The organism is Plantibacter flavus, assembly GCF_002024505.1.
GTDB lineage: Bacteria > Actinomycetota > Actinomycetes > Actinomycetales > Microbacteriaceae > Plantibacter > Plantibacter flavus_A.
Window position 1 is genome coordinate 3,695,840 of sequence record NZ_CP019402.1, and the last position, 52,866, is coordinate 3,748,705.

The 52,866-nt window shown below is 68.8% G+C and carries 65 protein-coding genes and 1 tRNA gene (2 of these 66 only partly in view); 19 read left to right on the forward strand and 47 right to left on the reverse strand.

Annotation, left to right across the window (positions count from 1 at the left end; translation table 11 throughout):
* Together BWO91_RS16975 and BWO91_RS16980 are read right to left on the reverse strand one after the other, a co-directional pair.
* On the reverse strand, positions 1-487 hold the 5' portion of the coding sequence (locus BWO91_RS16975; RefSeq protein WP_079003405.1) for an SDR family oxidoreductase. It extends 266 nt beyond the left edge of the window; only the first 487 of its 753 coding nucleotides appear in the window; it begins with the start codon at positions 485-487; its stop codon lies beyond the left edge, outside the window.
* A gap of 27 nt (positions 488-514) precedes the next feature.
* The gene (locus tag BWO91_RS16980) at positions 515-1,159 is read right to left on the reverse strand and encodes a hypothetical protein (RefSeq protein ID WP_153303527.1); all 645 of its coding nucleotides are present in this window, start codon (positions 1,157-1,159) and stop codon (positions 515-517) included.
* Between the two features lie 322 nt (positions 1,160-1,481).
* Here BWO91_RS16980 and BWO91_RS16985 point away from each other — a divergent pair, with 322 nt between their 5' ends.
* A complete protein-coding gene (locus BWO91_RS16985) occupies positions 1,482-1,727 on the forward strand; it encodes a hypothetical protein (RefSeq protein ID WP_079003407.1) in 246 nt (81 codons plus the stop codon).
* Positions 1,728-1,772: 45 nt separating this feature from the next.
* Here BWO91_RS16985 and BWO91_RS16990 read toward each other — a convergent pair whose 3' ends face one another.
* The 4 genes from BWO91_RS16990 to BWO91_RS17005 all read right to left on the reverse strand — a co-directional run bounded on the left by BWO91_RS16990 (position 1,773) and on the right by BWO91_RS17005 (position 5,654).
* The gene (locus tag BWO91_RS16990) at positions 1,773-3,038 is read right to left on the reverse strand and encodes a GNAT family N-acetyltransferase (RefSeq protein WP_079003408.1); all 1,266 of its coding nucleotides are present in this window, start codon (positions 3,036-3,038) and stop codon (positions 1,773-1,775) included.
* Positions 3,039-3,148: 110 nt separating this feature from the next.
* A complete protein-coding gene (locus tag BWO91_RS16995; RefSeq protein WP_079003409.1) occupies positions 3,149-3,451 on the reverse strand; it encodes a cupin domain-containing protein in 303 nt (100 codons plus the stop codon).
* A 101-nt stretch (positions 3,452-3,552) separates the two neighbouring features.
* Positions 3,553-4,005 carry an Lrp/AsnC family transcriptional regulator gene (locus BWO91_RS17000; protein ID WP_056013555.1) on the reverse strand — a complete coding sequence of 151 codons (453 nt, stop codon included), beginning with the start codon at positions 4,003-4,005 and terminating at the stop codon, positions 3,553-3,555.
* A gap of 191 nt (positions 4,006-4,196) precedes the next feature.
* Positions 4,197-5,654, reverse strand: coding sequence for an aldehyde dehydrogenase family protein (locus BWO91_RS17005; protein WP_079003410.1), 1,458 nt, complete (start codon positions 5,652-5,654; stop codon positions 4,197-4,199).
* Between the two features lie 243 nt (positions 5,655-5,897).
* Here BWO91_RS17005 and BWO91_RS17010 point away from each other — a divergent pair, with 243 nt between their 5' ends.
* The 5 genes from BWO91_RS17010 (at position 5,898) to BWO91_RS17030 (ending at position 11,514) form a co-directional block, all read left to right on the forward strand.
* Complete coding sequence (locus tag BWO91_RS17010; protein WP_079003411.1) at positions 5,898-7,373, forward strand: APC family permease; 1,476 nt, start codon at positions 5,898-5,900, stop codon at positions 7,371-7,373.
* A gap of 48 nt (positions 7,374-7,421) precedes the next feature.
* Positions 7,422-8,855, forward strand: coding sequence for an NAD(P)/FAD-dependent oxidoreductase (locus tag BWO91_RS17015; RefSeq protein ID WP_079003412.1), 1,434 nt, complete (start codon positions 7,422-7,424; stop codon positions 8,853-8,855).
* A gap of 162 nt (positions 8,856-9,017) precedes the next feature.
* Entirely contained in the window at positions 9,018-10,397 is a 1,380-nt protein-coding gene (locus tag BWO91_RS17020; RefSeq protein WP_079003413.1) for an NAD-dependent succinate-semialdehyde dehydrogenase, read from the forward strand.
* Between the two features lie 439 nt (positions 10,398-10,836).
* A complete protein-coding gene (locus BWO91_RS17025; protein ID WP_079004038.1) occupies positions 10,837-11,046 on the forward strand; it encodes a type II toxin-antitoxin system HicA family toxin in 210 nt (69 codons plus the stop codon).
* Positions 11,047-11,094: 48 nt separating this feature from the next.
* Positions 11,095-11,514, forward strand: coding sequence for a helix-turn-helix domain-containing protein (locus BWO91_RS17030; RefSeq protein ID WP_079003414.1), 420 nt, complete (start codon positions 11,095-11,097; stop codon positions 11,512-11,514).
* Positions 11,515-11,680: 166 nt separating this feature from the next.
* Here the strand turns inward: BWO91_RS17030 and BWO91_RS17035 are convergent, their stop codons facing one another.
* Positions 11,681-13,243 carry a PucR family transcriptional regulator gene (locus BWO91_RS17035; protein WP_079003415.1) on the reverse strand — a complete coding sequence of 521 codons (1,563 nt, stop codon included), beginning with the start codon at positions 13,241-13,243 and terminating at the stop codon, positions 11,681-11,683.
* Between the two features lie 26 nt (positions 13,244-13,269).
* Here BWO91_RS17035 and BWO91_RS17040 point away from each other — a divergent pair, with 26 nt between their 5' ends.
* The 3 genes from BWO91_RS17040 to BWO91_RS17050 all read left to right on the forward strand — a co-directional run bounded on the left by BWO91_RS17040 (position 13,270) and on the right by BWO91_RS17050 (position 16,801).
* Positions 13,270-14,628 (forward strand): aspartate aminotransferase family protein, encoded by a 1,359-nt coding sequence (locus BWO91_RS17040; protein WP_079003416.1) that lies wholly within the window; start codon positions 13,270-13,272, stop codon positions 14,626-14,628.
* A gap of 118 nt (positions 14,629-14,746) precedes the next feature.
* Positions 14,747-16,282 (forward strand): CoA-acylating methylmalonate-semialdehyde dehydrogenase, encoded by a 1,536-nt coding sequence (locus BWO91_RS17045; RefSeq protein WP_079003417.1) that lies wholly within the window; start codon positions 14,747-14,749, stop codon positions 16,280-16,282.
* 228 nt (positions 16,283-16,510) lie between these two features.
* Positions 16,511-16,801 carry a DUF1905 domain-containing protein gene (locus BWO91_RS17050; protein WP_079003418.1) on the forward strand — a complete coding sequence of 97 codons (291 nt, stop codon included), beginning with the start codon at positions 16,511-16,513 and terminating at the stop codon, positions 16,799-16,801.
* Positions 16,802-16,872: 71 nt separating this feature from the next.
* On the opposite strand, the gene BWO91_RS17055 is transcribed toward BWO91_RS17050, so the two are convergent.
* From BWO91_RS17055 to fdhA, 10 genes are all read right to left on the reverse strand, one after another.
* Positions 16,873-17,286 carry a hypothetical protein gene (locus BWO91_RS17055; protein ID WP_079003419.1) on the reverse strand — a complete coding sequence of 138 codons (414 nt, stop codon included), beginning with the start codon at positions 17,284-17,286 and terminating at the stop codon, positions 16,873-16,875.
* Position 17,287: 1 nt separating this feature from the next.
* On the reverse strand, positions 17,288-18,598 hold the full coding sequence (locus BWO91_RS17060; RefSeq protein WP_079003420.1) for an Asp23/Gls24 family envelope stress response protein: 1,311 nt from the start codon (positions 18,596-18,598) through the stop codon (positions 17,288-17,290).
* An 84-nt stretch (positions 18,599-18,682) separates the two neighbouring features.
* Positions 18,683-18,961, reverse strand: a complete 279-nt coding sequence (locus BWO91_RS20295; protein WP_240555561.1) for a hypothetical protein — start codon at positions 18,959-18,961, stop codon at positions 18,683-18,685.
* Entirely contained in the window at positions 18,949-19,284 is a 336-nt protein-coding gene (locus BWO91_RS20300; protein ID WP_240555562.1) for a hypothetical protein, read from the reverse strand. Before BWO91_RS20300 ends, BWO91_RS20295 begins: the two co-directional genes overlap by 13 nt.
* Positions 19,284-19,859: a hypothetical protein gene (locus BWO91_RS17070; RefSeq protein WP_064296819.1), complete on the reverse strand. Its 576-nt coding sequence runs from the start codon at positions 19,857-19,859 to the stop codon at positions 19,284-19,286. The genes BWO91_RS20300 and BWO91_RS17070 overlap by 1 nt, the downstream gene beginning before the upstream one ends.
* Positions 19,856-20,209 carry a hypothetical protein gene (locus BWO91_RS17075; protein WP_079003421.1) on the reverse strand — a complete coding sequence of 118 codons (354 nt, stop codon included), beginning with the start codon at positions 20,207-20,209 and terminating at the stop codon, positions 19,856-19,858. The genes BWO91_RS17070 and BWO91_RS17075 overlap by 4 nt, the downstream gene beginning before the upstream one ends.
* Entirely contained in the window at positions 20,206-20,394 is a 189-nt protein-coding gene (locus tag BWO91_RS17080) for a DUF2273 domain-containing protein (RefSeq protein ID WP_064296821.1), read from the reverse strand. Before BWO91_RS17080 ends, BWO91_RS17075 begins: the two co-directional genes overlap by 4 nt.
* On the reverse strand, positions 20,391-20,810 hold the full coding sequence (locus BWO91_RS17085) for an Asp23/Gls24 family envelope stress response protein (RefSeq protein WP_064296822.1): 420 nt from the start codon (positions 20,808-20,810) through the stop codon (positions 20,391-20,393). Before BWO91_RS17085 ends, BWO91_RS17080 begins: the two co-directional genes overlap by 4 nt.
* A 167-nt stretch (positions 20,811-20,977) precedes the next feature.
* Positions 20,978-22,012: a helix-turn-helix transcriptional regulator gene (locus BWO91_RS17090; protein ID WP_071260515.1), complete on the reverse strand. Its 1,035-nt coding sequence runs from the start codon at positions 22,010-22,012 to the stop codon at positions 20,978-20,980.
* 355 nt (positions 22,013-22,367) lie between these two features.
* The gene (gene fdhA, locus BWO91_RS17095) at positions 22,368-23,588 is read right to left on the reverse strand and encodes a formaldehyde dehydrogenase, glutathione-independent (protein WP_071260517.1); all 1,221 of its coding nucleotides are present in this window, start codon (positions 23,586-23,588) and stop codon (positions 22,368-22,370) included.
* A gap of 315 nt (positions 23,589-23,903) precedes the next feature.
* Between fdhA and BWO91_RS17100 the strand changes: the two genes are divergently transcribed.
* The 3 genes from BWO91_RS17100 (at position 23,904) to BWO91_RS17110 (ending at position 25,254) form a co-directional block, all read left to right on the forward strand.
* Entirely contained in the window at positions 23,904-24,152 is a 249-nt protein-coding gene (locus BWO91_RS17100) for a type II toxin-antitoxin system Phd/YefM family antitoxin (protein WP_064296825.1), read from the forward strand.
* Positions 24,149-24,409, forward strand: coding sequence for a type II toxin-antitoxin system RelE family toxin (locus BWO91_RS17105; protein WP_079003422.1), 261 nt, complete (start codon positions 24,149-24,151; stop codon positions 24,407-24,409). The genes BWO91_RS17100 and BWO91_RS17105 overlap by 4 nt, the downstream gene beginning before the upstream one ends.
* A 68-nt stretch (positions 24,410-24,477) precedes the next feature.
* Entirely contained in the window at positions 24,478-25,254 is a 777-nt protein-coding gene (locus tag BWO91_RS17110; RefSeq protein WP_079003423.1) for an HNH endonuclease family protein, read from the forward strand.
* 297 nt (positions 25,255-25,551) lie between these two features.
* Here BWO91_RS17110 and BWO91_RS17115 read toward each other — a convergent pair whose 3' ends face one another.
* A complete protein-coding gene (locus BWO91_RS17115) occupies positions 25,552-25,758 on the reverse strand; it encodes a hypothetical protein (RefSeq protein WP_079003424.1) in 207 nt (68 codons plus the stop codon).
* A 91-nt stretch (positions 25,759-25,849) separates the two neighbouring features.
* Between BWO91_RS17115 and BWO91_RS17120 the strand changes: the two genes are divergently transcribed.
* Together BWO91_RS17120 and BWO91_RS17125 are read left to right on the forward strand one after the other, a co-directional pair.
* Positions 25,850-26,716, forward strand: coding sequence for a tyrosine-type recombinase/integrase (locus BWO91_RS17120; protein ID WP_079003425.1), 867 nt, complete (start codon positions 25,850-25,852; stop codon positions 26,714-26,716).
* Positions 26,713-26,958: a hypothetical protein gene (locus BWO91_RS17125; RefSeq protein WP_079003426.1), complete on the forward strand. Its 246-nt coding sequence runs from the start codon at positions 26,713-26,715 to the stop codon at positions 26,956-26,958. Before BWO91_RS17120 ends, BWO91_RS17125 begins: the two co-directional genes overlap by 4 nt.
* A gap of 50 nt (positions 26,959-27,008) precedes the next feature.
* Here BWO91_RS17125 and BWO91_RS17130 read toward each other — a convergent pair whose 3' ends face one another.
* The 22 genes from BWO91_RS17130 to BWO91_RS19970 all read right to left on the reverse strand — a co-directional run bounded on the left by BWO91_RS17130 (position 27,009) and on the right by BWO91_RS19970 (position 42,266).
* Complete coding sequence (locus tag BWO91_RS17130) at positions 27,009-27,209, reverse strand: hypothetical protein (RefSeq protein WP_079003427.1); 201 nt, start codon at positions 27,207-27,209, stop codon at positions 27,009-27,011.
* On the reverse strand, positions 27,206-27,508 hold the full coding sequence (locus tag BWO91_RS17135) for a DUF2746 domain-containing protein (protein ID WP_079003428.1): 303 nt from the start codon (positions 27,506-27,508) through the stop codon (positions 27,206-27,208). Before BWO91_RS17135 ends, BWO91_RS17130 begins: the two co-directional genes overlap by 4 nt.
* A gap of 5 nt (positions 27,509-27,513) precedes the next feature.
* Complete coding sequence (locus tag BWO91_RS17140) at positions 27,514-28,281, reverse strand: M23 family metallopeptidase (protein ID WP_079003429.1); 768 nt, start codon at positions 28,279-28,281, stop codon at positions 27,514-27,516.
* Entirely contained in the window at positions 28,281-30,587 is a 2,307-nt protein-coding gene (locus BWO91_RS17145) for a hypothetical protein (RefSeq protein ID WP_079003430.1), read from the reverse strand. The genes BWO91_RS17140 and BWO91_RS17145 overlap by 1 nt, the downstream gene beginning before the upstream one ends.
* Positions 30,584-32,605, reverse strand: a complete 2,022-nt coding sequence (locus BWO91_RS17150) for a phage tail protein (protein ID WP_079003431.1) — start codon at positions 32,603-32,605, stop codon at positions 30,584-30,586. Before BWO91_RS17150 ends, BWO91_RS17145 begins: the two co-directional genes overlap by 4 nt.
* A gap of 195 nt (positions 32,606-32,800) precedes the next feature.
* Positions 32,801-33,085: a hypothetical protein gene (locus BWO91_RS17155; RefSeq protein WP_079003432.1), complete on the reverse strand. Its 285-nt coding sequence runs from the start codon at positions 33,083-33,085 to the stop codon at positions 32,801-32,803.
* A 16-nt stretch (positions 33,086-33,101) separates the two neighbouring features.
* Positions 33,102-33,500, reverse strand: a complete 399-nt coding sequence (locus BWO91_RS17160; protein ID WP_079003433.1) for a hypothetical protein — start codon at positions 33,498-33,500, stop codon at positions 33,102-33,104.
* A gap of 2 nt (positions 33,501-33,502) precedes the next feature.
* Positions 33,503-33,922: a hypothetical protein gene (locus BWO91_RS17165; protein ID WP_079003434.1), complete on the reverse strand. Its 420-nt coding sequence runs from the start codon at positions 33,920-33,922 to the stop codon at positions 33,503-33,505.
* 15 nt (positions 33,923-33,937) lie between these two features.
* Positions 33,938-34,306 (reverse strand): hypothetical protein, encoded by a 369-nt coding sequence (locus BWO91_RS17170; protein WP_079003435.1) that lies wholly within the window; start codon positions 34,304-34,306, stop codon positions 33,938-33,940.
* Positions 34,306-34,647 carry a hypothetical protein gene (locus BWO91_RS17175; protein ID WP_079003436.1) on the reverse strand — a complete coding sequence of 114 codons (342 nt, stop codon included), beginning with the start codon at positions 34,645-34,647 and terminating at the stop codon, positions 34,306-34,308. The genes BWO91_RS17170 and BWO91_RS17175 overlap by 1 nt, the downstream gene beginning before the upstream one ends.
* A gap of 3 nt (positions 34,648-34,650) precedes the next feature.
* A complete protein-coding gene (locus BWO91_RS17180; protein WP_079003437.1) occupies positions 34,651-36,225 on the reverse strand; it encodes an HK97 family phage prohead protease in 1,575 nt (524 codons plus the stop codon).
* On the reverse strand, positions 36,222-37,406 hold the full coding sequence (locus BWO91_RS17185) for a phage portal protein (protein WP_167620523.1): 1,185 nt from the start codon (positions 37,404-37,406) through the stop codon (positions 36,222-36,224). Before BWO91_RS17185 ends, BWO91_RS17180 begins: the two co-directional genes overlap by 4 nt.
* Before the next feature lie 72 nt (positions 37,407-37,478).
* Complete coding sequence (locus BWO91_RS17190; RefSeq protein ID WP_079003439.1) at positions 37,479-38,927, reverse strand: terminase large subunit domain-containing protein; 1,449 nt, start codon at positions 38,925-38,927, stop codon at positions 37,479-37,481.
* A complete protein-coding gene (locus BWO91_RS17195) occupies positions 38,924-39,283 on the reverse strand; it encodes a hypothetical protein (RefSeq protein ID WP_079003440.1) in 360 nt (119 codons plus the stop codon). Before BWO91_RS17195 ends, BWO91_RS17190 begins: the two co-directional genes overlap by 4 nt.
* A gap of 94 nt (positions 39,284-39,377) precedes the next feature.
* Positions 39,378-39,635 (reverse strand): HNH endonuclease, encoded by a 258-nt coding sequence (locus BWO91_RS17200; RefSeq protein ID WP_079003441.1) that lies wholly within the window; start codon positions 39,633-39,635, stop codon positions 39,378-39,380.
* Positions 39,635-40,324 (reverse strand): hypothetical protein, encoded by a 690-nt coding sequence (locus BWO91_RS17205; RefSeq protein WP_079003442.1) that lies wholly within the window; start codon positions 40,322-40,324, stop codon positions 39,635-39,637. Before BWO91_RS17205 ends, BWO91_RS17200 begins: the two co-directional genes overlap by 1 nt.
* Positions 40,324-40,599, reverse strand: coding sequence for a hypothetical protein (locus BWO91_RS17210; RefSeq protein ID WP_079003443.1), 276 nt, complete (start codon positions 40,597-40,599; stop codon positions 40,324-40,326). Before BWO91_RS17210 ends, BWO91_RS17205 begins: the two co-directional genes overlap by 1 nt.
* On the reverse strand, positions 40,596-40,793 hold the full coding sequence (locus BWO91_RS17215; protein ID WP_079003444.1) for a hypothetical protein: 198 nt from the start codon (positions 40,791-40,793) through the stop codon (positions 40,596-40,598). Before BWO91_RS17215 ends, BWO91_RS17210 begins: the two co-directional genes overlap by 4 nt.
* Positions 40,790-41,191, reverse strand: coding sequence for a hypothetical protein (locus BWO91_RS17220; protein WP_079003445.1), 402 nt, complete (start codon positions 41,189-41,191; stop codon positions 40,790-40,792). The genes BWO91_RS17215 and BWO91_RS17220 overlap by 4 nt, the downstream gene beginning before the upstream one ends.
* A gap of 82 nt (positions 41,192-41,273) precedes the next feature.
* Positions 41,274-41,417, reverse strand: a complete 144-nt coding sequence (locus BWO91_RS19800; RefSeq protein WP_153303528.1) for a hypothetical protein — start codon at positions 41,415-41,417, stop codon at positions 41,274-41,276.
* Positions 41,414-42,040 (reverse strand): helix-turn-helix domain-containing protein, encoded by a 627-nt coding sequence (locus BWO91_RS17225; RefSeq protein WP_167620524.1) that lies wholly within the window; start codon positions 42,038-42,040, stop codon positions 41,414-41,416. Before BWO91_RS17225 ends, BWO91_RS19800 begins: the two co-directional genes overlap by 4 nt.
* A gap of 4 nt (positions 42,041-42,044) precedes the next feature.
* Positions 42,045-42,266, reverse strand: a complete 222-nt coding sequence (locus BWO91_RS19970) for a hypothetical protein (RefSeq protein ID WP_167620525.1) — start codon at positions 42,264-42,266, stop codon at positions 42,045-42,047.
* Between the two features lie 99 nt (positions 42,267-42,365).
* Between BWO91_RS19970 and BWO91_RS17230 the strand changes: the two genes are divergently transcribed.
* Complete coding sequence (locus tag BWO91_RS17230) at positions 42,366-42,695, forward strand: helix-turn-helix domain-containing protein (RefSeq protein ID WP_079003447.1); 330 nt, start codon at positions 42,366-42,368, stop codon at positions 42,693-42,695.
* Here BWO91_RS17230 and BWO91_RS17235 read toward each other — a convergent pair.
* A tRNA-Arg gene (locus BWO91_RS17235) sits at positions 42,661-42,733 on the reverse strand. The genes BWO91_RS17230 and BWO91_RS17235 overlap by 35 nt on opposite strands.
* Before the next feature lie 311 nt (positions 42,734-43,044).
* Here BWO91_RS17235 and BWO91_RS17240 point away from each other — a divergent pair.
* Positions 43,045-44,724 (forward strand): hypothetical protein, encoded by a 1,680-nt coding sequence (locus tag BWO91_RS17240; protein WP_079003448.1) that lies wholly within the window; start codon positions 43,045-43,047, stop codon positions 44,722-44,724.
* A gap of 118 nt (positions 44,725-44,842) precedes the next feature.
* On the opposite strand, the gene BWO91_RS17245 is transcribed toward BWO91_RS17240, so the two are convergent.
* From BWO91_RS17245 to BWO91_RS17260, 4 genes are all read right to left on the reverse strand, one after another.
* Complete coding sequence (locus BWO91_RS17245) at positions 44,843-45,361, reverse strand: hypothetical protein (RefSeq protein WP_064296829.1); 519 nt, start codon at positions 45,359-45,361, stop codon at positions 44,843-44,845.
* A 119-nt stretch (positions 45,362-45,480) separates the two neighbouring features.
* The gene (locus BWO91_RS17250) at positions 45,481-45,807 is read right to left on the reverse strand and encodes a DMT family transporter (RefSeq protein ID WP_071260538.1); all 327 of its coding nucleotides are present in this window, start codon (positions 45,805-45,807) and stop codon (positions 45,481-45,483) included.
* Positions 45,804-46,166, reverse strand: coding sequence for a DMT family transporter (locus tag BWO91_RS17255; protein WP_079003449.1), 363 nt, complete (start codon positions 46,164-46,166; stop codon positions 45,804-45,806). The genes BWO91_RS17250 and BWO91_RS17255 overlap by 4 nt, the downstream gene beginning before the upstream one ends.
* On the reverse strand, positions 46,163-46,699 hold the full coding sequence (locus BWO91_RS17260; RefSeq protein ID WP_079003450.1) for a TetR/AcrR family transcriptional regulator: 537 nt from the start codon (positions 46,697-46,699) through the stop codon (positions 46,163-46,165). The genes BWO91_RS17255 and BWO91_RS17260 overlap by 4 nt, the downstream gene beginning before the upstream one ends.
* A 191-nt stretch (positions 46,700-46,890) precedes the next feature.
* Here BWO91_RS17260 and BWO91_RS17265 point away from each other — a divergent pair, with 191 nt between their 5' ends.
* The 3 genes from BWO91_RS17265 (at position 46,891) to BWO91_RS17275 (ending at position 50,970) form a co-directional block, all read left to right on the forward strand.
* The gene (locus BWO91_RS17265) at positions 46,891-48,372 is read left to right on the forward strand and encodes an LLM class flavin-dependent oxidoreductase (RefSeq protein WP_079003451.1); all 1,482 of its coding nucleotides are present in this window, start codon (positions 46,891-46,893) and stop codon (positions 48,370-48,372) included.
* Complete coding sequence (locus BWO91_RS17270; RefSeq protein WP_079003452.1) at positions 48,369-49,631, forward strand: acyl-CoA dehydrogenase family protein; 1,263 nt, start codon at positions 48,369-48,371, stop codon at positions 49,629-49,631. Before BWO91_RS17265 ends, BWO91_RS17270 begins: the two co-directional genes overlap by 4 nt.
* 94 nt (positions 49,632-49,725) lie before the next feature.
* Positions 49,726-50,970: an acyl-CoA dehydrogenase family protein gene (locus tag BWO91_RS17275; protein ID WP_079003453.1), complete on the forward strand. Its 1,245-nt coding sequence runs from the start codon at positions 49,726-49,728 to the stop codon at positions 50,968-50,970.
* Between the two features lie 101 nt (positions 50,971-51,071).
* Here BWO91_RS17275 and BWO91_RS17280 read toward each other — a convergent pair whose 3' ends face one another.
* Both BWO91_RS17280 and BWO91_RS17285 read right to left on the reverse strand, forming a co-directional pair.
* Positions 51,072-52,454 carry an LLM class flavin-dependent oxidoreductase gene (locus BWO91_RS17280; RefSeq protein WP_079003454.1) on the reverse strand — a complete coding sequence of 461 codons (1,383 nt, stop codon included), beginning with the start codon at positions 52,452-52,454 and terminating at the stop codon, positions 51,072-51,074.
* A gap of 23 nt (positions 52,455-52,477) precedes the next feature.
* Positions 52,478-52,866, reverse strand: the 3' portion of a protein-coding gene (locus BWO91_RS17285; protein ID WP_079003455.1) for a hypothetical protein. 1,120 nt of this gene lie beyond the right edge of the window; the window shows 389 of its 1,509 coding nt (coding positions 1,121-1,509); its start codon lies off the right edge, out of view — the gene reads right to left on this strand; the stop codon is at positions 52,478-52,480.

Sequence of the window (52,866 nt, forward strand, 5' to 3'; positions counted from 1 at the left end):
CGCGCGCGGCGACCGGCTGCGAGGTCATCGTCGGCACCATCGTGACCGGCCCGAATCGGAACCGCTCGACCATCTGCTGCGCGAACTCGTGGAACTGCGTCGCGCGCAGGATCGTCCACGGGATACGTCCGGTGCTGACGAGCTCCTCCTGCAGCGCCTTGCCCGCGTAGTAGGCGAAGGGCGCCTTGTCACTTCCGACGATCGACAGCGCGACGTGGTGGGGCACGCCGGCGGCACCCTCTGCATCGAGCAGGTTGCGGGTGACCGCGCCGAAGAACTGGCGCGACCGCTGGGCGGACTGCGTAGCCGTCGACGTCACGTCGATGACGACGTCCGCGGCCTCCAACTGCTGCGCGAGCCCGGCGCCGGTGGCGAGGTCGACGCCGGTGACACGCGACAGCGCGACCACCCGGTGTCCGCGCTCCTGGGCCACCGCGACGACGTGCCGCCCGACCATCCCGCTGCCTCCTGCGACGACGATCTTCATCCGACACTCCCCTTTGCTCGACGGATGTCACTCTATCGGCGGAACGAAGCAGCCGTTCTCGACCGTGATCCGCAGCACGTCGGCATCGGATCGCAGCTCTCGTTCGAAGATGACGGCGTCGTCGCGGAGCTGCGTCGACAGCTCGAGCCCGCCGTGCGACGGCACGATGAGCATCGACCGGAACTCGTCCGAGTCGGCCGCGAGTTCGAGCGGCGGCGCGTACCCGTTGATGAGGTCGACGAGCACGTCCCGACTCGTTCCGACCGGCAGTTCGACCTCGACGGCCATGCGCGCCAGCTTCGTAGCGCGGCCGGACGGCGCCAGACTCCTGCAGGGCGCCTCCGAAGCCTGGGGCGAGAACGCGAACGGCTGTCCGCCCGACGCCGTATCGACCATCCGCCCGAGGAGGTCTGCTGCCACGGCGAACACCTCGTCTCGGGTGGGAAGCTCGTCGTCACGCTGAGGAGCGCTCGGGTCGATCGTCGGCGCCTCTGCCACCGGCGAAGCACGATCACCCCGTGACTCACCGACCTGTGCCGTGCAGGCGACGACCAGTAGCGCGAAGACACTCAGCTGAGCGACCACCGCGACGACGATCGCCACGATCGAACGCCGTCCGAGCGAGCTGGAACGGCCTCCTGGCGGCGCTTCCCCGAGAGAATCGGTGCCCATGTCATCCGGGATCGTGTCCACACCCGCTCCTGTCCTGGCCATGCCGCGACGATGGCCGTCGCGATGCTGCAGCGACGGTATCGATCGGGAGCCACTCGACGGCTCGACAGTTGGTGGGCATGACACGGCGAGCGCGGATCGGGTGCCTGTGGAGCGGTGTCACCGTTGTGCGCCGCCGACGATGCTGCATCGACGAGTTGCAGGCAGGTTCACCAAGGTGTATAACAAATCTGCACTCCGAGATATAGATCTCAACCCGACCGATCAGGCGTTCCCGGAGCGCACCTCCCGACCGAACCCGACCAGGAACCACCCGACCCCGATGACGACCCTGCAGCACCCCGCCACCACCGGCTCCATCCGCACGTCACGCCCGCAGCTCGCGGCACTCCCCCGCACCCTGCGCCGCAGCATCCCGGCCGAACAACGCCAGCTGCTCGGCACCCTCGCCGCCACCATCGGCGGCTTCATCCTCGCGACCGGCCTGGTCGGCGCGTTCATCACCGGCTGGTTCGTCCTGCTCGGACTCCCCGCCGCGGCGATCTTCCTCAGCACGACCGCGCCCTGAGTGATCGCGCCCTGAGCGACCAGAGGGGTCGGCGCGGGGATCCCCCTAGAAGTGCGTCCGCAGGAAGGGCGCCTGCTCCGTGGCGAAGGCGAGGTCGAGCGCTCGCACCGCATCGGACGACCCGGTGATGAGCCCCGCTTCGGCGAGCGCCGACACGCGCGGGCCGCCGAGGAGGACAGCCGACAGCTCGTTGATGGTGAGGCGCACAGCGTCGTCGTCGGTCGGCTCCGGCACGTCGCCAATGCGTTCCGCGACCGCGGCACCGTGCTCGTCGATGCGGAGCGCGAACCGACCACCGGCGAGGCCGAGGGTATCCTCGACGTCGAGCAGGTGCTCGCGAGGTTCGGATGCCCCGGGGACGGTGAACCGGCGCGCTCCGAGGACGGTCGGCACGTCGACGATGCGGAGCCAGAGCGAGTCGGCTCGCGCGGTGGTCTTGACGGCGCGGCGGTCGACGAGTCGCCACTGGATCGCTTCGACCGTCGGAGCCTGGTGGAAGGTGACCTTCGTGGTGAGGCTGATCCCGGTGAGGTGCCGCCAGAGCGCGAAGCGGGCCGCCGGGGTGGTGGCGACGAGGTCGTCGACGACGATCGTGCCCCACTCCTCGCCGACGCGGTAGAGCGCGTAGCCCTGAGGTTCGCCGTCGGCGTCGTCGTAGCGGAGGGCGAGCGTGTCACCCTCACCGTGGCTGAAGTGCCGGATGGTCACCTCACGGAGGGCCTGCTTCCACCAGGCGACACCGCGATCGATGTCGCCGGTGCCGCGGGAGCGCTCGAACAGCGCGGGTGCGATGGTGGCGAGCGAGCGCGGGTCGAGCGTGTGGACGCGGCCGGCGGGCGGCGCACCCCGCCACGCTACGCGCTTGGGGTCGACCTCGTGCGTGAACTCCCAGGTCGCCGGGGCGAAGCCGTATCGACCGTAGATGGTCGCCTCGCTCGCGGTGAGCGCGACGACCGCGGCACCGGTGGCCTGGGCGTGGTGGAGTCGGTTCTCCATCAGCGATCGCGCGATGCCTCGACGCTCATGGGACGTCGAGACGGTCACCTCGGTGATGGCCAGGGCACGGACGGAGCCACCCGGGATCGTCAGGGCGGTCGGGAAGGAACCGAGCGTGCCGACGGGGACGAGCGGTTCGGCCGCGGTGTCGTCGTAGACCCCGAGGATTGAGCTGCCGACGAGGAGCTGACGCCGCTCGGCACGCACCGCCACGTCGGTGTCGGGCTTCGACAGGAAGCCGCGGGACGCTGCACCCCACCAGAGGTCGAGGGCGGCGTGGTCCGTGTGGTCGAGCTCGACGGTGCGCAGGTTCATGCGCCAAGCCTATTGGGGTGCTCGGAACGCAGGAGATCGGCGCGAGAGCAGGACGGACGGGCACGAAGCGTCCTGCTGTCGGGCGGATGTCCTGCTGTCGCGCCGGCGGGTCAGGCGACGTAGACCTTGCGGAGGGTCTCGCGGACCGTCCAGGTGGTGCGGGCGCCGGCGGCGAGCCGGCCGATGGAGCCCGCACGGAGCTCCAGCGACGGAGTGCCGTCGGCGAAGTCGACGGTCGCCTCACCCGAGAGGACCACGAACACCTCGTCGATCTCGGTGTCCTGCACGACGCCGACACCCAACTCCCAGACGCCGACCTCGGTGTCACCGACGGCCGCGAGCGTCACGATCCCGCTCCGCGGCGACCCCGAGACGACGTCCTCGGGCGCGAGCGGGTTGTCCGCGAGCGCCACGTCAGCGCCTGGAGCACCGCGTTGGGGGCGAGCAGGTGGTCGGTCATGAGGTACCTCTCTGAGCAGGACGGAGGCGGGCGGTGTCGGCGCAGGCCGACGGCCTACCCGACGCCCCAGCCGTAGGCGAGCTTGTGGGCTTCGAGCACGAAGAACGTCTCGGTCGACCGCACCCCGGGCGTCGGCTGCAGCGTGTCGAGGAGGAACGTCTTGTAGTGGTCCATGTCACGACACACGGCCTCGACCATCACGTCGAAGCCACCGCTCGTGAGCACCACGTAGCTCGTCTCCGCGTGCTTCGACAGCTCCTGGCACACCCCGCGCGCCATCCCCGGCTCGCAGCGGATGCCGATGAGCGCCAGGTGGTCGAAGCCGATCGACAGCGGGTTCGCGATGCCGACGATCTGCAGGATCCCGGTGTCCTCGAGTCGCTGGATCCGATAGCGGACGGACGACGCCGGCAGCCCGGTCTCGGTGGCGATCTCGGAGAACGCCTTCCGTCCGTCCTGCTGCAGGATCGCGATCAGCCGACGGTCGATGTCGTCAAGGTCGTTCATGTGGCTCCTCCGGCAGCGGGCGGATGGTCATCTGGCAAGCGTAGCGAGGGAAGCCGTGCGGCCCGGGTGCGGTGTCCGCCCCACCCGAGCCACGAGCCCCGACCGACCGACCGACCCGAGCGCGGGCGGTCGACCGAGGCGACGCCGATCGAGCAGACCGAGGGAGGTCGCCGATCGGCGGATCGGTCCGACTAGCGGACGTGGATCGCGCCGGTGCGGAGGTCGGTCATGTCGTGCAGCGTGTACATGCCGCCGATCCGACCCCAGCCGGTGCCCTTGCCGCCCGCACCACCGAACGGCATGTTGATGTCCCACCAGCCGTTGGAGTCGTTGACGATGACCTGGCCGGTCTCCAGCTCCTCCATGAAGCGGTAGGCCTTCGACAGGCTCTCGGTGAACACCGCGGACTGCAGGCCGAGCGCGTCGGCGTTGGCGATGCGGAGGATGTCGTCGTCGTCCTTGGCCGTGAGGATGGGGAGGACCGGACCGAACGACTCCTCACGCGACAGCAGGCTGTCCTCGGAGACGCCGTCGACGATCGTGAAGTCGTAGTAGAGGTCCGTCGGGTGGCCCGCGGCACGACCGCCGCCGAGCAGGATGTCGAAGCCGAGCGAGCGGGCCTCGTCGAGGTGGCGGTCCATCTTCGCGGCGACGCCCTCGTTGTTGAGCGGTCCGAGGTTGATCCCCTCGTCGAAGGGGTTGCCGAGTCGTACGGTCGCCTTCGCATAGGCGAGGGCAGCCTCGACGAAGGTGTCGTGGACGTTGTGGTGGACGATGAGCCGCTCGGTCGCGCAGCAGACCTGCCCGCCGCTGTAGAAGGCGGAGTCGACGGCGGCCTTCGCGGCGCGTTCGATGTTCGCGTCCTCGAGGACGACGATCGGGCCGTTGCCGGAGCACTCCATGAGGGAGCGCTTGAGGCCCGCGGTGCGGACGATCTTCGCGCCGGTCGCGGACGAGCCGATGAAGCCGATGGCGTCGATGCCGTCGTGGGAGACGAGCTCGGAACCGAACGCGCCGTCGCCGGGGAGGACGCTGACGAGCCCGGCCGGGACGCCCGCCTCGACGAGGCAGTCCATCGCCGCGAGGACCGCGAGGGGCGTGTTGCTCGGCGGCTTGACGATGCAGGCGTTGCCGGTCGCGAGGCCCGGGGCGACGAACTCGCTGAACATCAGGAGCGGGAAGTTCCAGGGCGTGATGATGCCCCAGACGCCGACCGGTGCGCGCCAGGTGAACATGCGCTTGTCGATGTCGCTCGACGGCAGCGTCTCGCCGTAGAGACGGAGGGCGTCCTCGGCGTGGAGGTGGAAGAGCTGCGCGGCCTCGGCGATGTCGGCGATCGACTCGGCGAGCGGCTTGCCCTGCTCCAGCGTCTGCAGGCGGGCGAGCTCCTCGACGCGGGCGTTGATCGCGTCGCCGACCCGGTGACAGATCTCCGCGCGCTTGAACACGCCGAGCTTCCGCCACTCCCGCTGCGCCTCGTGCGCGCGTCGCACCGCCTCGTCGAGTTCGGCGGTGCCGGCCACGGGGATCGACGCGATGACGTCACCGGTGACGGGGCTGATCACCTCCGAGCGCTCCGAGCTGGTTCCGTCGGTGAACTCGCCGGCGATGAAGAGCTGGGTGCGAGTGGGTGTCGGCAACGTGGTCATTCCGGACCTCCTGGTGTCGTGGCTGGGCCGACGACGCCGAACAGCGTCGTGCGGATGTCGTCGGGAGAATGTGGGATCAGCCTAGGACCTTGCGATTCCTCGAACAAGCAGTATTGTTTCGTCAAAGTTACGATTACAACAACGAGACCGACACGATCTTGTCGTCACAACAATTCTTCGGCACATTGAGTGCACCAGCAGCGAGACAGCGACGTCCCGTCCCCCACGAATCGAGAAGAGCCCATGTCGACCGAACACGTCACCAGCACCGACGAGACCACGCACCTGCCGAAACGGATGCGCTGGTTCGACGGCTTCGCCATGGCGATGACCATGCCAGCCGCGCTCATCGCCACTCTCGGCGCCTCCATCACCGGCCTCGGCGGCTGGGGGGCCGCCGTCCTGTGGGCGATCTCCATGATCCTCGCGATGGGCGTCAACTGGATCTACACCGAGCTCGCCACCATGTTCCCGAACTCCTCCGGCGGCATCGCGCACTACGCGGCCGAAGCGTGGAAGTCGCGCGCACCCTGGGTCGCACCGATCACGGGCGTCGGTTACTGGCTCCCCTGGGGCACCAACCTCGCCACCTACGGCGCGGTCACCGGTGCACTCATCCAGGCCCAGTGGTTCCCGAACGAGGACTGGGTGATCCAGCTCGGCCCGATCTCCATCACCTTCCCGATCCTCATCGGGCTCGGCGTCATCGGCGTGATGTACCTCATCAACGTCATCGGCGTCCGCGTCACGATGGCGTTCGTCTACATCACCGCGGGCATCCTGCTCATCCCGCTGTTCGTGTTCATCGTCTTCCCGCTGTTCAGCGCCGACTGGGCACCGCTCGACCTCACCTGGAAGCTCGAGGGCATCGAGGGCCTGCACACCGCGATCGTCTGGCTGTACATCATGGCGTGGACCACCTTCGGCATCGAGGTCTGCGCGACCTTCGCCCCGGAGTACCGCGACTCGGTGAAGGACACGACCAAGGCGATCAAGGCCTCCGTCCTCTTCTGCCTCGGCGTCTTCTTCGTCATCCCGCTGACCCTCGGCGGCTACGCGGGTGAAGCGGCGATCGCCGACAACCCGGCGACCTTCTTCGTCGCCAGCTTCGCCTCGCTCGTCGGTGGCGCCGCGGACGTCATGGTGCTCTGCCTCATCGCCTCGCTGCTGCTCATCATGACCACCTCGGTGGCCGACGCCTCACGCGTGCTGTTCAACATGGGCAAGGAGCGCGTCACCGTCCCGTCACTCGGCGTGCTCAACCGCCGCGGTGTGCCGTTCCGCTCGCTCAACGTCATGCTCGTCATGAACGTCGTCATCCTCGTCGTGCTGCAGAACCCGCTCGCGATCATCGTGACCGGCAACCTCGGCTACATCCTCACGCACTTCTTCGCCGTCTCCGGCTTCTTCCTGCTGCGCAAGGACCGCCCCGACGCCGTCCGCCCGATCCGCCTGCCGCGCCTCTTCGTGCCGCTATCGGTCGTGCTCTCGGTGCTCCTCGCGATCATCCTCGTCGTCGGCGCCACCGGGTTCTCCACCACGGGCTACGGCGGGTTCCTCGAGCTCGGCATCGCGCTCGGCCTGCTGGCACTCGGCGTGGTGATCTGGCTGTTCGTGCAACGCAGCACCAAGCGCGACGCGGGCCTCGGGAGCGGCGGGGCATCCGCCGGAACCCCGCGTGCCGAGGCCGAACGCACCGACGCCGCCCGCACCGACTGACCGCGCACCACGCGACCGCACCGAACCACGCACCACAGGGGACCAACCATGAGAACCACCTACGAACTGGCCGAAGAGCTCGCCGACACCGCACGCCTGCGGGAACAGCTGGCCTCGGCCGAACCGGAGCCGTACTGGCTCGACGACCCGGCACGGCCCGCTCCGCTCCCCCGCCTCGAGGCGGACGTCGAGACGGACCTGGCGATCGTCGGTGGTGGGTACTCGGGCCTGTGGACGGCGCTGCTCGCGAAGGAGCGCGACCCGGACCGCCGGGTCGTGCTCCTCGAGGGCCGCCGCATCGCGTGGGCGGCGTCCGGTCGCAACGGCGGGTTCTGCGAGCCGAGCCTCACCCACGGATCCTCGAACGGCAAGAGCCGCCTGCCGCACGAGTTCGACCGCCTGGAGGAGCTGGGACGCGAGAACCTGCGCGAGATCGGCGAGACCATCGCCCGGTACGGCATGGACTGCGACTGGGAGGAGACGGGCCTGTTGCAGGCGGCGACGGCTCCGCACCACGTCGACTGGTTGCGCGAGAGCGCCGAGGAGCACGGTGCCCGGTTCCTCGACCGCGAGGCGATGCAGGCGGAGGTCCACTCGCCGATCTTCCAGGCTGGCCTGTTCGAGCCGACCGGTGCGGCGCTCGTCAACCCGGCGAAGCTGGCGTGGGAGCTGCGACGCGTCTGCCTCGACCTGGGTGTGGAGATCCACGAGTACACGCACGTCCGCTCTATCCGGTCCGACGCGACGTCGGTCACCCTCACGACGACGCACGGCTCGGTCGTCGCGAAGCACGTCGCCCTCGGCACCAACGTCTTCAAGGCCCTCATCCCGAGTGCCCGGAAGTACACGGTGCCGGTCTACGACTACGCGCTCATGACGAACCCGCTCTCCGCCGAGCATCTCGAGAGCCTGGGTTGGAAGGGCCGGCAGGGCATCTCCGACCTCGACAACCGCTTCCACTACTCGCGGCTCACGACCGACGCGAACGGGTCGACCCGCATCCTCTACGGCGGCTACGACGCGGTCTACAACTACGGCGGCCGCGTCGAGCCGCGGTTCGACCAGCGCGAGGAGTCCTTCCTCAAGCTCGCCGCCCACTTCGCCCACACCTACCCGCAGCTCGCCGACCTCGGCTTCTCCCACAAGTGGGGCGGCGCGATCGACACCTGCGGGCGATTCTTCTCCTTCTTCGAGACCGCGCACGGCGGCAAGGTCGCCCACGCGGCCGGGTTCACCGGGCTCGGCGTCGGAGCCACCCGGTACGGCGCGAACGTCATGCTCGACCTCCTCTCCGGCACGCCGACCGAGCGCACGACGATGGACTTCGTCCAGAAGAAGCCGACGCCGTTCCCGCCCGACCCGCTCGCGTTCATCGGCGCGCGCATCTCGCTGTCGGAGATGGCCCGAGCCGACCGCAACGAGGGCAAGCGGGGGCTCTGGCTCCGCACGATGGACGCCGTCGGGCTGGGCTTCGACTCCTGAGCGGGGTTCCGACGCAGGAGCCGCCGTCCAACCCATGACAGGCGGAGCCTGGTTCGATACGGTGCAGGTGGTGGTCCCGCTCACGTCGAACCCGCACAGCTCGCATCGGCCGCAACGGACACCGCACCGCACCAGCAGCACCTCAGACAAAGGAGCACACCAGTGAGCGACTACGCCGTCGTCAACCCCGCGACCGGAGAGACTCTCCGCGACTACCCGACGATCACGGACGAGGAGCTGCAGCAGGCGATCACCGCCGCGTCCGCCGCTCACGAGGAGTGGTCGCGTCGCGCTCCCGTCGCCGACCGCGCCGCGCTCATCGCCCGCGTCGCCGCCCTCCACACGGAGCGTCGCGAGCAGCTGGCGGAGATCGCCGTCCGCGAGATGGGCAAGACGTACGAGCAGGCGCTCGGCGAGGTCGACTTCGCCGCCGCGATCTACCAGTACTACGCCGACAACGGTGAGGCCTTCTCCGCCGACGAGCCGATCGAGCTGTCCGACGGCACCGGTTCGGCGTTCATCCGTCGTGCGTCGCTCGGGGTGCTGCTCGGCATCATGCCGTGGAACTTCCCGTACTACCAGGTGGCGCGGTTCGTCGGCCCGAACGTGGTCAACGGCAACACCATCCTCCTCAAGCACGCCCCGCAGTGCCCCGAGTCGGCGCTGGCGATCGCGCAGATCTTCGACGACGCCGAAGCCGAGCTGGGCGCCCACGAATCCGTGTACGTGAACATCTTCGCGACGAACGACCAGATCGCGACGGTCATCGCCGACCCGCGCGTGCAGGGCGTCTCGGTCACCGGTTCGGAGCGCGCCGGTTCCGCGGTCGCCGAGCTGGCCGGCAAGCACCTCAAGAAGGTCGTCCTCGAGCTCGGCGGGTCCGACCCGTTCATCCTGCTGTCGACCGACGACCTCGACGCCGCCGTCCAGGACGCCGTCAACGCCCGCATCGACAACAACGGGCAGTCCTGCAACGCCGCCAAGCGGTTCATCGTCATCGACGAGCTGTTCGACGACTTCGCCGCGAAGTTCACCGAGGTCTTCACGGCGAACGCACCGGCCGACCCGATGGCGGAGAGCACCCAGCTCGGCCCGCTGTCGTCGGCCGCCGCGACGGAGCGACTCGGCGAACAGCTGGGACGTGCGAAGGCACAGGGCGCGACGATCCTCGCATCGGGTGAACCGGATGGGAACTTCTTCCCGCCGGCCGTGCTCACCGACGTCACGCCCGAGATGGACGCGTTCCACGAGGAGTTCTTCGGCCCCGTCGCCGCGCTCTACCGGGTCGCGTCCGAGGAGGAGGCGGTGCGCCTTGCGAACGACACCCCGTTCGGCCTCGGCTCCTACGTGTACACGACCGACCAGGAACAGGCGCTGCGGGTCGCGGACGGGATCGACGCCGGCATGGTGTGGATCAACCTCGTGCTCGGCGACGCGGCGGAGCTGCCCTTCGGCGGCGTGAAGCGCTCCGGCACCGGCCGCGAGATGGGCAAGCCCGCGATGGACGAGTTCGTCAACAAGAAGCTCATCCGCATCGCGTAGGTGCTTCGGCCCCGGCCACCGACGCCCCCGTCCGGTCACTGAGCCTGTCGAAGTGCGGTCCCGCCCCATGTCGACCGCCCTTCGACACGCTCAGGGACCGGGATGGGGTGCGCGCGAGGACCGGGACACGGTGCACCCGCTCACCGCGCTCCTCACCCGCGGGGCGCTTTCCGGCCACTGAGCTTGTCGAAGTGCCTCGTACGCACCTCGACAAACTCGGTGGCCGAGCTGCGCTCGGTGGCCGAACGTCCCCCACAGGGCGTGCATCACTCCCGTTGTCCACAGGGCGCGCGCACCCGACCAGGTGCGATGACGTCGCGAGCTAGCCTTTCGAGGAGGGCGAGGCTCGTCAGTCTGGGGCACGGTCGAGTTGCGTCAGCGGCTTCAAATATCTAGCCCCCTCTTCATCTTGAAATCAATGGGGGGCTTGAGTAGAATTATGCCGAGGCCACAGAAGTACCGCGATGTGGTGAGGTTCCTCAGCTCGAAAGGCTGGGTGCTGCTCCGGCAGCAGAAGGGTTCCCACGAGAAATGGGGCAATCCGGAGAACGGGCGCGAGTATCTGACGATTCCACATCACGAGGTGTCGGCCGGAATCGTGAAGCAGCTCATCGAGATGTTCCCGGATGCGCCGAGCGGGTGGAAGTAGCGCACCGCACCGCTCGCCCGCGCCGACAGACAATCAGGAGGCCCGCGAATGACCGCAGCAACCGTGACCCAGACGCTCGACGTCGTGACCTACCTCGACGGCAAGTGGTGGACGTTCGAGATCCCCTCGCTCACCACCGACTCCCCCCGAGGCGCGGGACACCGGATCGTCGCCATGGGCTCAGCGAAGAGGTTCAAGGACATCGCTGCAGCTGCCCGCGACGTCGCGGCCCTGTGGCTCGATCTCGATGACTACGACGGGGACGTCGTTATGACGGTCCGGGATGAGGCGGTCGGCCTCTGGGGCGAATCCAACACCCTTGAAGAGCAGGCACGCCAGCAGGTGCGCGAGGCAGCGCGCAAGCGCCGCGAGGCCGTCCTGAGCCTCATCGCCAAGGGAGCCAGCCAGAGCGACGCCGCGGCCGTCTTCGGGGTCTCGGTGCAACGTGTGAGCCAGCTCGTGCACTGACGCTCGTCGATCGGCAGTCCCCACCGAGAACCTCCCCGGTCGCTGAGCCCCATCCGGTCACTGAGCCTGTCGAAGTGCAGTCCCGCCCCGATGACCACCGCCCTTCGACAAGCTCATGGACCGAAGGGGTGAATCTGGGAACGAGGGTGCACGACGCGCGAATCCGTCAGCCGTCGGCGAGCTGGAGGGCGCTCCACAGCTCGGCTCGGTCGCCGAAGCGGGAGAGGTCGAGGTCGAGCAGCGACTCCAGCGTGCCGATGCGCGCTCGGAGGGTCTGCCGGTGGATCCCGAGGCGGCCAGCCGCCTGATCGGTGACGCAGTTGGCCTCCAACCACACCCGAGCCGTGGTCATGTGGACCGCACGAGCCTCGGCTCCGAGCCCGCCCAGCGGCTCCAGCAGCCGGTTCGCCAGCACCTCTCCACCCGACGCACTCAGCAACCCGAGCAACCCCTGCTCGGCGAGCGCCTCGTATCGCACGAGTCGCGGCGTCTCCCCGGCCGATGCGCGAGCCCGCTCGGCCTCGGACAGCCCGTCCCGCAAGCCTTCCCAGCTCGTCCTCGCCGACACCCCGCCGGACAGCCCGTGGCGGCCGACGACGGCGTCCCAGAGTCCGGTGTCCGCGTCGCTCGACACGATGACGATGCGCTCGTCCTGCTCGGCGAAGAACAGCTTGCCGCCATGCGCCGCGGCCTGCACGTCGAGCTCGGAGAGGAAGCCCAGCTCATCCTCGGGGATGTCGACCACGGCGACGCGGATCGGGTCGGGCGGCAGCGGCCCCCAGAGCCGCTGGGCGGTGCGCTCGGCGACCGCGCGGTCCCCGGAGAGCAGCAGCTCGAGGAGCCCGGAGCGCAGCTGCCGGCGTGCGAGGTCGAGGGCGCTGTGCTGTTCGAGGGCGATGCTCGCGAGGCCGATGACGCTGGAGACGAGGTCGTGCTCGGCGTGGTCGAGCGGCACGCCGGACCCGACCGCGAGGATGCCCCGCAGCTCGCCTCGGCGGCCGAGCGTCAGCAGCGTCGCGCCCTCCGCTCCGTCCGCGAGGTGCAGTCCGGCCCGCGACCCGCGCCGCAGCACCTCGGCGACGGCGGCCTCCACACCCTCCGGCACCGGCTCGCGCGTCCTCGTGGTGACCCGGTTGCCGAGCGCGTCGTACAGCGCGACCCAGCAACCGAGCTGCTGCCCCAGCTCCGCGAGGATCGCGGTCAGGCCGTCGGGTCGGAGCGCCGCCCTCGCTACCGCACGCTGGGCGGCGAGCGACCACTCGAGCGATGCCACGCGGGCGGCTGCGACCGCGTCGGCGACGAACCGGATGATGCCGATGAACGGGGTTCGCTCCCCCACCTCGAGCAGGGTGAACCCGTGTCGCTCGCATGCCTCGACGAGCCGCTGCGGGATGCCGGCGTGGATGATCCCGGTGGCGAACCCGAGCGCGAGCACACCCCGGGCGGAGAGGCGGCGGACGTACTCGTCGGCGCGGCGGTCGGCGAGCTCGTCGCTCATCTCGCCGGTGAACTGCATGCCGTCGGTGAGGAGCAGCTGGCCGGGCTCCAGCCAGGGCGTCGGGTCGCCGAGGTCGGAGCTGTGCACCCAGGCGATGGCGCGGTCGAGGACGTCGGCGTCACCCTCGACGACGAGGCCGAGCTTGAACACCGGCTCGGCCATGAGCGTGCGCAGGGACACGTTCGACGACGCACGGCCGACGTCGCCAGCGATCACTGAAGTGGTGGACATGTGCCGAAGGTACCACTGATCACGCCATGTACATCGGCCGCGTCGATTGCCAGGCTGCAGGGGTGATCAATGACTTCCTCTCCGGCCTCGACAACGCCGGCGTCCGCGACGCCGACACCCAGCGCGTCCTGCACTCCTGGTCCGCCCAGAGCACGCTCAAGCCGCTCCCCATCGCGGGCGGCCTCGGCAGCACCGTGTGGGACCACGACGGACGCCACTACCTCGACTTCTCCAGCCAGCTCGTCAACGTGAACCTCGGGTACCAGCACCCGAAGGTCGTCGCGGCGATCCAGGAGCAGGCGGCGCAGCTCACCACGATCGCGCCGGCCGCGGCGAACGCGACCCGCGCCGAGGCAGCGCGGCTCATCCTCGAGCGTGCGCCCGAGGGCTTCGAGAAGGTCTTCTTCACCAACGGCGGTGCCGACGCGAACGAGAACGCGATCCGCATGGCGCGCATCGCCACCGGCCGCGACAAGGTCATCTCGACCTACCGCTCGTACCACGGCAACACGGGTGCGGCCATCGTCGCGACGGGCGACTGGCGCCGCATCCCCAACGAATACGCGCGCGGTCACGTGCACGTGTTCGGCCCCTACCTCTACCGCACCGAGTTCTGGGCCACGACGCCGGAGGAGGAGTCGGAGCGCGCCCTCCGCCACCTCGAGCGCACCGTCCAGGCCGAGGGTCCCGGCTCGATCGCCGCGATCCTCCTCGAGACCGTCCCCGGCACCGCCGGCATCCTGACGCCGCCACCCGGCTACCTCGCGGGGGTCCGCGCGATCGCCGACCGCTACGGCATCATGCTCATCCTCGACGAGGTCATGGCCGGCTTCGCCCGCACCGGTGAGTGGTTCGCGTTCGACGCGTTCGACGTGCGACCCGACCTCATCACCTTCGCGAAGGGCGTCAACTCCGGCTACGTGCCGCTCGGTGGCGTCATCGTCTCCGAGCACATCGCCCGCGTCTTCGACGAGCAGGTGTTCCCTGGCGGACTCACATACTCCGGCCACCCGCTCGCCGCCGCGAGTGTCGTCGCGACGCTCACCGCCATGGCCGAGGAAGGCGTCGTCGAACATGCCAAGGCGATCGGCGCCGACCACATCGGGCCCGCGCTCCGCTCCCTCGCCGAGCGCCACGAGCTCATCGGCGAGGTCCGCGGCAGCGGCGTGTTCTGGGCGGTCGAGCTCGTCGAGGACCGCGACACCCGCGCACCACTCGATGCGGCGGCGATGGGTCGGTTCAAGACGTCCCTGCTCGAGGCCGGCCTCCTGCCGTTCATCAGCGAGAACCGCATCCACGTCGTCCCGCCCGCCGTCGTGACCGCCGACGAGGTCGCCTCGGGTGTCGCCATCATCGACGCCGCCCTCGGGGAGCTGCGCGCATGAGCGGCGAGCCGGACCCGTTCTGGGACTCGGTGTCGGGACTCCCGACCCCGGCCCCGTCCGCCGCGGCACGACCAGCACCCAGCACCCCTGCACCCCACGACGCCCAGGAGCCATCCGCATGACCACCACCGCCACGAGCACCACCCCCACCACCGACGCCGGCACGCTGCCGGTCGTCCCGCACTGGATCGACGGAGCCGAGGCCCCGTCCACCTCCGGCCGCACCGCCCCGGTCTACGACCCGGCGCTGGGCGTCGCGACGAAGCACGTCGCGCTCGCCGATCAGGATGAGATCGCAGCAGCTGTCGCATCGGCTGCCAAGGCGTTCCCGGCTTGGCGCGACCTGCCGCTGGCCAAGCGTCAGCAGATCGTGTTCAAGTTCCGTGAGCTGCTCGACGCGAAGAAGGGTGAGCTTGCGGAGATCATCACCGCGGAGCACGGCAAGGTCGTCTCCGACGCGCTGGGTGAGATCACGCGTGGGCAGGAGGTCGTGGAGTTCGCGACCGGTCTCGCGCACCACCTGAAGGGTGAGTTCTCCGAGCAGGTCTCGACCGGTGTCGACGTGTACTCCACGAAGCAGCCGCTCGGGGTCGTGGGCATCATCTCGCCGTTCAACTTCCCCGCGATGGTGCCGATGTGGTTCTTCCCGATCGCGATCGCGGCCGGGAACACGGTCGTGTTGAAGCCGAGCGAGAAAGACCCGTCCGCGGCGATCTGGCTCGCGAAGCTCTGGAAGGAAGCCGGGCTCCCCGACGGCGTGTTCACGGTGCTGAACGGTGACAAGGAGGCCGTCGACGGGCTCCTCACCCACCCCGACGTCCGCGCGATCTCCTTCGTGGGTTCCACCCCGATCGCGAAGTACGTGTACGAGACCGGCACCGCACACGGCAAGCGGGTCCAGGCCCTCGGCGGGGCGAAGAACCACATGCTGGTCCTGCCCGACGCCGACCTCGACCTCGTCGCGGACTCCGCGATCAACGCCGGCTTCGGATCCGCGGGCGAGCGCTGCATGGCGATCTCGGTGGTCGTGGCCGTCGAGCCCGTCGCGGACGAACTCATCGCCAAGATCGCCGAGCGTGCAGCCACCTTGCGGATCGGTGACGGCCGTCGGAACTGCGACATGGGACCGCTCGTGACGAAGGTGCACCGCGACAAGGTCGCCTCCTACCTCGACATCGCCGAACAGGATGGTGCGACGATCGTCGTCGACGGCCGCAACACCCCCATCGACGGCGACCCGAACGGGTTCTGGCTCGGCCCGACCCTCATCGACAACGTCCCGACGACGTCGAAGGTGTACACGGAGGAGATCTTCGGACCCGTCCTCGCGGTCGTGCGCGTGCAGTCCTACGAAGAGGGCGTCGCGCTGATCAACGGCGGGGCGTTCGGCAACGGGACCGCGATCTTCACCAACGACGGCGGTGCCGCCCGGCGGTTCCAGAACGAGATCCAGGTCGGGATGATCGGCATCAACGTGCCCATCCCCGTGCCGGTCGCGACGTTCTCCTTCGGCGGGTGGAAGGACTCGCTGTTCGGCGACACCAAGGCCCACGGCGCCGAGGGCGTCCGGTTCTTCACCCAGCAGAAGGCCATCACCTCCCGCTGGCTCGACCCCTCCCACGGCGGCATCAACCTCGGCTTCCCCCAGAACTGAGGTTCCCGGCCCCTCGGCAGTGCTCCTCGCGAGCCTGCCGAGGGGCCGAGTGCTTCCGGGGGCCCTCGACAAGCGGGCCCTAAGCCTGTCGAAGGGCGGGAGCGGGGTAGGAAACGCGGTCCCTGAGCCTGTCGAAGGGCGGGACCAGGGACGGTCCCGCCCTTGCCACGGGTCGGACTCAGCCGCGACAATGGCCACGCCGACCACGACCGACGAGGGGCGCCACCGATGGCCATCGAACCGACCGAGCTCGACCACCGCTTCACCACGCCGATCGGCGTCGATGTGAAGGGCGACGTCTGGTCCTGCGTCGAGATGCCCGGCTCGGCCGAGTTCTTCGGCACCGGCAAATCCGTCCGCGTCGACGCGATCGTCGACGGTGTCGAGCTGCCGAACGTCGGCCTCATGCCGACCGGCTCCGGTGGTCACATGTTGTCCATCAGTGCGAAGCTCCGGAAGCGCCTCGGCAAGGACATCGGCGACACCGTCGACGTCCACCTCACCCGCCGCCTGAGCTGAGCACAGGAGATCCGCGCGACAGCAGGAGATCCTGAGGGAGAACCTCCTGCTGCCGCGCGGATCTCCGGTGCTCAGCCGCCCGTGACCTGGCGGATGAGGTCCTGGATGAACGGCACCACGTCGGACGCCTGGTCGACGCCCGCGAAGGCGACCGCCAGCAGCGGCCACAGCGACACGAGGAGCGCCGAGATCACCGCGGCGACGGCGAGCACCCAGGAGAGTGCGCCGTTGCGACTGCGGACGCACCCGAGCAGGAACAGCAGCGCGAGGACGTACCCGATGAGGAGCGCGACCACGATGCCGCCGACCGGGACGTCGAGCGCACCGACCGTCGCGCCGTCGGCGGCGCCGATGAGCCCGAGGATCGGGATGAGCACGCCGACGACGATGAGCACGAGCAGGACGACACCCGTGATCGCAGCGGCCCACACGGCACGCGGACGCGGACGCGCACCGTACGACGTGCTCCGGCTGAAGAGCGGCATGTCACTGCTCCTTCGCCGGCGCCGCAGCTTGGGTGGCCGTGACCTCGGCGGGAGCGTCCGCCACCTCGTCGACGTCGGCGACCTTCGGGGCAGACTGCTCGGGCGCGTCCTCGCCGTCCAGCTCGGGGGCCGAAACCGGGTCGGCATCCGGGCCCGTCGCGACGGGCTCTTCCGCCGGAGCGTCCTGGATCGCGTCAGCCGCCCCGGCGGGCTCAGCATCGGCGAGGTTCGGGTCGGCGCCGTGCGTCACCTCCTCGGCGACGGTCGCGAGCGAGTCGGCCGCGGTGGCAAGCTGACGGGCGGCCTCGGCGAGTTCCTCCGACACCACCGCATCGGTCGGTTCGCCGCCGACGTCGCCGTCAGTCACGAGCTCGCCGTCGGCACCGGCGGCCGGGCCCGGCTGCCCGTCTCCCAGCGACCGGCCGTCGTCGCCCTCGGACCGACCGGTCCGCTGCTCCACCGCGTCACCAGCGGCGTCGGCCAGGTCGGCCGCTCGGGCTCGCGCCGAGTCCTCCGCGTCCGATGCAGCAGCCTTCGCCGTGCCGAGGGCATCCCCGGCGGCCTCTGCCGCATCGCCGATCGCGGCACCCGTCGCGGACGTCGCATTGCCGACGGCGGCCTTCGCGTCGTCGATCGCCTCGCCCGGATCGGGCTCGATCGGGTCGAAGGGGCCGTGGATGTCGGTGACCGTGATGTCGATGTCGACCGGTCCCGGGTGGCGGGCCTCCAGCGCGGCCGCGACGTCGGCCCGGACCGTGTCCGCGACCTCGTCGATGCTGGCCGGGTACTCGGCCACCAGTGAGACGTCGACGTTCAGCACGTCCTCGTCGGCCAGGACGTTGACGCCGGGGACGGCGGTGCGACCGAGCAGGCGGGTGCGGGCGCTGTCGATGGCGCGGGCCGTCGGGGAACCGAGGGCGTGCACGCCGGGGACCGTCTCGGCCGTCGTGGCGATGACCTGGGCGAGTTCGTCGGCCTCCTGCTCACGTCGCCGGCCGGAGTCGAGCTCGACCACCGGTGCGTCCGCCGCTTCCGGCGGAGCCACCGACTCCGACACCGACACCGTCGGCGTCTCGACGGAGACCGAGTCGGCCACAGCCGGTTCAGCGGTCTCCGGACCAGCGACAGCCCCGTTCGCCGGCGCGACCACAGGAGCGGGCGCGGTCCCACCCGCGTGCTCGCCGTCGTGCGACTCGATGCGACGGACCTCGTCATCGGGATGCGCGGGCACGAGCACCGTCGGGTGCTCCGCCCGGACCTCGGCCGGGGTGGGGATGTGCTGCTGGTCCGGGTGCTTCGTGTCGTCGCTCATGCGATCCTCCTCGCACCGCGTCGGCGGTGCATCGGTCCTACTGCTGTCGGTTCGGGTGCCGCGGCGGCACCGCGGGGTGTCGGGTCAGACGACCCGGTTCGTGCTGGCGAGCCGTGTGCGCAGCCCGCTGACGATCTGGATGACCACCGGGGTGGAGGTCCCGAGGACGCCGTCCCACTCGTGGACGGCCGCCTCGATGTCGCGCCGCAGCTGGACGGGCGAGGCGCCGCGACGAGCGTGTGCGGTGAGGCGCAGCGTGGACTGCTTGCGGATCCGGAAGCCGGTGACGTCGACGGAGACCACGTCGGGGTTGCGCCCGATCGCCTCTTCGAGGACCTGCTCGGCGACCTTCACGTCGAGCACGACGCGACCACCGGTCGGGTGTCCTTCGTCCGCTGCTCGTCGACCTGCAGCAGCGTTCCGGTGTGCCCGCGGCCCTGCCGGAACACGAACCAGAGGATGACGAGGATGAGCAGCAGGGCGACGACCGCCGCGACCCACAGGATCCACGGCTGGGCGTCGATGGTGTCGTTCGTCGGTCCGACGGCCCGCTCGGCGTTCTCGCTGATCGTCCGCTGCACGTCAGGCAGAAGCGCCCCCACGGACAGGGCCGCGCCGGCCGCGAGGACGACGAGTCCGACCACGAAGATGAAGAACCGGTTGAGGAAGCGATTCGTGGAGTTCATCAGGCCACCGTTCCCTTGCTACTCACGCGGACCTTGGCGCGGAGCGCCGGCCGGTAGTCGTAGGACGCGACCTCCGCGTCCACGGCCTGCTGGATCTCGCGCTGGTCGACGCGTCGACCGCTCGTCGGCGTGACGTCGACGCGGGCGCTCCTGGCGCCGACGCTGACACTCACCTGCGAGGGGTCGATGTCACCGGCGTACGAGGCGACGCGGGCGAGCGACTGCGCGATCACCCGGTCGTCCACGACCGCCGCCGTGCGCTCGGCGATCGACCCGCGACGCCCTTGGCGGGCGGGAGCCAGCGACAGGACGATCAGCACGAGGCCGACGATCGCCGCGACCGCGCCGATGGCGACGAGGAGTGGGGCCGGGGCGGTCGCCGCGGTCAGCACCGCGGTGACGATGTCCTTCGGTGCGACGAGGAGCGCCGGCTGCCCGATCGCGGCCAGGACCGACTCGGTGCCGAGCCAGGCGAGCACGAGCGCGAGGATGATCGCGATCGTGATCGCGAGCGTCGACCGCGGCGAGTGGGTCTCGCGACGCACCGCGCGGCGGTACAGGGCTGGGGTGCTCACAACACCCTCCTTCGTACTTCGAGCTTCGCGCCCGTGATGTGGAGGTCGACGCGTCCGATCGTCGACCCGGTCAGGTCCAGGCACCGCTCACGGATGCTGGTCTGTGCGCGTGCCAGGCGTTCGAGGACGGTTCCCGAGGTCCGGGATCCGGCGCCGAGCGGCGACACGTGGATGGGCGTGCTCGCGGTGACCGTGAGGGCCCCCTGGGCGTCGGAGAGCTCGACCGAGACCTCCGACGCCCGCACACCGAGTTCCTCCGCGGTGACGGCAGACACGACGCGACGCACGGCGCGGGAGCTGATCGTGTTGCGACCATGCACGGCCTGTTCGGCCGTCACCGCCGCGGTCACGACGACCGCCGCCCGCGGAGCGCGTCGGCGACACCGCGCAGGTCGAGCTTGCCCTCGAGCACGCGTCCGATGCCGAATCCGATCAGCATGAACAGTGCGACGAGGATCATGCTCCAGAACCCGAATGCCACGGCCGCCAGCGCCAGGACGGCACCGACGAGGATGCCGCGATCGGTCGTGGTCACTGGACGCGGCTCTCGTCAGCGTCGTTGTCGTCGTCCGACGGGATGTGGACGTCGGCGACGGTCACGTTGACCTCGGTGACGTCCATGCCGACGACGTTCGAGATCGCGTCGGTGACGCTGCGACGGACGTCGTCCGCGACGCGCTGGAGGTCGACGGGGTACTCGGCGACGATCACGATGTCAGCGGCGACCTGCTTCTCGCCGACCTCGACCGAGACGCCCTGACCGCGGTCCTGAGCGTTGATGGCGTTGCGGATGGCGCCGATGGCGCGAGCCGCTCCGCCACCGAGGTCGTGCACGCCGGGGACCTCGCGGGCTGCGATGCCGGCGACCTTCTGGACGACGCCATCGGCGATGACGTTCTTGCCCGTGGAGGTCGTTGCGGCGTGGTTCGCGGTGTCGGTGGTGTTCGACATGGTGTTGCTCCTTCGGTGTCTGGTGGTGCTGGTTCACGCTCCGGGTGTCCGGCGGCGGTGCCCGTGTTGCGGGCGACATCTATGAGACTGCGCGTCACGCCCGAATCTCACGGTCCGTCTCGAACTTTTCCGGAAGCACTCATTTTTTGGATATCCGGCGACGGGCGTCAGCCGCGCAGGGTCTGGCTCGGGCCCTCGCCGAAGCGGTTCCGGTAGGCGGAGGCGAAGCGTCCGAGGTGGACGAAGCCCCACCGCTTCGCGACCTCACCGACCGTCGTCTCCTGCGGCGAGCTCTCGGCGAGCTCGCGACGGGTGCGGTCGAGGCGGATGTCGCGCAGGTAGGCGGTGGGCGACATGCCGAGTTCGCGACGGCAGTGGAGCTGCAGCGTCCTCGTGTGCAGCCCGGCCGCCTTCGCCGCGTCGGCGGGCGTGATGGGCTCCGCCGCGTGATGGTGCAGGTACTCGACCGCGAGGCGCGTGCGCGCCATCGAAGGCTCGCGGAGCGGCTCCGGCAGGTCGACCACCGCCCACGGTGCGAGCTGGAGCAGCGCGAGGGCGAGCGGTCGTTGGGCGTTCATACGGAGCAGCGGAGGCGCCGTCTCGTCGGTGAGCACCGGCGTGGAGGCGTTCAGCGCCACGCGCCAGCGCTCGATCGCCTCGGGTGTCGGCGTCGCCTCGAGATCGAAGGACACCTGCTGACTCGGGCCGGCGTGGATCTCGGTCGCGATGTCTTCGAGGTACGGGGCGGAGAAGAGCACGGAGTTCTGCCGGTGCGGGGTGAGGTGCACCGTGTACGGCCGGTGGAACGGGAGGACGAACGGGTGTCGCGGGATCTCCATCCGTTGGCCGTCGCGGCGCACGATCCAGCCGCCGCCGGTCGTGACCCACGAGACCACGTAATCCGTGAGGCCCGGGGTCTCGCCGGTGACGTGTCCGGTCATCGTCGCGGTGCGGAGCGAGACACGGTCGTCGCCGATCGACACCCACTGGAACGAGAACGGCTCGGTGCCGCGGGTGACGGTGAAGCGGCTGCCGTCGTAGGCGCGCTCGTAGTTCTGCCGGGCGGTGGCCGGGTCGTCGCCGCTGACCGTGACCTTGCGGATCGGAACCGTCGACGCCGTACTGCTCGCACTGCCGAGCAGTGGGCTGGTGTCCGAGTCGCTCTCCGGATCTGATTCGGATGCGAGGAAGGAGTGTTGCATGGTCGTCCTTGTGCGAGTGGGGGTCTCTTCGTCGCGGGACGGGCCCCAAGGCCCCGTCGGTTTCCCGCGTCATTGGAGAGACGGACCGAGAGGAGGGAATCTCACGGTTCACTCAGCAGTTCGTCAGACAACGCCGTTCCGGATGCCCTGCGGCAGGCGTTCGGGTGAAAAATCAGTAGTCGGGACCCCCGGTCCCCGCGCCACTCCTCCCGGTCCCTGCGCCACTCCTCCCGGTCCCTGCACCACTCCACCCCGGTCCCTGAGCTTGTCGAAGGGCAGCCGAAAGCGCCCGTTCCGTCGTCCTGAAGCGCTCCAGACGACGCAACGGGCGCTCTCGGTGATGTCCCCGTGCCTCCTACGCGGCGTCCAGATACCCGTTCGGGTTGAGGACGAACTTCTGCGCAGCCCCCGCGTCGAACTCCGCGTACCCGCGCGGGGCGTCGTCGAGGGTGATCGCGGTCGCGTTGACGTTCTTCGCGATGTGGACCTTGTCGTGCAGGATCGCCATCATGAGGCCGTGGTTGTACTTCATCACCGGGCACTGACCGGTGGTGAACGACAGCGACTTCGCCCAGCCGGTACCGAGACTCAGCGAGAGCGCACCCTTCTTCGCGGCCTCGTCGATGCCACCCGGGTCGCCCGTCACGTAGAGTCCGGGGATGCCGAGCGCACCGCCGGCCGCCGTGATGTCCATGAGCGAGTTGAGCACCGTCGCCGGGGCTTCGTGACCCGCGTCGCCACCGTGACCACGAGCCTCGAACCCGACGGCGTCGACCGCGCAGTCGACCTCCGGGACGCCGAGGATCTGTTCGATCTGCTCCCCCGGCTCACCCTTGGTGAGGTCGACGGTCTCGCAACCGAAGCTCCGCGCCTGCGCCAGCCGGTCGGCGTTCATGTCGCCGACGATGACTGCAGCGGCGCCGAGGAGCATGGCCCCGGTCGCTGCGGCGAGTCCGACGGGACCCGCGCCCGCCACATAGACGGTCGATCCGACGCCGACGCCCGCCGTCACCGCACCGTGGAAGCCGGTCGGGAAGATGTCGGAGAGCATCGTGAGGTCCATGATCTTCTCGAGCGCCTGGTCGCGGTCCGGGAACTTCAGGAGGTTCCAGTCCGCGTAGGGCACGAGCACGTACTCGGCCTGGCCGCCGACCCAACCACCCATGTCGACGTAGCCGTAGGCACTGCCCGGGCGGTCGGGGTTCACGTTGAGGCAGATGCCGGTCTTGCGCTCCTTGCAGTTGCGACAGCGACCGCAGGCGATGTTGAAGGGCACCGAGACGATGTCGCCGACCTTGATGAACTCGACATCCGGTCCGACCTCGACCACCTCGCCGGTGATCTCGTGTCCGAGGACGAGGTTCGGCGGTGCCGTGGTGCGGCCGCGGACCATGTGTTGGTCGGAGCCGCAGATGTTGGTCGCGACGGTCTTGAGGATGGCGCCGTGCGGGACTTTCCGGCCGACGTTGGCCGGGTTCACCCCCGGTCCGTCCTTGAGTTCGAAGGTGGGGTAGTCGATGTCGATGACCTCGACGACACCCGCTGCTTTGTAGGCGACAGCTCTGTTACCTGACACGTGATCCTCCTTGATCGCGGGCGCCCGTTGTGGGGCACCCTGTGTCTGCTCGACCCTATCCCGCCAGCGTCCGCAGCGGCAGGGGCGGACGTCCTTCGGTGGCCGCATCAGTCCGGTCCCTGAGCCTGTCGAAGGGCTGCCACCCCGTCCGCTCCCCGATCACTTCCGCCGGTCCCTGAGCTTGTCGAAGGGCACCCCTGTGGAGAGCGCGCTCGGTCGTCGGTACACCTTTGTCTAGGCTCCTCTGAAGCCGTCGAACCACACCTCGGCCACCCCCTCATGTACAGACGGAGGCCCAAAACGTACACTTGCGACATGTCCCGGATCAACGTCACCGAAGCTCGCGCGAAGTTCTCCGAACTCATTGCGCGATCCCACACCGAAGCCGTCTTCGTGGAGCGACGCGGGCGCGCAGAGGCCGTCATCATCAGTCCCGAACAGTACGACCGGATGATGGAGGCGCTCGAAGACGCCGAGGACGCCCGTGCCTTCGATGCGGCGATGGCCGAGGAGGGCGACAGCATCCCGTGGGCGCAGGCGAAGGCCGACCTCGGCTGGGAATGAGTCGATACGACATCGAGCTGCGGCCGGCCGCGATCAAGGCGCTCCGCAGGATCGACCATCAGGACCAGCGACGCATCCGGGCCGCGATCGCTCTGCTTGGGGAGAACCCGCGCCCGCCGAGTGCCACGGCGTTGCAAGGACGCCCCGGCTTCCGTGTCAGGGTGGGTGACTATCGGATCGTGTACACGATCGATGACGGTGTGCTCCTCGTGGTCGTCATCACGCTCGGCCATCGGAGCGACGTCTACCGGGGCTGACGTCCGGCGACCTCGTGTCGGCGCCCGCCTCTACGCTGGTGGAGCAGACCCCGAGGAGAGCACCCAGCATGAAGAAGACTCCCTTGGCGTTGCTCGTCGCGCTCCTTGCAGCCGTCGTGGTGCTCGTCGCGACGCAGGTCGACGGCGGGATCGTGTTCGGCGAGCCGGGGTCACCAGCGCCGACGTCGCTCGCACCCACGCCCGCGGCGGTCAGCCCGAGCGCACGGGCATCGCTCGAGGCCGCCGGTTTCGCCGCCGTGGACGCGTCCGGGCAGTTCGTCGTCTCGGCCGCCGCAGTCGAAGACGCGCTGGCCGACGTCGACACCGCCACCCAGGTGGCCACCGGCTACGACCGGGACCGGTTCGGTCAGCGCTGGGCCGACATCGACCGCAACGGCTGCGACACCCGCAACGACGTGCTGGCGCGCGACCTCGTCGACGTCACCTTCAAGCCGGGGACCCGCGACTGCGTCGTCCTCACCGGCGTTCTGCACGACCTCTACACGGGGTCGACGATCGACTTCCAGCGCGGTGAGCGGTCGAGTCAGCTCGTGCAGATCGACCACGTCGTGCCGCTCGCGTGGGGTTGGCGTCACGGCGGGAACACGTGGACGGAGCAGCAGCGGGAGCAGTTCGCGAACGACCCGATCAACCTGCAGGCCGTCGACGGCGCGACGAACTCGTCGAAGTCGGACTCCGGCCCCGGCGATTGGATGCCGCCCGCGGCCGCCTCGCACTGCGAGTACGCGGCGCGGTTCGTCCTCGTGCTGATGGCGTACGACCTCACGGTCGACGACGCCGACCGCCAGGCACTCACGGGCACGCTGGGCAGCTGCCGGGCGTAGCGACGTGTGGGAGCCGCACGAGAAGAGGACGAACGCCCGAGAACCGGACGTTTTATGCGATTCCATCCGCTTCTCGCGCCGATATCCTGCTGGCAGGCGGCATGAAAAAAGCGGCCCACCGAAGTGGACCGCTTTTCACAATGTGCGCCCGAAGGGATTCGAACCCCCAACCTTCTGGTTGGGAGTCGATGCGACCCGCGAACGAGGCACGTCTAGCGTAATGGAGCTGTCAAACGGAGCCGCCAGCCTAGGGCTTCTCCTCATCCTGGCGCTGCGGTCGGTGAGCGCGTGAGCAGGTCAAACAGCGAGACCCACGAAGAGCCCTACGAGAGCAACTACTGCTCCGCTCACGGTGAGAGCGAGCGTTCCGCGCCCAGCCGTCGGGATCGTGTACAGGCCGGAGCCGGGCGTCTTCTCACGCATTCGCCCCGTGTAGGTGATCACCCCTCCTACGACGGTCAGGGCGAATCCGATGATGCCAAGGGCGATTGCGAGAGTGATCATGCGCACAGCGTAGCCCTGCCCTCATTGACCGATATCGAGTCGTGATGAACGCCCCCGCCGATGCCCCCTTTTCAGCGGGGAGGCTGTCGTGATGATTACCGCACCATGGATCCAAGCCATTGACCAGTTCTGCATCGCCCAACGTTCGGCGGGCCTGCGCGAGACGAGCATCCGGGCTCGCCGCGAGCATCTCCAGCATCTCGCACGCCGGGTCGATGTCGGCCCGTGGGAGGTCACCAAGCACATCCTCGTGCAGTACACCGGCTCGCAGTCGTGGATGCCCGAGACCCGGCGAGGACGCCGATCGACGTTCGCCGAGTTCTGGAAGTGGGGCAAGCGCTTCGGCTACGTGGACCGCTCGCCGGTCAAGGCCCTCCCGAAGGTGAAGGCCACGAAGGGCAAGGCCAGGCCGATCCCGGAGCCGCTCTACCGGCAGTCGCTCGCGCGCGCCGATGACCGGACGGGCCTCATGCTGCGCCTGGCGCACGATGCCGGGATGCGGCGCGGCGAGATCGCCGTCGTCCACTCCCGGGACCTCGCCGAGGATCTCCTCGGCTGGTCGCTCCTCGTGCACGGCAAGGGCGGCAAGCTCCGCGTCGTCCCCCTCACTCGTCGGCTCGCGCTCGATCTCCGTGCCCTCGGCGAGGGCTACGCCTTCCCGGGCGCGATCGACGGGCACCTGTCGGCGCGCCGGGTCGGCGAGCTGGCGATCGACGTGCTCCCGGACGGCTGGACGATCCACAAGCTCCGCCACAGCTTCGGCACGAGGGCACTCAAGGAGAGCGGCGGCAACGTCCTCATCGTGCAGGAACTCATGGGGCACGCCTCAGCCGACACGACGCGGATCTACACCGAGATCGACCCCGACGACGTGCGCGCCGTGGTCGATTCGGCCTACGACAAAAGTGTCAACGCTGGGTTGACACCGAAATTAAGACTCCTGGAGGGCGTGGCATGAGTGTTGAGACGGACGAATTCCTCGCCATGGTGAGGCGAATGATCCGACGGGCCGGAGAGCGCGTCGGGGACGCCGACGAGCCCGAACTCGCCCAACTCGTGGCCTTGCGCGACGACCTGGAGCGAGCGATCGCCACTGCGGCCACCGGCCAGCGCTCGATTGGACGGTCGTGGGCGGAGGTCGCCCGAGGCCTCGGGACCTCGCGGCAGGCCGCACACGCCCGGTACGCGGCACGTCAGTAGCGGCACGAGCAACGCCCCTCGCCGGGTTGGCGAGGGGCGTTGTGCTGTCCTCAGGCGGCGTGTGCGCCACGCTTCGGGGTGTTGGCGAGGGCCAGGCCTCCAGTGACGCCGAGGACGGCACCGGCTGCGACGACCCACAGGCCCGCCTCAGCGGCGTCGAGGACCCCTCGGATGACGAGGATCGGCGCTGCGGCTACGGCGATGCCGTAGGCCCACTGTCGGACGCCCACGGGGACGTTGGGGAGCTTCATGGTTTCTTCCTTCCTTCGAGGCGGAGGAGCCGCCTGTCCTGTTTGAACTGGGTCTTGCGGATGAGGCGCACGTCCGATTTCATGCCGCCCACATCCCGGGCGAGGGTCTTGAGGAGATCCGCGTTCTCCTCGTGCTTGTCGTCCAGGTCGTCGCGGAGGTTCACCTTGTGATGGTTCGCGACCTGTGTGCGGATGCCGTTCACCTTCCGGTTGATGAGCAAGCCGAACACGCCCGCCGCTGCGGCGGCGAGAGTCGTCGCGCCGCCCTGGATGAGCGAGATGATGACCTGCTCACTCATGGCCGCTACCCGGCCGCGCGGACGGCCAGGAACCCGGCGTAGTTCACCGAGTACTGACGCTCGACCGGCGAGAGTGCCGCGACCGCTGCGGCGCTGTACGGGGCGATGCGCTGCGCCCCGTCGAACTTGAAAATGCCGCGCTTCCGCATGGCCTCCTGGAAGTCCGACGGCGACATCTCGACCACGGGGACGCCCCGCTTGTTCCCGGCCGCGAACTCGCCGCCGTTGACCGGCCACATCGGCCGGGCCGGGTCGTCGAGGTCGAGGCCGAACACGCGCGAGTCGGTGCGGTCGGCGGGGTAGGTGTGAACGATGTTTGCCATGCTGTCCTCCTGATATGGGGTTGGGGCGGGTTGACCGGCCATGGGACCGCCCGCCATGTAGAGAAGTGGATCGACGGCGATGCCGCCGACGTGGTACTCCTGGTGGCCGTGAACGAACCACCCGGCGATTGATCCCCACGGGCCACCCGTGCGGCCCATCACGCCGATGTCGTCGCCCTGCTCGACCTCGTAGCCGACGCCGACCGCGAGGCGATCCATGTGGGCGATGAGGCTCTCGGAGCCGTCGGGGTGCGCGATGATGACGCGGAGGCCGTAGGTGCCGGACCATCCTGCGGCGGTGACCTTGCCCGCTGCGGGGGCGACCATGCGGAGATCCTCGGCGGTCGAATTGCCGTGTCCGATGTCGATTCCGACATGCGGCCGGCTGCGGCCTGCGTCCTCCCCGTGACGGGTGGTGATGCCCCCTCGGGCGGTCTTGATGAGCTGCATTAGTTCAGTCCTTTCAGGATGTCGGCGTTGAGTTCGGCGAACGAGGCGGAGCCGATGATCGCGTTCCACTGGGCGAAGGTGCGCGTACCGAGGGCGGTGTTGAGCTGCTCGAACGGGATGCCCGTGGAGATCTCCGTCAGGGCGACATCGACGATCCACCGCGTCGGGGTGATCGTGTGCTTGAGGCCGATGATGCGGGCGGTGACGACGAGCTTGCCGCGCTTGACCCGTACCCGGTCGTAGATCTCCAGCGCGAGCGCCTTGCCGGGGTTCTCCTGCGCGTTCCACTGGAACCCGGTGATCGTGCGGGCGGTGCGGGCGCGCTCGGCGAACACGTCGTTGGCGCGCTCGGCGAGGGCCGACTCGAACCCGGGACCGGTGTGGATGGTCGTGTCGAGCTGGTCGCCTCGAACGCCCCACCGGTCGATGCCGGTGGCGTCGTCGAACGTTGTGGCGCTGTCGTCGGCGTCCCACCCCTTGTCGCCGGGCTTGGCTCCGTGCTGCTGGAGCGTGAGCGCGGTGACGAGGCCCTTGGTGTCGAACGATGTGTCGATGTCGGTGTAGGCGAACGTCAGCGGGTCGCCGAGCTCGGCGGGGTTGTCGGTCCACGAGCCGACGATCTCGTCCGGGGCGGAGTAGGCGCGGAACTGGGCGATGCCGTGGCTGTCCACCCACCAGTACGCCCCGGTGCTGTTGCACGCGAGGTCGAAGTGGGACGCGAGCGATCCCTCGTAGACGGTGCTCTGGAGGCGGAAGGGATCGACGCGGCCGGTCTCGACGATCGTCACCGGCTGGATCTGCATCGAGAGGAACTGGTTGGGCTGGAAGGCGACCGCTGCGCCGTTGGTGATCTGGACCGTGTGCGTCGTGCCGGTGGCCGTGAACTGGTAGGTCACGAGAGCGACGCCGTTCGGCGTGAGCGGCAGGGCGGTCGCCGGGCCGACGCCGACCCCGGCGACGCCGATGCGGAGCGAGGGCGCTGCTGCCGTGGTGTTCTCCCAGATGGTCGCGTTGACGCTCACCCGGTAGGTTGCGCCGGGCGTGAGGCCACGGAGGACCCGCTGGACGCCGAGGGTGCCGATCGCCGCGGTGAGTGCGGCCGTGCGGCGGTACAGGACGTACAGGGCGGATCGGCGGGGCCACACGGTCGGCGGGACATCGACGGCGGAGTCCTTGAACTGTTCGGGCACGATGGAGCCGCTGAGCGCCGTCCACCCATCGACGCCGCTGCGGGTGTAGACCACCCGGGAGGTCGTACCTCGAGGCAGGTCCGTCGGCACGGGCGAGGAGGCGGCGAGGCGGCGGATGCGGTCCTCCCAGTTCTCGAACCCGCCTTCGGCGATCGCGCCGTAGCGCTTGGTGTTGGCGAGGGGCTGCACGTTGTCGGTCGCGAGAAGGGTCGTGAAGATCTGCGACCGGCCGGTGTTCTTGTCCAGCTCCTCGCGCTGCTGGAGATCGACGATCGTGCCGGTGAATACGGCGTCGGGCTCGGTCGGGAGCATCTCGACGCGGAACCCGGTGACGCTGTACGCGCCGACGTTGCGGGCCGGTCCGGCCGGGAAGGTGATCCGCTTGGTGCCGAGGACGACCACCGTGTAGATGCCGGTGGTCTCGGCTGCGAGGAACTCGACGGACGGGAGGTCGGTGTACCGGGTGGCATCGACGCGGCGGGGCTCGCCGACGTCGATCACCTGATAGTCGGTGAACGTGGACACGGGGCTCCAGAGCACCTGAAACTGCATCGGGACGGCCTCCTCAGCCGACCAGTCGTTCATCCGCATACTCACCCGGTAGCGGCGCCCTGTCTGGAGCGAGGCGGCGGGGATCTCCTTCATCTGCCGTGCGCCGCCGCTGTACCCGCTGGAGAAACCGGTGTTGATGGTCGTCGGCCCTGCGGTGCCGATCGACCGCCCCACCCAGCTCCAGCGGTTCCCGGCAGGCACCCCGTCGAGCGCGGGGCGGTTCTGCAGCCGGGTCGCCACGCTTCCGGCTCCGGCCGACGCCGTCTTGAAAAAGGCGTCGGTCGGTGGCACTGGTTCGGCGAGGGCGATCGCGCCGGGCCGGGCGTTCCGACCGGCGATCCGGATAGGGGTGTTGGGGCGGAGCTGCGCGGCAATCTCCAGGTCCATCGCCCCGTAGAGATCGACGGACATGGTGCCGACGGCGATCTGATTGGCGACGCCGGTCCGCTTGCCGCCGCGCTGGGCGGTCGCTCGGGTGGCCTTGGATGCGAGGTTCTGCCAGACGCCCGCTGAGTCCTGATAGGCGACATCGAACGACTCGACGACGGGCCGTTCCCGGATCATCGGTCGGTCCCGTTCTGGCGCTCGAACTCGTCGATCGCCTCGACGACGGCGCGGCCGACCTCGGCGTTCGGCGCGATCGCCTCGACCTTGATGTTGTACGTCCGGCCTCCGTCGCCGACGCCGTAGTCGCCGGGGATCTCGCCGGGGCCGGTGCCCGCGAACGAGTAGGAGAGATCCGGGGTGAAGGCGTCGGACACGGCGGAGGACACGGCTCTCATGGCGTCCATGACGGGCTGCATCCGGCGCAGACCGCGCGCGAGGCCCTTCATCGACCAGTCGCCCATCTTGTCGAATACCTTCGACGGGGAGGCGATCCCGAGGAGCTTCTTCGCGAAGGAGATCGCGTCCCCGATGACCCGCTTGATGACGTTGATGACGGCGTTCGCCATGCCGGAGATACCGCCGACGAGGCCGCTGATGATGTTCTGGCCGAAGGAGGCCATGGACCCGAGGAGCCCTGAGATCGCCCCCATGATCGCGCCCGGCATCCCGGCGAAGAATGATACGACGTTCGAGATCGCGGTCTGGACGCCGGTCTTGAATCGGACCATCGTCATCGTGATGTTGGACGCCATTTCGGTGAAGAACGAGACCATCCCGGCCGCGTGCGTCTTGACGGTGTTGACCACATCGCCGAAGAACGAGGACACGAGATCCCACGTCTTGGTCCAGCCGTCAGAGACGGTCTGGAGCGCCCCTTGGAAGTCACCCGAGAGCACCTGTCCGAAGGCCTTCACTGCGCCGGTGAGGGCCACGGCGAGGAGGTCGGCGACGAGCTTGATGATGTCGATGAAGATCAGGAAGACGGGCATCATCAGGCCGAGCCCGTTGGTGATGAGGTCAGTGATGGGCGGGAGGAGCGCCGTGAGGATGCCGATGAGCGGCTCCAGGACGGGGATGAGGAGGCCGACGACGGTGGTGGCGAGTTCGACGAGCGGGGCCAGGAGCGGCAGGAGCGCCACGAATACCTGTGCGAGGGACTCGGCGAGGAGCGAGGCGAGCGGGATGAGCTGCGGGAGGATCGTCCCGAGACTCTCGGACAGTGCCGCCCCGAGTTCGCCGAAGGCGCTCATGAGCTGCGGGAGGATCGGCTGGAGGGCCTCGAAGATGATCGCGAGCGGCGAGACGGTGGTCACGAGTTCGACGACCTTGGACACGAAATCGGCGATCGGCGATCCGCCTGACGTGAGGCCGGTGACGAACCCGTTCACACCGTCGATGATCTTCTGGAACGCCGGACTGTCGCCGATGGTCTGGAGGAACTCGTTGACCTTCCCGAGGACGAGGGTCGCGGCCGGGAGGAGGCCGACGACGAGTCGCTCGCCGAGGTCGCCGAAGCTGTTCTTCACCTTCTCCCAGGTGCCGAGGAAGGTGTTGCCGAAGGCCTCAGCCGAGCCGCCGAACTGGGTGTTGAGTTCGCCGAGGATGACGGACTGAGCGCCTGCGACATCGCCGGTCTCGACGAGGGCCTTGATGAGGTTCTTCTGGTCGTCGGTGAGCTGGACACCGACCTTGGACAGCGCGCCGATACCGGCGATCGGGTCGTTGAGCGCCTTGCCGACAAGGGTGGCCGACCCGGCCATGTCCTTCCCGAGCGCGACCGACATGTCGAGGGCGCTCTTGGTGGCGGCGTCGAACGTGGTGCCCTTGATGTTGGTGAAGGTGAGGAGGACGTTCTGCCCCGCCTGCGTGGTCTCAGCCTCGACGCCGGTCAGCTTTTCGAGGGAGTCGGCGAGGCCGTTGATCTGCTCCAGGGACCGCTGCGCTGCGCCCCCGGTGGACTGGAGGGCGGCGGAGGTCTGAGCGTTCAGGCGCTCGACCTCGGCGACGGCGGCAAAGCTGTCCTTGAGCACCTTGCCGACGGCCAGGCCGATCCCGGCGAGGGCTGCGCCTGCGGCGATGCCGACCCCGGCGAGGCCCTTGGTCAGGCCGCCCATCTTGTCGCCGATTCCAGCCATGTCCTTGCCGAGCTTCTGCGTGTCGGCGAGGACGGAGATGACGATCGTTTGACCGGCCATGGTGTCTCTTTCTGTGGGCGTCCCGCCCCTCGGGTGACCGCGAGGGGCGGGACGGGTTTCATCGGCGGCGGCGCTGCGCCGCGTTCATTGCGCGAACCAGGCGGTCGCGTTGCTCCCATGTCAGGGCGAAGTACTCGGCGGGCGTGTAGTGGAAGTGCACGCCGAACCACGCCATGTCATCGAGGCGACGGCGGGCTATGACTTCGCGCGCGAGACTTTTGGGTCCGTGGGCTCCGTCGGCTGGTCACCGGCCTCGGCGTCGGGCTTGCCGGTGTCGAGGATCTCGTTGACGTCCTCGTAGGTGAGCGCCTGCGCGTCGTTCCAGGTGAACTCGGGGTCGGTGCGCTTCTTGGCGACGTAGGCCATGGCCGCGAGGGCCAGGCCGCGCGGGACCTTCTTCTCGCCGATCTCGTCGATTGCGAGGCCCGAGAGCTTCTCAACGGTGTCGATCTCGCCCATCGTGAGCTTGCTGATGTCCATGTGCTGGTTTCCGTTTCTACGTGAGGTTGTTCTTGCGGGAGATCTCTTCGAGACCCAGCTCCAGGGCGGCGAGGATGTCTGCTCGCTCGCCCTGGAGGGCTTCGGTGACGAAGGGTTGTGCGGTGATGTTGTGCGCGGGCCACCCGTAGTGGATGACGCCCGCGTAGGGTGCTCGCGCCCCGCCGACCCGGACGACGGCCTTGGTCTTTCCCCGGCCCGCGCGCATGGTGCCCGCGAGGGTGCCGGAGAGGACTGGAGGGCCTGCGGCCTGAACGACGATGCTGCCGATCTCGTGCATGAGATCGCGCATGTCCTGCGCGTCGGCTCCGACCCGCTCAAGCTGCCGGACGGTTCGGCGGAGTCCTTCGACCCGGAACCGTGCCGGGCCTGAGCCGACCTCGAAGCTGTCGGACATGGTTAGGCGATCACCTTGACGGGGACGCCGATGACCTTGAAAACGGTGTCGAACGTGTACGCCTCAGCGCCCGCCTCGCCGCCGATGTCGGGCTTCGGGCCGACGGTGCAGGTGCCGATGAAATGGGGCTGTGTGGCCGACGGGGCCGCGTTGCCGTGCGGGGCGACGGTGAACGCGACATCGGTGCCGGACTTGTCCCACACGAGCGACCAGAACGACGCGGTGTCGGTGGACTGGATGCCCGAGACGTTGAGGAGGTACTGGCGCGAGCCGCCCGCCGCTGCGTCGGCGAACGTGGTGACGGCGGAGTCGGCTTCCTCGTTCGTCAGGAGCCACTGGGTGACGTCCTGCCAGTGATCGACGACGGGCGTGCCGAGCTTGAGGGCGAGCTTCTTGCCCGCAATGCGAGTGGACGAGGGCATTGGGTGGCCTGCTTTCTAGAGGGTGACGAGGGTTGAGAGGTTGATCGAGGTTGAGAGGTAGGCCCCGCCGCCCGAGGCGAGCATCCCCGGCTTGGCGACAGAGCCGAAGGTCCAGCCGTCCGCGATGACGGCGGCTGTCGCCTTCACGATGAGGGCGTCGAGGTCCTTCGTCTGGGTGGAGTTCTCGCCGGTCGCGACCACGAGGAGGACCTCGATCCGGAGCCGGGTCTGTCCGAACTGATCGGCCGGCTCCAGGTACGGGGCACCCGGGAGGATGAGCGCGGCAGGCGGGACGAGACGGCCCGGCAGGTGGTCGAGAGCGTTCAGCTTCGCGGCCTTGAGGGTCGCGAGGAGCTGCGCGCGCTCGCTCTGGATCGCGTTCATCAGCCGATCCCGAGGGGCAGGAACGGCGCGAGGATCGCGTTGGCGGCAACCATCGGGTCGCGGGCGATGCGGACCGGGGCACCGTCGAACGCGGCGAACTGAGCCACGCCGTTCGGTGCCTGTCGGCGGTGGAAGAACTCGGAACCGACCTCCAGGTAGGCCCGCTCGCGGATCGTCACAGGGACGGTGCTGGTGCCAATGCGGTGATCCACAAGGGCAACGGCGTCCTCCCAACAGACCTTGACGAACGCCTCATCTTCGGTCGGCGATTTGACGTACTCGGCGAGATCGCTCTCGTCTTTCGGCTCGCCGTCCGGGGCCTGGAGGTCGGTTCCGGGCATGGGTTACGCCCCGAACTTGACGGGGACGATCGCGGCCGGGATCTCCAGCGCGAGGGCGCTGTAGAAGTAGACCGAGAAGTCCTTGGATAGGTTGATGACGTTCTCGTCCTGGAGGTTCACGAGCGGGCCGTTGTAGGCCCGGATCGCGCTGCGGTTGATGAACGCGGCACCCGGTGCGGCCTGCTTCGGGTTGAGCTTGATCGGGACGGACGCGAGTTCGCCGGAGATCCCCTTGACGTTCAGGGAGCCGATGACGTTCGTGCCGGTGCCCGAGACGGTCATCAGCGGGCGACCGTCGGTCGCGGTGAGCGACGCGAGGCTGAGGAACTTCGTCTTGTCGACGACGAGCGCCTCCAGGGCGAGGCCGAGGTCGGTGTACTTCTCGGCGGCGTTGACGATCGCCGTCACCCACGAGATGTACTTGGTCTCGTCGAGCACCTGGACGGTGTTCGCGGCCGTGACCTGTCCGGCGACGGCCGTGGCGAAGAACGCCCGGAGGGAGGCGTTGCGGCGCTTGCCTGCCGCGATCGCCATGGCCCGAAGGTTCATGTCGAGGATGTTGACGCTGGAGCGCTCGATCTCCTTGCGGCCGAGCTGCGTGTACCCACCGAACGTCTTGACCGGGGCGCTCTTGGTCTCCAGGACGACCTTGCCGTAGGCGAGATCGTCGCCCTCGTTGACCTGCTCCTCGACCTTCGTGGTGTCGGTCTTGAGCTGGCCGTACTCCAGCGTGAGGCCCTCGGGCGGCAGGGTGCCGGTCTCGAACAGGGAGGCGAGGACTGCGGCCTCCTCGACGAGCCGGGTCAGGTCGCCGACCCACTGCGGGCGGACGATCGTGTCGGCCGCCGTGCCGCCCGTGTAGGCGCGCTGGAGGAGGTCGTTGTAGGAGGCGAGAGTGGCCTCGTCGCCTCGGACGAGTGCCTTGAGGATCTCGCCGGAGGACCGGGTGTCGAGGACGGGCTCCTCCGCGCGCTCGGTCGGCAGGGCGTTGACGGTGCGCTGGATGTCCTCGACGGTCTCGCGGAGTTCGCGGATTTCGAGGGCCTCGGTGGCGGCGGGTGCTTCGTTACCCATGGGGCGGTTCTCCTTTAGTGTGGGTGATGCGTGGCGGACTTCGGTGACCTGTGCGCCTTCGTAGGCGGGGAATGGGACGAGCGAGACCTCGCGGACGCGGACCTTCGTTCGGGTGATGATCGGGACCTCGCCCTCGCGCTCCTCGACGGTGTACTCGCTACCGGGCTCGAAGCCGACGGACAGGTGAGCGACCACGCCGTCGCGGGCGAGGACGAGGGCGTCATTGCCGAGGGTCGTCTCGGAGATCCGGGCTCGGATCTCCCAGCCACCCTCGGCGTTCTCGTCGTGGGTCAGGAGGCCGATCGGGTCGCGGTGACGCCAGAACAGGCGAGCGTCAGAGGACTCCTGGACAGCCCCGTCGGCGAACCGCTCGATGAACCATCCGCCGATGTTGGCGTCTTGCCCGTAGGGGACAGCGGTCCCGACGATCTCGCGCCGTTCGGCGTCGATCGACTTGGCGCGGAAGATGAACTCTCGGGTTTCGAGTTCCAGGTTGTCGGTCATGCGGCAGGCTCCTCGGGGGTCTTGGTCGGCTTCGGAACGACGCGATCGCCGTCCGGGAGTGCTGCGAGACCCTCGATCGCGCGGACCTCGTTGATGGTCGTCCACCCGGCCCCGAGGGCTGAGGCGTGCGCGGAGTAGCGGGTCGTGGTGTCGGTGCGGAGGAAGGCCTCGACGTTGAACTTGGCGCGGCGCTGGAGCGGCAGGAGGTCGGAGAGGGCGTCCTCGATCTCGACGAGGTACGACATGAGCGTGAACCGGACGTAGGCCAACCAGTCCTGTTCGACGTTCGAGTAGGACTGGCTGTTGCCCTCGACGGTGGCGAGCATGAGCGAGGACGGGACGCCGAACAGTCGGGCGACCTGCGTCACGTTGAACTGCTGCGACTCGATGAACTGCACGTCGGCGGGCTTGAGGAAGATCGGCCGGTAGTCGAGGCCTGCACCGAGGACAGCGACGCCCCGGCGTCCGCCCTGCGTCTCCTCCCACTGCTTGCGGGCGGCAGCGGCGGAGTCCTTGTTGAGCTGCTGGTCGGACTTGAGGATGCCGTCCGGGGTGCCGGAGTCGCGGAACCAGTTCGACGAGTAGTCGCGGGTGTCGAGCGCGCCACGGAGTTCCTGCTGCGCGGCCTGGATGGGTCCGAGGCCGTAGGCGGTGCCTGGCACGCGGAGGAGCGGCAGGTGCTTGACCTTGGCCGGGACGACCTCCTTGCCTCGGTGGTGGTACATGACGATGCGACCGGCCGGGTTGGTCTCGATCTGCACGTCGTTCGGGTTCCAGACATCGACGTTGCCGATGACGTTCTTGCTGTCGAAGTCGAGGCCCCAGTAGGCGTTGCCGTGGGCGGCGAGGGAGACGACGTTCTGCTCGACGAACGCGCCCCGGCTGAGGTCGCGGGACGGGCGGCGCATGAACGCGGAGGGCTTTTCGACCGGCTGGCCGTAGAGCTGCTCGTCGATGCTCATCTGCTTCGCCGACACGGCGTGGATCTGGATCGCTCTGTAGACCATCGACAAACCGAAGGCCTCGGCGGTTCCGACCGACCGGGGCGCTGCGGCGCGCGAGGGCGGGCGAACGTCGGTCGGGTCGGACGGGCCCGGAGCCTCGGCAGTCGGCTCCTCGGCGCGCTGCTCGTGCGTCGGCGTCCGGTCCGTTCCGAGGAACCAATCCTTGAATGTGCTCACGTCGAGGACTGTAGCATTCCTACAAGACATTCCGAGATCGTTTGTAGGTTCCACGGCGTGTCGGGCGTGGCGTCAGAAGATCTGGAGTTCCTGCTCGGTCTGGGTTTCGGCCACGAGGACGCCGAGGGCGGTCGCGAGCACGGCGTCGATCTGGACCGACGAGGCGGAGCGGGAGATCCGGAACTGCTCGTTGACGTTCTTGCGGACGGTCATGGGGATCTGGAGCCGGAGGAGGTCGTCGTCGGCGTGCATGAGCTTGCGTTGCTTGACCTTCGCGTAGAACATCGCGGCGGCGGCGAGCATCTCGCCCTGCGTGCCGATGTAGACCGGCAGGCCTCGGCGCTTGAGTTCCTTGCCGAGTTCCTTGAGCGCGAACCCGTCCATCGCGAACATGATCGGCGCGTGGGCGTGCAGCATGACGCACGCCTCGACGAGCTGCGAGAGGTTCGGGCTGTTGAACGAGGCGACGACTTCGGTGTGAATGATGCCGTCGGGTGCCTTGGTGCAGGCGACGATGGACGCGTATTCCCAGCCGGGCGTCCGGTCGATCGAGAACACGGGTCGGCCGGTCACGGTCACGTCCTCGGGGCGTATGGTGCGCTGCCAGAGATCCGCCGAGAGGAACGCGGATTCCGCGGCCGTGAAGCGGTTGAACCGGTAGCGGATGACGTCCGATGGGTGCGCGTCGGCGATGTCAGACAGCACGGCGTCGATGTCGATCCGCCCCTCGGCGATCGAGGGGTTCGCTGCGTTGAGGTAGGCGATCTTCTCATCCCGGGTGTCGGGCATTCGGGCTTCCGGGGCCTCCCAGACAAAGAATCCGAAGCGCTCCAGCTCGGCGTCTCCGGCGATCGCCTTCTCGCCGGTCGCGTAGAGCTGGATGAGGAGTTCTGAGTTGTCATCGCCTGCGGTGGTGATGCCGACGACGAGCCCGTTGGGGCGTCCGCCGAGGCCGTTCACGAGGTCGTTCCAGAGGGCGGCGGCGAGGATGTGCAGCTCGTCCACGATGCCGAGGGAGATCGCGAGGCCCTGGAGGGAGGCGCTCTTGGCGGCTTTGATCTCGTACTTCGCGCCGTCGTTGGCTTGGATGCCTCGGGTGTCGGTGAGCTTGGCGAACATCTTCGCGAGGGACCGGTTGCGGCGGATGAGTCCCATCGTCCGGTCGTAGATGATCCGGGCCTGTTCGCTCGAGGAAGCGATCCCGATCACGTAGGCCGACACGATGTCGAACATGAGCCCGTAGAGGCCGAGGATTGCGCCGATGACGCTCTTGCCGTTCTGGCGCGCGAGGCTGATGACGACGCGCCGGAACCGCAGTTGCCCGGCGCGACGGTGGCCGGGCGGGTAGGTCTCCAGGACGCGGCGGAGGAGTTCGATCTGCCACTGGTCGAGGGTCGCGCCGGGGTTGGCGACGCTCCAGGCGGGGATGACGATCGGCAAGAACCAGTCGGCTTCGGTGGTGAAGTTGTCGGACAGCGGGGGCGTACAGCGCACCGGAGCCGCGACGCCCCAGCCGGTCATCCTCGGGCCGCTACGACGGCGGCGGCGGCGGCTGCGCGCATGGCGGTCGCGGCCTTCATGGCCTCGGCTACCTCATCGGCGGGGTCGGTGCCGCCGCCGTCCTCGCGCTTGCGGAGATCTCGGTAGACGAGCCCGAATTGTGCGACGAGGGCGGCGGTGAACTTGCGGTCGAGTTCGTCGGCGATGTTGTAGAGCATCGTGAGGGCGGGCTGGTCGCCGTCGGTGAGCCAGGTCGCGACCTTCTCGAACTCCTCGACCGTTTCGGCGAATGTTTTTCGGCCGGCCTTGGTGGTTTTGGGCGGGATTGAGGCCTCGACGAGGGCCTCGATCGAGCCGGGTTCGGGGGTCGTGGTCATGGTCTGGGCTTCCTCAAAATGTTTCGTTACAGGGGGTAAAAATCCGGACTGGGGGCGGGGTTCCTTGGGTGTCGAACGGAAAAACGCGAGTCGGTCAGCTCGGCAATCGGTCGAGCCAACGCGGGTTGAACCAGGGCAGTCGCGCCCCGACCTTGTTGCTCTTCTTGCCGTTGCACGAGAGGCAGGCGGCGAGGAGGTTGCTCAGCTCGTCCTTGCCGCCTGCGTCCTTCGGGATGATGTGATCCGCTGTCGTCGCCTCGTTGCCGCAGTACCCGCAGATGTACCCATCGCGCTTGAGCACGACAAGTCGGAGGGCGTCCCATGCAGCGCCTCGGCTGGACAGCTTGGACATCAGGCGAGCCGGGTGATGCGCACTCGGGTGAGGGTGGCCCCGCCTACCTCGGAGCCGGTGACGGTGCGGTAGGCCTGGAACCAGATGGGCTGATTCGGGGCCGTGACGCGCACGTTCGGTGCAGCCATGGACCCACGGTCCTCGCCGACGTTGATGCTCACACGCTGGATGTCCGCGACGCCCGTGCTGTAGGCCATGTCGAGGAACGTCCGGCCGACCGCTGCCGTCGGGACGTTGGGGTTCGTGCCTGCCCTGAGCTGGGTAACGGTGCTGATCGCGTACAGGCCCGGGTCGGTGATGTTGATGACTCCATCGGCTCCGGCTGTCGCGATCGTCTTGCTCGTGGACTGCGCATCGTCGAGGGCGAACGCGCCGAGGGTGTAGAGCGTGCTGTTGGACACGGCCCCCTTGGTCGCGTTGAACTCGATGTGAGGGGTCGCGAGCCTCCACTCCCCGCCGTCGAACCGGTAGGGCGTCTTGGTGTCGAGCTGGTAGCCGTCGTCACCTTGCTTCATCCCGGCCTGCGCCTCGCGGGCGGGCTGATCGACCCACACGTAGGTCCCCTGCTGGCGCATGGCGAGGGCCGCTTGGGTCGCGAGGGCGAGGTCCTTGAGCTTGGCGTCGAGGTCGGCGGCGGGCTCCAGCGGCCCCCACCATGGGAGCTTGTCCGGCGTGGTCAGGGTTGGCATCAGGCCCCGGCGCCCTTCGCAGCCTTCGCTGCGGCCTTCTTGGCCGCTGCGGCGTCGGCCTCCTCCTGCTCCTTGGTGAGCTGCTCCTCGATCGCGGCGAGGGACTCATCGACCTGCACGAGTTCGCGGGCGAGATCCTCCTTGCGCTCACGTCGAATCGCGAGCTGCTCGACGTGCTGCTCGATCTGCGCGTCGTTCTGCTCGATCTCCTCACGGATCGCGGTGGCGCTCGTGGTGAGGGCTCGGATCGCTCCGTGGATGCTGTTGGCGGTCATGGTGTCTCCTTCGGTTGGGTGGTGCAGGGGCATTCGGTGAGGCCGTCCAGGATGTCGAGGACGGACAGATGAGCGCACGGCGGGCGCTTGAGGCGCTGGATGCGGCGATCGCTCACGACGGCGCGCCTCCAGACGATCCACAGGACGAGTGAGAGCACGACACCGGCCCAGAGCGGGAACTCGTCCGGGGTCATGACCAGACCACCGCGTAGCGTCGGCTGAGGTGCATCTCGTCGTGTCGGGCGGCTCGGTCACAGCGGATCGACTCGGCGTGTCCGCTCATCGTCGCGGTGCACCGGGTGTGCGGGGCCTGGCGGTTCGCGCGGTCCTCGTGGACGCGCTCCTGCTGCTCCTCGATCTCGCGGGCGAGGAGATCCACGTTGCACCGGATGAACGTCTCCAGCGTCTCGCAGAACTCAGTCCGGTCGTCGTCGGCAACGTCGATCTCGGTCAGGAGGGCGATCGTGTGGCACGCCCCGGCGATGGTCACGAGATGACCGCGAGCCGAGTTGCTGCTCGCCGTCCGGCCGAGTCTGTCGGCCTCCTCAGCCTGCTTGGCGACCACTTCGAGAAGGTGAGCGACGCGGGTCATGCGTTCCACCCCCAGAGGGTGAGCCACACGCCGATGGACCAGGCTGCGAGCATCATGCAGACGACGAACAGGACTTTGCGGATCATGCGGTGACCTCCTGCGTCGATGCGAGGGCGTGGTCGTAGGCGTCCTGCCACGACTCGAACGCCTGTACGTCGTGCTGAGTGAAGCTCCACCACGGGCGGATGCCGAGGCCCATATCGAGCCTCTTGACGAATGGCTTCATGCGATCTCTCCTGTCGATCGGTTCTGTGCGCGCTGCGGGTCCTTGCAACCGCAGAAGGTGCAATAGCCGCTGTCCTCGAACGAGTGGGGCCGGTCGCGCCTCATTGGGCACTTACGGGCGATCTCGTCGGCGTAGCGCTGCTGCGAGTTGATCCGCGCGGGCGCGTTAACTCGGGTTTCTCTTAAGAGATCTATGGTTTGGTTCATGGATGGTTCGGGTGTCGTGGGCGACACCCCTCCCCCGTCGCTCACGACACCCGGTGTCGCCTGCGACACCCCTGTGGATAACCCGGCGAACAGGTCGGGCATGACGGCATCATTCCGGCGGCGGTGGTGCTTGGAACGGTCGCAGTCGGCTGGGCAAGACAGCAGGAACTTGTAGAGGTTCGGCCGCAGGTGATCGGCAGTGTCGCGCGTGCCACCGGCCGACACGAGGCGACGGATCTCGCCGAGGCTCTCCAGCTCGGCAACGGACTTCTGAGCGTTGCGCTCGGTCACGTGCCCGTACTTCGCGAGGGTGGCGATCGAGGGCCACGCTCCGCCGTCGCCGTCGTGGTTCGCGATGCCGATCAGGATCAGCTTGGCGGCACCCTTGGCGCGCGAGTGGTGCAAGGCGATCGCCATGGACTCAACGCTCACGCGGAGCCTCGGGGAGGTCAGAGATGTCGAACACATAGGCCGCGCCGTCGAGTCGAGTCAGGGGCACGATGAGGCCCGCCTGGATACGACGGGTCAGCGTTGACCGGTCGATTCCGTAGCGGGCGCACGCCACCTTGGCTCCGACGAGCTGTCCGGGCCAGATGAGGCGAGGCTCCCAGGCCTCGGCGTCCTCTTGCTGAATGTCTTTCACATCGGACAGAATGTCCCATTGGTGAACGAACTACAAGCGTGTCATTCGGCGTGGCGCAATGACTTGTGTATCGGTGGCTGATTACGCAATGATGAATGCATGACCATTACGAATCCGTCACGCCAGGTCGTGGCAAACCCCGGGGCCTACGAGTTCGGCACGGCCGACCGTCTCCGCAAGACACTGACCGTGAACGGCGTGAGCGTCGAGGACGCCGCAGGCATGTTCGGCGTTACCCGCCACACGATCGGCAACTGGATCAACGGGCGCGTGAACCCGGACAAGCGAACGCTCATGCTCTGGGCGATCTCGTTCGGCGTTCCGCTGGAGTGGCTGGAGACGGGAGAATGGCCGCAGGCACAAAAAAAGGCCCCGTCCGAGGACGGGGCCGATGTGCGCCCGAAGGGATTCGAACCCCCAACCTTCTGATCCGTAGTCAGATGCTCTATCCGTTGAGCTACGGGCGCATTGCTTGCTGAGAGAAGAGAACTTCGGCTCGGCAGGCCGAAGTAGAGCCTACAACACGGAAGCCGAAGACGCGAATCGCCCTTCGACAAGCTCAGGGACCGGGGAAGGCGCCGCCCTTCGACAGGCTCAGGGACCGGAAGAGGTGACTCAGGGACCGGCAGAGGTGACTCAGGGACCGGCAGAGGTGGCTCAGGGACGGGAGGAGGTGGCTCAGGGGCGAGTGCGGCTCGGAGACCACGAAGGGGCTCCCCATCGACACGACGGGCGCCGACGTGGAACAGTCGATGCGACCACCTGCCGAGAGGACGACGTGAGCGCAGCACCAGGACCGACGAACGACGGCTTCACGATGATCGGCCGACCGCCCGTGCAGGCGAACCTCGTCCTCATCGTGATCCTGTCGGGCATCCTCGGCGGCGTCCTCGGCTGGATCACCGGCAGCGTCATCGACGGCATCTTCGACATCGCGCGCACAGCACTCATCGTCATCCCGGTCTTCTTCGTCATCACCGCCGGCATCTGCCTGTCCTACCTTCGGACCGCCTTCCGCCCGGTCGGCGTCGACGTCGGCCGCGGCACCGCGCTCTTCCGGGGCGAGACGATCCCGTTGCGCTCGATCGTGAGCGGCGAACTCCTCACCCGCAATCCCGCCGCCACCACGCCCGCCCTCAGCCTGCGACTCACGACCGACACCGGAGCCCGAGCCCGCATCATCGTGAACGGCGGGTGGCTCCGCAGCCTCCCCACCTCCGATCTCGTGCCGCTCATCGCACTCATCGCCGGCAGCGGCATCCCCGACGACACCGGCCAGGATCCACTCGACGTCGGCCGGGAACGCATCTCGCGCTCACTCGCTGGGAAGGGCTCTGACGTCATGATCGGTCGACGCGGGTTCATCGCCGACTGCATCACTGCGGCGGAGTCCACCGGCGACGTGAAACTGCTCGAAGCGGTGGTCCAGGCCGCAGGGCCGCTCGGCCGGAGCATCCGAGACGAAGCGATGCGGGCCGCACAGGGCGCAGTGGAGGACGTCGTGCGCGCGCATCAGGACATCGCTCCGGCGGCGCCTGATGCCCCGAACCCGACTCCCCTGGTGCCGCCTGCGCCGCAGTACGGGTCGATCATCGCTGACGAGGACACGGGGACGGCGGTCGACGACGACACGGACGACGACCGGTTCCGTCGACCGGACGACCCGGCCCGGCTGGCCGCGGAGCAGATCGCCGACCGGGTGCACCTCGACAAGCTCGGTGACCGGAATGGGGCGCTCGGCAATCGGGATGCTGAGCGCGTCGGCCCGGACGACGGACGCGAGTTGCCGTCGTGGATTCCGCCACAGGATCGGGCGCGGGTCCGCTCCTGGCTCGCGGACGACGACGAGGTCGTCCACCTGCAACCGATCCCGGAGACGGTCGGCCCACGCACCCTCCGGAAGGTCTGCGACTGGATCCTCATCGGGCTCACCGGCGTCGGCTTGCTCGCGATCTTCGGCGCAGCCATCGCGGAAGGGCTCATCGACCGCCTCCTGCCGTCCGATGCGAACGCGCTCGTCGCCGTCGCCGTGGTCGGCTCGGCACTGCTCGCGTTCGTCGCGTGGATCGTCGGCGGCATCGCGCGAGCGAGGGAGATCCACCTCGCCCAGCGGTTCTCCCTCGACTGGCTCGAGCGGCGCGGGCCGGAGCAACGCCGCCGCGGACTCCCACCCGTGCTCCTGCAGCACTTCCTCGGCCCGATCCCCGCGTCGCGCCTGTTCGCGGCCGGAGCGTACTTCGGCACCTGCGTCGGTGGCGTCGGGGTCCTCGCGGGTGCCTTCCTGTCGGTCGACCCGGAGGAGCTGGGCGCGACCGGACCGGTCATGCTCGGCGTCAGCCTCGTCCTCACGGCCGTCGGGACGGTGCTCTTCATCGTGCGATGGCGACGGGTGAAGCGGCAGCGGGCGCTGGCGATCGATCTCGGCGGCGAGCGCCTGGCCTATCTCGGGAACCTGTAGGCGAGAGGGCGGCTGGCGGGCCCTTCGACAAGCTCAGGGACCGGAAGAAGACACCCAGCCCTTCGACAGGCTCAGGGACCGGACGAGGTCCGACCGCCCGTGGCGAGCTCAGGTGTCGTCACTGAGCGACGACCTTGGCGAGCACCCAGCGCGCCTTGTCGAGGGTGTTCGCGGGTGCCGGCAGGTACTGGAACGCCCGAGCACCACGTTGCACCGGGACACCCTGCGCCTTCGCGGCCTCCTCCAGCTGCGTGGCGAAGCGCTGCCAGCCGTCGAGGCCCTGCGGGAAGCCGAGGTACTCGGTGAGCGACGTCACCACCACCTCGGAACCTGCGCCTGTCGACTGGACCTCGATCGTGACGTCGTCTTTGGCGACGTAGTCGATGCCCCACACGCCGGGCCGCAACGACTTGGCCTTGCGCTTCGGCAGCCCCTCGATGAGCGCGGTCGCACCGGCGGGGTCCGTGCCGAGGACGACCGAGCGCCCGAACTCCTGCAGCATCTCCGGCACCTTTGTGGCGCGACGGTTCGTCGCCGTCTCGCGCAGCTTCCGGCGACCGAGCCCCTTCAACACCCCCAGCCCGACGATGGCGAGCAGGACGAGAATGGCGATGATCGCGAGCACGTTGCTGTCCACAGGAGCCCCCCAAGGCTGTCGATTGCGGGCGGTTCGCCCAGGACGAGGATGCCTCAGTCCCGCCCCACGCTCAATGGGTACCGCTCCCCACCCTCGCGCGCAGGAGCGATCCGCGTGGGTCAGTGCGCCTGCGAACCGAGCTCGATGACGAGCACACCGACCGCGATCAGGCCGATGCCGACGATCATCTTCGGCGTCAGCTTCTCCTTGAAGAGCACGCGCGCACCGATGGCCGTGAGGGCGACCCCGCAGGCGGCCCAGATTCCGTAGGCGATCCCGACGGGCATCCCGTTCGCGAGCGCGATGGTCAGCAACCCGAAGGCGGTCACGTAGAACACGGCGACGGGAGCGATCCACCGCTTCTTCCGCAGGCCTTCCGAGGCGCGCAGGGAGAGCGTCGCCGCGACCTCGGTGACGATGGCACCGGCCAGGAGCAACCAGGTCATGCGCCGACCTCCTCGTTCGTCGCGCCCGGCTTCGGTGACTCCGGGGCGTGGCCCGTCTCCACGAGCACGACGCCGGCGATCACGATCGCGATGCCGAGCCCGATCATCAAGGTGAACTGCTCGCCGAACACGAGCGACGCGAGCACCGCGGTGAGCGCGACGCCGGCCGCAGCCCAGATGCCGTAGACCACCCCGATCGGCACCCCCATCCGGAGCAGGAGCGACAGGGCGACGAACGCGCCCGCGTATCCGGCCACCGCGAGGATCGACCACCAGGGGTTCTCGATGGCGCCACGGAGGGAGAGGGTCGCCGTGACCTCCAGCAGGATGGCGGCGGAGAGGATCAGCCACTTCTTCATCGGGATTCACCTCCAGCGAGGGCCAGGAGTCGCGAGACGAGGTCGGCGCGCTGGTCGCGGCCGACGTCGAGGATGCCGGTCGCCTCGGCGATCCAGAGACCGTTCGCCGCCAACCAGACGAGCAGGAGGGAGGTCGAATCGGTGTCCTCACCGAACCCGAACCAGGTGCGAAGGTACTCGAGCCAGGGAGCGGCGAGTTCGGGACGCCTGACCGCCTCGGCGAAGACGACGAACTCGCCCTGGCTCGCCCCGCCCTCCCCCGCGAAGGCGACGAAGGCCCGCACCCGCTCCTCGAGCGTCGACGTCTCGAGCGGCGCCCCCAGCTCCTCCACGAGCTCGCGCTGCCAGCGGGCGACGACGTGCTCGATCACCGCGATCATCATCGCGTCCCGTGAGGGGAAGTGGTAGCGCAGCCCGGCCTTCGTCAGACCGACCTCCTGCGCCACCGCCTCGTAGGTGATGTCGGCCTCTCCGGAGGCGTCGACGACGCGGACGGCCGCATCGAGGATCTCGTTCCGTGCACTGGGTCTCATGCGAGTTACTTTAGCTTACGTGAGGTAAAGTAACTCTATGAACGAACCGTGAGGAACGGAGGCTCGGCGGCCCATGTGACGCTCTGTTTCGGGCCCCTCGCGAGCACCCGAGCCCCCGAGTACCGTCGTGCTGGACGGCGCCGTGATCGCCGTCGGACCCAGCCTCGACGAGACGACCCGGTGGTATCCCTGTGAGCAAGCGCATCATCCTCAACGCGTTCGACATGAGCTGCGTGACCCATCAGGCACCCGGCCTGTGGAAGCATCCTGACAATCAGGCGCACCGCTACAACGACATCGACTACTGGATCGACCTCGCCAAGCTCCTCGAGCGCGGCACCTTCGACGCCCTGTTCATCGCGGACGTCGTCGGCATCTACGACGTCTACCGTCATTCCTCCGCGCCCGCGCTCATCGACTCGGCGCAGCTGCCCGTCGGCGATCCGATCATCCAGGTGTCGGCCATGGCGAAGGCGACCGAGCACCTCGGCTTCGGTGTCACCGTCGCCTCCACCTACGAGCTGCCGTACGCCCTCGCCCGCCGCTTCTCGACGCTCGACCACTTCACGAAGGGTCGCGTCGGCTGGAACGTCGTCACCTCCTACCTCGACTCCGCCGCCCGCAACCTCGGCCTCACCACCCAGATCAAGCATGACGACCGGTACGGCATCGGCGAGGAGTTCCTCGACGTCACCTACAAGCTGTGGGAGGGCTCCTGGGAGGACGACGCGGTCGTCATCGACCGGGAGAACGGCGTCTACACCGACCCCACCAAGGTGCACCCCATCAACCACCGGGGCGAGCACTTCCAGGTGCCCGGCATCCACCTCTCGGAGCCGTCGCCGCAGCGCACGCCCGTCATCTTCCAGGCCGGCGCCTCGGCCCGCGGTCGCCAGTTCGCGGCCACGCACGGTGAGGCGGTGTTCATCAACGGGCTCGTCCCGGAGCTGACGCGCAAGACGACCGACGACATCCGCGACCGCGCCGAGGCCCTCGGACGCCCGCGCGACAGCGTGAAGATCCTCACCCTCGCCACGGCGATCGTCGCCGAGACCGACGAGGAGGCGCAGGCCAAGTACGAGGAGTACCAGCAGTACATCTCGCTCGACGGCGCCCTCACCCTCTACGGCGGCTGGTCGGGCCTCGACCTCTCGTCCTTCGACCCCGACAAGCCGCTCAAGTACGTCGACACCGACGCAGCCCGCTCGGCACTCGCGATCTTCACGCTCGCCGACCCGGAACGCGAGTGGACACCGCGCGACATCGCCCACTACATCGGCATCGGCGGCATCGGTCCCGTGTTCGTCGGCAGTGCCGCAACGGTCGCGGACGAGATCGAGCGCTGGATCGACGTCGCCGGCACCGACGGCTTCAACCTCGCCTACGTCATCACGCCCGGCACCTTCGAGGCCGTCGTCGACCTGCTCGTGCCCGAGCTGCGTCGCCGTGGTCGGGTCTGGGACGAGTACCCGGAGGGGACCCTCCGCGGCCGCCTGAACGGCACCGGCTCCCCCGTCGTGCCCGAGTGGCACCCGGCCCACCGGTACCGCGGTGCGTACGTCGGGCAGCCGTCCGCCGCCGACGACACCGCACCGTCCCTCTTCGACACCGACAACGCCGACGCCGACGCGGCAGACGACAACGTCTACGCCACCGAAGGAGCCTCCGCATGAGCACCGACACGATCAGCACTTCGACCGGCTCAGTGACCGGGCAGCCGGTCCTTGAGAGGCGCACCCACTGGTCCGGCACCGCCGACGACGCCGAGCTCGCACACTGGGACGCCGTCGCCACCGAGGTCGCCACCAAGCTCGCCGTCGACGTCCTCGACCGCGACCGCGCGAACCTCGACCCCACCACCGAGCTCGACCTCCTCCGCGAGTCGGGCCTCGTCAACCTGCTCGACCCCGCCGAGTTCGGCGGCGGTGGCGGCCACTGGGAGAGCGCCTTCCGGGTCGTCCGCATCCTGTCGCGCGTCGACGCGTCCATCGGCCAGCTGCTCGCCTACCACTACATCAACGCGGGCAACATCGGCTTCACCGCCGACCCGTCCACGCAGGCCGAGTGGCACCGCAAGACCGTGGAGGGCCGGTGGATCTGGGGCGACTCCGTGAACCCGACGGACCCCGACCTCTCGCTCACGCAAGACGGCGACGCGTTCCGCCTCAAGGGGCTCAAGCGGTTCTCGACGGGCGCCTCCGCCGGCGACGTCATCCTCGTCAACGCGGTCGTCCGCGGCGGCGACCACGACGGCACGATCTTCCAGTTCGTCCTCGACCACGACCGAGCGGGAATCACCTACCTCGGCGACTGGGACGCGCTCGGCCAGCGGCTCTCCGCCTCGGGGTCCGTGCGGTTCGAGGACGTGCTCGTCGAGCAGGCGGACATTCTCGGCACCGTCGGCGACGAACCGTTCTCCTCACTCGTGACGCCCGGCATCCAGCTCGCCTTCGGGAACCTCTACCTCGGCATCGCGGAGGGTGCGCTCGCGCAGGGCACGGAACTCGTCCGGGCACGGAAGAACGCCTGGTTCCTCAGCCACGCCGAGACGTACCGCGACGACCCGTTCGTGCAGCGCGTCATCGGCGAGTTCGTGTCGTCGATCGCCGCCGTCGAGGCGCTCGCCGACCGCACGAACACCCGCTTCGACCGCATCATCGAGCGGGGAGCGGCGGTGACCGCGGAAGACCGTGGTGCCATCGCCATCGAGATCGCCAAGCTCAAGGTCGTCTCCACCGAGCTCGGCATCGAGGTCGCGAACCGCATCTTCGAGGTCACCGGGTCCAGCTCGGCGAAGGCCTCCGTGGGACTCGACCTGTTCTGGCGGAACGTGCGCACGCACTCCCTCCACGACCCGATCGACTACAAGAAGCTCGAGGTCGGTGCGAACCACCTGAACGGCGAGCTGCAGCCGATCTCGCTCTACACCTAGGGGCTCGTCTGGTCCCTGAGCACCTCCACCGGTCCCTGAGCTTGTCGAAGGGCCCCACACGACCAGCCCACCGCCGCCTCCGGAACGGAACCACATGACCTCCGCCACCACCTCCTCCACCACCGCCCGCCCGGTCGGCTTCGCGGCCGCCCGGGAGCTGCTCCTGCCACTGTTCGCCGAGATCCAGGCAGGCGCCGTGAAGCGCGAACTCGAGCAACGGCTCCCGCGGGACGAGGTGCGGAAGCTCGCCGCCGCCGGATTCGGCGCACTCCGGGTCCCCGCCGAGTTCGGCGGTTCGGGACTCACCTTCCCGGAGTTCACCGAGCTCCTGATCGAGCTCGCGGCGGCGGACTCGAACCTCCCGCAGATCTTCCGCGGCCACATCGCCCTCGTCGAGGACCAGCTGGTCGCGGCCCCGAGCGACCGACGCACCGCCTGGCTCGAGCGCTTCGTCGCCGGTGAGATCGTCGGCAACGCCTGGAGCGAGGTCGGCTCCGGCGCACTCGGCGTCTCCGGAACGGTCGTCACCGAGCGCGACGGCCGCTACGTCGTGAACGGCCGCAAGTTCTACACGACGGGCAGCATCTACGCCGACTGGACGGACGCCACCGCGCGCCTGGTCGTCGACGGGCAGCCCGACACCGAGGTCACCGTGCTCGTCCGCACGAACCAGCTGGGTGTGACGATCGCCGACGACTGGGACGGCTTCGGCCAGCAGCTCACGGGCACGGGGACGATCGTGTTCGAGGACGCCGTCGTCGACGCCGACCAGCTGCACCCCTTCACCGACCGGTTCCGCTACCAGACGGCGCTCTATCAGCACGTGCTCATCGCCGTGCATGCGGGGATCGCGGCGGCGGTCGAGCGCGACGCCGGGGAGCACATCCGTGCGCGCACCCGCGTCTACACGCACGGGCTCGCGCCGCTCGTGAAAGACGACGGGCAGATCCAGGCGGTCGTCGGCGAGATCTCGTCGATCGCCTTCGTCGCGAAGCAGACCGTCCTCGGAGTCGCCGCGGCGATCGAGCGTGCGTCGGAGACGGCCGCCGACCGGGATTCCGCGGACGACCTGCAGGCGAACATCGAGGCCGAGATCCGCTCCGCCCAGGCGCAGGTGGTGCTCTCGGAGCTTGTGCCACGCGCCGCGACGCTGCTCTTCAACACGCTCGGGGCCTCGGCCGTCAGCCGCGCGAGCGCCCTCGACCGCCACTGGCGCAACGCCCGCACGGTCGCGTCGCACAACCCCGTGATCTACAAGACGCGCATCGTCGGCGACTGGTCCATCAACGGCACCCCGCCGCCCTTCGTCTGGGCCGTCGGCACGGCCAAGCCGGAGTAGGCCGCCGCGGCACGAGAACAGGACATCCGCCCGAGAGCAGGACATTCCACGTCGAAACGTCCGGTTCTCGGGCGGATGTCCTGCTGCCGAGCGGGCGGGGGTCAGCGGCCGGCGAAGGCGCCGCGGTAGGCGCGCAGCGGGTGCGTCTCCGGGAGGGTGGGCTCCGCACCGAAGAGCTTCTCGCGGAGCGTGCCAGGCGCGTACTCGCGCTGGGCGAGACCGCGCTCCTGCAGCACCGGCACGACCTCGTCGACGAAGACCTCGTAGGAGTGCGGAATCATCCAGTTGGCGACGTTGATCCCGTCGATCCCGGCCGCCCGCCACTCGGCCAGGTGGTCGGCGATCTGCTCCGGCGTGCCGACCACACGGCCTCGCAGCTTCGCGGTGAGCTTCGCGAGGTCGCGCACGGTCGGCTCGCGATCCGGCGAGAGGGCCTTCAGTGCCTCGAGCATGCTGTGCCCGCCCTGGGTCTCGACGTCCTTCAGCGGGGTGTCCGGGTCGATCGGCTTCCCGGTCGCCTGGTCGGTGCCGAGGTTCGAGTGCGCGAGGAACGCGTCGGCCGACAGGAGTTCGTCGTACTCCGCCTCGATGCGCTTCGCCTCCTCCTCGGTGCTGCCGACGATGAACGACATCGCCTGCCAGAACTTGACGTCGCGCGGGTCGCGGCCGGTCTCGGCGACGAGCGCCCGTGTCGACTCCGCGGACGCGCGCGCCGCCTCGATGCTGGGCGCCATCATGAACTGCACCTCGGCGTAGTTCGCGGCGAACGCCTTCCCCGCACCGGACGAGCCGGCCTGGAACAGGAGCGGCGAGCGCTGCGGCGACGGCGACGACAGGTGCGGGCCTTCCACACGGTACCGTTCGCCGACGTGGTCGATCCGGTGCACCTTGGTGGGGTCGGCGAAGACACCGCTGGCCTTGTCGGCGAGGAGTGCGCCGTCGTCCCACGACCCCTCCCAGAGCTTGCCGACGACCGCCACGTACTCCTCGGCCCAGGCGTACCGCTCGTCGTGCTCGACGAGACGGTCGAGCCCGTAGTTGCGCGCGGCGTTCTCGAGGAAGCTCGTGACGATGTTCCAGCCGACCCGCCCACCGGACGCGTGGTCGATCGTCGAGATCTTCCGCGCGAAGGTGAACGGGTGCTCCTGCAGGATCGACGAGGTGAACGCGAGGCCCAGGTGCTCGGTGCTGATCGCCAACGCCGACAGCAGCATGGACGGATCGTTGCTCGGCAGCTGCATGCCCTCACGTGCGTTCACGTCGAAGGACGCCCCGGCGCCGCCGTAGACCCCGACGACGTCGGCGAAGAAGATCGTGTCGAACCGACCCCGCTCGAGCGTCTTCGCGAGGTCGACCCAGAGGTTCACGTCGTCGAAGGTGTGCTGCTTCGCGTCCGGGTGGCGCCAGAGGCCGTGCTGCATGTGGGAGCCCGTGTTCATCACGAAGGCACCGAACTGGAGGCGGGAGGACTGATCGGCGGTCATCCCCTCACGCTACCGGCAGCGGCTCAGCCGAAGGTGCCCTCGACGTCCTGGTCGGTACCGGAGGTGTTGATCGAGTAGTCGACCGGATATCCGGAGGGACTCGTCCCGGCAAGCGCCGGGTCCTGCAGGATGGCGACGATCGCGGCGCCCTGCTCAGGCGTCACGTCGGTGATCCAGAGCTTCGGTTGCGTCGTCACCTCGATCTCGACGCCGGGGGTGGCCTCGACCACGGCGAGGATGGCGTCGACCATCGGCACGCTCAGCTCGCTCGGGTCGTCCGCCATGGAGAAGCGTTCCGGTACGCGGTAGTGCGCGCCGTCCGGGTAGATCGCCCGGAGTTCCCTGACCGCAGCGGGAAGGGTGTCCATGGAGAAGACGGTGATGAGCGGTGCCCCCTCCGTGACGGCGATCG

Excerpts from the sequence above, each read along its gene's own strand:
- BWO91_RS17275 (WP_079003453.1), top strand. The coding sequence starts at position 49,726 with ATGACCTCCGCCACCACCTCCTCCACCACCGCCCGCCCGGTCGGCTTC.
- BWO91_RS17085 (WP_064296822.1), bottom strand. The coding sequence starts at position 20,810 with ATGTCGAACACCACCGACACCGCGAACCACGCCGCAACGACCTCCACG.
- BWO91_RS17025 (WP_079004038.1), top strand. The coding sequence starts at position 10,837 with ATGCCGAGGCCACAGAAGTACCGCGATGTGGTGAGGTTCCTCAGCTCG.
- BWO91_RS17175 (WP_079003436.1), bottom strand. The coding sequence starts at position 34,647 with ATGCCCGGAACCGACCTCCAGGCCCCGGACGGCGAGCCGAAAGACGAG.
- BWO91_RS17170 (WP_079003435.1), bottom strand. The coding sequence starts at position 34,306 with ATGAACGCGATCCAGAGCGAGCGCGCGCAGCTCCTCGCGACCCTCAAG.
- BWO91_RS17030 (WP_079003414.1), top strand. The coding sequence starts at position 11,095 with ATGACCGCAGCAACCGTGACCCAGACGCTCGACGTCGTGACCTACCTC.
- BWO91_RS17000 (WP_056013555.1), bottom strand. The coding sequence starts at position 4,005 with ATGAACGACCTTGACGACATCGACCGTCGGCTGATCGCGATCCTGCAG.
- BWO91_RS17210 (WP_079003443.1), bottom strand. The coding sequence starts at position 40,599 with ATGACCGCCAACAGCATCCACGGAGCGATCCGAGCCCTCACCACGAGC.
- BWO91_RS17190 (WP_079003439.1), bottom strand. The coding sequence starts at position 38,927 with ATGACCGGCTGGGGCGTCGCGGCTCCGGTGCGCTGTACGCCCCCGCTG.
- BWO91_RS17280 (WP_079003454.1), bottom strand. The coding sequence starts at position 52,454 with ATGACCGCCGATCAGTCCTCCCGCCTCCAGTTCGGTGCCTTCGTGATG.
- BWO91_RS17135 (WP_079003428.1), bottom strand. The coding sequence starts at position 27,508 with ATGAGTGAGCAGGTCATCATCTCGCTCATCCAGGGCGGCGCGACGACT.
- BWO91_RS17040 (WP_079003416.1), top strand. The coding sequence starts at position 13,270 with ATGTACATCGGCCGCGTCGATTGCCAGGCTGCAGGGGTGATCAATGAC.
- BWO91_RS17220 (WP_079003445.1), bottom strand. The coding sequence starts at position 41,191 with ATGACCCGCGTCGCTCACCTTCTCGAAGTGGTCGCCAAGCAGGCTGAG.
- BWO91_RS16980 (WP_153303527.1), bottom strand. The coding sequence starts at position 1,159 with ATGGGCACCGATTCTCTCGGGGAAGCGCCGCCAGGAGGCCGTTCCAGC.
- BWO91_RS17145 (WP_079003430.1), bottom strand. The coding sequence starts at position 30,587 with ATGATCCGGGAACGGCCCGTCGTCGAGTCGTTCGATGTCGCCTATCAG.
- BWO91_RS17200 (WP_079003441.1), bottom strand. The coding sequence starts at position 39,635 with ATGTCCAAGCTGTCCAGCCGAGGCGCTGCATGGGACGCCCTCCGACTT.
- BWO91_RS17150 (WP_079003431.1), bottom strand. The coding sequence starts at position 32,605 with ATGGCCGGTCAAACGATCGTCATCTCCGTCCTCGCCGACACGCAGAAG.
- BWO91_RS17260 (WP_079003450.1), bottom strand. The coding sequence starts at position 46,699 with ATGAGACCCAGTGCACGGAACGAGATCCTCGATGCGGCCGTCCGCGTC.
- BWO91_RS17165 (WP_079003434.1), bottom strand. The coding sequence starts at position 33,922 with ATGCCCTCGTCCACTCGCATTGCGGGCAAGAAGCTCGCCCTCAAGCTC.
- BWO91_RS17090 (WP_071260515.1), bottom strand. The coding sequence starts at position 22,012 with ATGCAACACTCCTTCCTCGCATCCGAATCAGATCCGGAGAGCGACTCG.
- BWO91_RS17205 (WP_079003442.1), bottom strand. The coding sequence starts at position 40,324 with ATGCCAACCCTGACCACGCCGGACAAGCTCCCATGGTGGGGGCCGCTG.
- BWO91_RS17120 (WP_079003425.1), top strand. The coding sequence starts at position 25,850 with ATGATTACCGCACCATGGATCCAAGCCATTGACCAGTTCTGCATCGCC.
- BWO91_RS17050 (WP_079003418.1), top strand. The coding sequence starts at position 16,511 with ATGGCCATCGAACCGACCGAGCTCGACCACCGCTTCACCACGCCGATC.
- BWO91_RS17230 (WP_079003447.1), top strand. The coding sequence starts at position 42,366 with ATGACCATTACGAATCCGTCACGCCAGGTCGTGGCAAACCCCGGGGCC.
- BWO91_RS17215 (WP_079003444.1), bottom strand. The coding sequence starts at position 40,793 with ATGACCCCGGACGAGTTCCCGCTCTGGGCCGGTGTCGTGCTCTCACTC.
- BWO91_RS20300 (WP_240555562.1), bottom strand. The coding sequence starts at position 19,284 with ATGAACTCCACGAATCGCTTCCTCAACCGGTTCTTCATCTTCGTGGTC.
- BWO91_RS17045 (WP_079003417.1), top strand. The coding sequence starts at position 14,747 with ATGACCACCACCGCCACGAGCACCACCCCCACCACCGACGCCGGCACG.
- BWO91_RS17110 (WP_079003423.1), top strand. The coding sequence starts at position 24,478 with ATGAAGAAGACTCCCTTGGCGTTGCTCGTCGCGCTCCTTGCAGCCGTC.
- BWO91_RS17005 (WP_079003410.1), bottom strand. The coding sequence starts at position 5,654 with ATGACCACGTTGCCGACACCCACTCGCACCCAGCTCTTCATCGCCGGC.
- BWO91_RS17250 (WP_071260538.1), bottom strand. The coding sequence starts at position 45,807 with ATGACCTGGTTGCTCCTGGCCGGTGCCATCGTCACCGAGGTCGCGGCG.
- BWO91_RS17015 (WP_079003412.1), top strand. The coding sequence starts at position 7,422 with ATGAGAACCACCTACGAACTGGCCGAAGAGCTCGCCGACACCGCACGC.
- BWO91_RS17060 (WP_079003420.1), bottom strand. The coding sequence starts at position 18,598 with ATGAGCGACGACACGAAGCACCCGGACCAGCAGCACATCCCCACCCCG.
- BWO91_RS17105 (WP_079003422.1), top strand. The coding sequence starts at position 24,149 with ATGAGTCGATACGACATCGAGCTGCGGCCGGCCGCGATCAAGGCGCTC.
- BWO91_RS16985 (WP_079003407.1), top strand. The coding sequence starts at position 1,482 with ATGACGACCCTGCAGCACCCCGCCACCACCGGCTCCATCCGCACGTCA.
- BWO91_RS17010 (WP_079003411.1), top strand. The coding sequence starts at position 5,898 with ATGTCGACCGAACACGTCACCAGCACCGACGAGACCACGCACCTGCCG.
- BWO91_RS19800 (WP_153303528.1), bottom strand. The coding sequence starts at position 41,417 with ATGAAGCCATTCGTCAAGAGGCTCGATATGGGCCTCGGCATCCGCCCG.
- BWO91_RS17195 (WP_079003440.1), bottom strand. The coding sequence starts at position 39,283 with ATGACCACGACCCCCGAACCCGGCTCGATCGAGGCCCTCGTCGAGGCC.
- BWO91_RS17035 (WP_079003415.1), bottom strand. The coding sequence starts at position 13,243 with ATGTCCACCACTTCAGTGATCGCTGGCGACGTCGGCCGTGCGTCGTCG.
- BWO91_RS17225 (WP_167620524.1), bottom strand. The coding sequence starts at position 42,040 with ATGGCGATCGCCTTGCACCACTCGCGCGCCAAGGGTGCCGCCAAGCTG.
- BWO91_RS17160 (WP_079003433.1), bottom strand. The coding sequence starts at position 33,500 with ATGTCCGACAGCTTCGAGGTCGGCTCAGGCCCGGCACGGTTCCGGGTC.
- BWO91_RS16990 (WP_079003408.1), bottom strand. The coding sequence starts at position 3,038 with ATGAACCTGCGCACCGTCGAGCTCGACCACACGGACCACGCCGCCCTC.
- BWO91_RS17115 (WP_079003424.1), bottom strand. The coding sequence starts at position 25,758 with ATGATCACTCTCGCAATCGCCCTTGGCATCATCGGATTCGCCCTGACC.
- BWO91_RS17270 (WP_079003452.1), top strand. The coding sequence starts at position 48,369 with ATGAGCACCGACACGATCAGCACTTCGACCGGCTCAGTGACCGGGCAG.
- BWO91_RS17180 (WP_079003437.1), bottom strand. The coding sequence starts at position 36,225 with ATGACCGACAACCTGGAACTCGAAACCCGAGAGTTCATCTTCCGCGCC.
- BWO91_RS17125 (WP_079003426.1), top strand. The coding sequence starts at position 26,713 with ATGAGTGTTGAGACGGACGAATTCCTCGCCATGGTGAGGCGAATGATC.
- BWO91_RS17155 (WP_079003432.1), bottom strand. The coding sequence starts at position 33,085 with ATGGACATCAGCAAGCTCACGATGGGCGAGATCGACACCGTTGAGAAG.
- BWO91_RS17130 (WP_079003427.1), bottom strand. The coding sequence starts at position 27,209 with ATGAAGCTCCCCAACGTCCCCGTGGGCGTCCGACAGTGGGCCTACGGC.
- BWO91_RS17140 (WP_079003429.1), bottom strand. The coding sequence starts at position 28,281 with ATGCAGCTCATCAAGACCGCCCGAGGGGGCATCACCACCCGTCACGGG.
- BWO91_RS17255 (WP_079003449.1), bottom strand. The coding sequence starts at position 46,166 with ATGAAGAAGTGGCTGATCCTCTCCGCCGCCATCCTGCTGGAGGTCACG.
- BWO91_RS17100 (WP_064296825.1), top strand. The coding sequence starts at position 23,904 with ATGTCCCGGATCAACGTCACCGAAGCTCGCGCGAAGTTCTCCGAACTC.
- BWO91_RS17055 (WP_079003419.1), bottom strand. The coding sequence starts at position 17,286 with ATGCCGCTCTTCAGCCGGAGCACGTCGTACGGTGCGCGTCCGCGTCCG.